The organism is Mesorhizobium sp. M0239 (assembly GCF_040321815.1).
GTDB lineage: Bacteria > Pseudomonadota > Alphaproteobacteria > Rhizobiales > Rhizobiaceae > Mesorhizobium.
Map to the genome: position 1 here is coordinate 1 of NZ_JAMYSG010000021.1, position 57,671 is coordinate 57,671.

General features: G+C 58.7%; 42 protein-coding genes and 13 pseudogenes (1 of these 55 running past the window's edge). 30 read left to right on the top strand and 25 right to left on the bottom strand.

Annotation, left to right across the window (positions count from 1 at the left end; translation table 11 throughout):
* Positions 1-363 (bottom strand): annotated as a pseudogene (locus NKI99_RS21720) (hypothetical protein); the annotation flags it as partial.
* 206 nt (positions 364-569) lie between these two features.
* Here NKI99_RS21720 and NKI99_RS21725 point away from each other — a divergent pair.
* The gene (locus NKI99_RS21725; protein ID WP_352611889.1) at positions 570-1,595 is read left to right on the top strand and encodes an IS110 family RNA-guided transposase; all 1,026 of its coding nucleotides are present in this window, start codon (positions 570-572) and stop codon (positions 1,593-1,595) included.
* Positions 1,596-2,615: 1,020 nt separating this feature from the next.
* Here NKI99_RS21725 and NKI99_RS21730 read toward each other — a convergent pair.
* The 5 genes from NKI99_RS21730 to NKI99_RS21750 form a co-directional block, all read right to left on the bottom strand.
* A complete protein-coding gene (locus tag NKI99_RS21730; RefSeq protein WP_352611890.1) occupies positions 2,616-3,137 on the bottom strand; it encodes an IS66 family transposase in 522 nt (173 codons plus the stop codon).
* Between the two features lie 81 nt (positions 3,138-3,218).
* Positions 3,219-4,052, bottom strand: a complete 834-nt coding sequence (locus NKI99_RS21735; protein ID WP_352611891.1) for an FtsB/FtsL family cell division protein — start codon at positions 4,050-4,052, stop codon at positions 3,219-3,221.
* Between the two features lie 291 nt (positions 4,053-4,343).
* Positions 4,344-5,225, bottom strand: a complete 882-nt coding sequence (locus tag NKI99_RS21740; protein WP_352611892.1) for a class I SAM-dependent methyltransferase — start codon at positions 5,223-5,225, stop codon at positions 4,344-4,346.
* Between the two features lie 465 nt (positions 5,226-5,690).
* A complete protein-coding gene (locus NKI99_RS21745; protein WP_352611893.1) occupies positions 5,691-5,813 on the bottom strand; it encodes a hypothetical protein in 123 nt (40 codons plus the stop codon).
* Between the two features lie 280 nt (positions 5,814-6,093).
* On the bottom strand, positions 6,094-6,489 hold the full coding sequence (locus tag NKI99_RS21750) for a hypothetical protein (protein ID WP_352611894.1): 396 nt from the start codon (positions 6,487-6,489) through the stop codon (positions 6,094-6,096).
* A gap of 664 nt (positions 6,490-7,153) precedes the next feature.
* Between NKI99_RS21750 and NKI99_RS21755 the strand changes: the two genes are divergently transcribed.
* The 4 genes from NKI99_RS21755 to NKI99_RS21770 all read left to right on the top strand — a co-directional run bounded on the left by NKI99_RS21755 (position 7,154) and on the right by NKI99_RS21770 (position 11,581).
* Positions 7,154-8,509: an NAD(P)-dependent oxidoreductase gene (locus NKI99_RS21755; RefSeq protein WP_352611895.1), complete on the top strand. Its 1,356-nt coding sequence runs from the start codon at positions 7,154-7,156 to the stop codon at positions 8,507-8,509.
* On the top strand, positions 8,506-9,213 hold the full coding sequence (locus NKI99_RS21760) for a class I SAM-dependent DNA methyltransferase (RefSeq protein WP_352611896.1): 708 nt from the start codon (positions 8,506-8,508) through the stop codon (positions 9,211-9,213). The genes NKI99_RS21755 and NKI99_RS21760 overlap by 4 nt, the downstream gene beginning before the upstream one ends.
* Positions 9,210-10,139 carry a 2-oxoglutarate and iron-dependent oxygenase domain-containing protein gene (locus NKI99_RS21765; RefSeq protein ID WP_352611897.1) on the top strand — a complete coding sequence of 310 codons (930 nt, stop codon included), beginning with the start codon at positions 9,210-9,212 and terminating at the stop codon, positions 10,137-10,139. Before NKI99_RS21760 ends, NKI99_RS21765 begins: the two co-directional genes overlap by 4 nt.
* Before the next feature lie 608 nt (positions 10,140-10,747).
* On the top strand, positions 10,748-11,581 hold the full coding sequence (locus NKI99_RS21770) for an IS5 family transposase (protein ID WP_352611898.1): 834 nt from the start codon (positions 10,748-10,750) through the stop codon (positions 11,579-11,581).
* Between the two features lie 252 nt (positions 11,582-11,833).
* Here NKI99_RS21770 and NKI99_RS21775 read toward each other — a convergent pair whose 3' ends face one another.
* The 6 genes from NKI99_RS21775 to NKI99_RS21800 form a co-directional block, all read right to left on the bottom strand.
* The gene (locus NKI99_RS21775; protein ID WP_352611899.1) at positions 11,834-12,877 is read right to left on the bottom strand and encodes a GlxA family transcriptional regulator; all 1,044 of its coding nucleotides are present in this window, start codon (positions 12,875-12,877) and stop codon (positions 11,834-11,836) included.
* 71 nt (positions 12,878-12,948) lie between these two features.
* Positions 12,949-13,887, bottom strand: a complete 939-nt coding sequence (locus NKI99_RS21780) for an electron transfer flavoprotein subunit alpha/FixB family protein (protein ID WP_352611900.1) — start codon at positions 13,885-13,887, stop codon at positions 12,949-12,951.
* Positions 13,888-13,907: 20 nt separating this feature from the next.
* Positions 13,908-14,657: an electron transfer flavoprotein subunit beta/FixA family protein gene (locus tag NKI99_RS21785; protein WP_352611901.1), complete on the bottom strand. Its 750-nt coding sequence runs from the start codon at positions 14,655-14,657 to the stop codon at positions 13,908-13,910.
* A 15-nt stretch (positions 14,658-14,672) separates the two neighbouring features.
* Entirely contained in the window at positions 14,673-15,908 is a 1,236-nt protein-coding gene (locus NKI99_RS21790; protein ID WP_352611902.1) for an NAD(P)/FAD-dependent oxidoreductase, read from the bottom strand.
* Positions 15,909-15,933: 25 nt separating this feature from the next.
* Positions 15,934-17,229, bottom strand: coding sequence for an aspartate aminotransferase family protein (locus NKI99_RS21795; RefSeq protein ID WP_352611903.1), 1,296 nt, complete (start codon positions 17,227-17,229; stop codon positions 15,934-15,936).
* Positions 17,222-19,699: an FAD-dependent oxidoreductase gene (locus tag NKI99_RS21800; protein WP_352611904.1), complete on the bottom strand. Its 2,478-nt coding sequence runs from the start codon at positions 19,697-19,699 to the stop codon at positions 17,222-17,224. Before NKI99_RS21800 ends, NKI99_RS21795 begins: the two co-directional genes overlap by 8 nt.
* A gap of 71 nt (positions 19,700-19,770) precedes the next feature.
* On the opposite strand from NKI99_RS21800, the gene NKI99_RS21805 reads away from it, so the two are divergent.
* Genes NKI99_RS21805 through NKI99_RS21830 form a run of 6 tightly spaced genes read left to right on the top strand, consistent with a single transcriptional unit; the run spans position 19,771 to position 25,825 of the window.
* Positions 19,771-20,667 carry a MurR/RpiR family transcriptional regulator gene (locus NKI99_RS21805; RefSeq protein WP_352611905.1) on the top strand — a complete coding sequence of 299 codons (897 nt, stop codon included), beginning with the start codon at positions 19,771-19,773 and terminating at the stop codon, positions 20,665-20,667.
* The gene (locus NKI99_RS21810) at positions 20,664-21,764 is read left to right on the top strand and encodes an aromatic ring-hydroxylating oxygenase subunit alpha (RefSeq protein WP_352611906.1); all 1,101 of its coding nucleotides are present in this window, start codon (positions 20,664-20,666) and stop codon (positions 21,762-21,764) included. Before NKI99_RS21805 ends, NKI99_RS21810 begins: the two co-directional genes overlap by 4 nt.
* Entirely contained in the window at positions 21,757-23,208 is a 1,452-nt protein-coding gene (locus tag NKI99_RS21815; RefSeq protein WP_352611907.1) for an aldehyde dehydrogenase family protein, read from the top strand. The genes NKI99_RS21810 and NKI99_RS21815 overlap by 8 nt, the downstream gene beginning before the upstream one ends.
* A 12-nt stretch (positions 23,209-23,220) precedes the next feature.
* On the top strand, positions 23,221-23,601 hold the full coding sequence (locus tag NKI99_RS21820; protein ID WP_352611908.1) for a carboxymuconolactone decarboxylase family protein: 381 nt from the start codon (positions 23,221-23,223) through the stop codon (positions 23,599-23,601).
* Positions 23,598-24,704: a mandelate racemase/muconate lactonizing enzyme family protein gene (locus NKI99_RS21825; RefSeq protein ID WP_352611909.1), complete on the top strand. Its 1,107-nt coding sequence runs from the start codon at positions 23,598-23,600 to the stop codon at positions 24,702-24,704. The genes NKI99_RS21820 and NKI99_RS21825 overlap by 4 nt, the downstream gene beginning before the upstream one ends.
* Positions 24,705-24,718: 14 nt before the next feature.
* On the top strand, positions 24,719-25,825 hold the full coding sequence (locus tag NKI99_RS21830; RefSeq protein ID WP_352611910.1) for an alcohol dehydrogenase family protein: 1,107 nt from the start codon (positions 24,719-24,721) through the stop codon (positions 25,823-25,825).
* Here NKI99_RS21830 and NKI99_RS21835 read toward each other — a convergent pair.
* Together NKI99_RS21835 and NKI99_RS21840 are read right to left on the bottom strand one after the other, a co-directional pair.
* Positions 25,822-26,130, bottom strand: a complete 309-nt coding sequence (locus NKI99_RS21835; RefSeq protein ID WP_352611911.1) for a transposase — start codon at positions 26,128-26,130, stop codon at positions 25,822-25,824. The two genes, NKI99_RS21830 and NKI99_RS21835, sit on opposite strands and share 4 nt — an antisense overlap.
* Before the next feature lie 17 nt (positions 26,131-26,147).
* Positions 26,148-26,483, bottom strand: coding sequence for an IS5 family transposase (locus tag NKI99_RS21840; RefSeq protein ID WP_352611912.1), 336 nt, complete (start codon positions 26,481-26,483; stop codon positions 26,148-26,150).
* 73 nt (positions 26,484-26,556) lie between these two features.
* On the opposite strand from NKI99_RS21840, the pseudogene NKI99_RS21845 reads away from it, so the two are divergent.
* A pseudogene (locus tag NKI99_RS21845) lies at positions 26,557-26,769 on the top strand (IS21 family transposase); the annotation flags it as partial.
* Between the two features lie 74 nt (positions 26,770-26,843).
* On the opposite strand, the pseudogene NKI99_RS33850 reads toward NKI99_RS21845, so the two are convergent.
* Positions 26,844-28,144: pseudogene (locus tag NKI99_RS33850) on the bottom strand (IS256 family transposase).
* 956 nt (positions 28,145-29,100) lie between these two features.
* Here NKI99_RS33850 and ltrA point away from each other — a divergent pair.
* Positions 29,101-30,174 carry a group II intron reverse transcriptase/maturase gene (gene ltrA / locus NKI99_RS21860; RefSeq protein ID WP_352611913.1) on the top strand — a complete coding sequence of 358 codons (1,074 nt, stop codon included), beginning with the start codon at positions 29,101-29,103 and terminating at the stop codon, positions 30,172-30,174.
* Positions 30,175-30,338: 164 nt separating this feature from the next.
* Here the strand turns inward: ltrA and NKI99_RS21865 are convergent, their stop codons facing one another.
* Positions 30,339-30,569: a PaaI family thioesterase gene (locus NKI99_RS21865; RefSeq protein ID WP_352611977.1), complete on the bottom strand. Its 231-nt coding sequence runs from the start codon at positions 30,567-30,569 to the stop codon at positions 30,339-30,341.
* A gap of 491 nt (positions 30,570-31,060) precedes the next feature.
* Here NKI99_RS21865 and NKI99_RS21870 point away from each other — a divergent pair.
* The 3 genes and pseudogenes from NKI99_RS21870 to NKI99_RS21880 form a co-directional block, all read left to right on the top strand.
* Positions 31,061-31,162, top strand: a pseudogene (locus NKI99_RS21870) (class I SAM-dependent methyltransferase); the annotation flags it as partial.
* Between the two features lie 676 nt (positions 31,163-31,838).
* Complete coding sequence (locus NKI99_RS21875) at positions 31,839-32,966, top strand: serine hydrolase domain-containing protein (protein ID WP_352611914.1); 1,128 nt, start codon at positions 31,839-31,841, stop codon at positions 32,964-32,966.
* 142 nt (positions 32,967-33,108) lie between these two features.
* Positions 33,109-33,519: pseudogene (locus tag NKI99_RS21880) on the top strand (transposase); the annotation flags it as partial.
* Positions 33,520-33,922: 403 nt separating this feature from the next.
* Here NKI99_RS21880 and NKI99_RS21885 read toward each other — a convergent pair.
* Together NKI99_RS21885 and NKI99_RS33855 are read right to left on the bottom strand one after the other, a co-directional pair.
* Positions 33,923-34,267 (bottom strand): annotated as a pseudogene (locus NKI99_RS21885) (transposase); the annotation flags it as partial.
* A 6-nt stretch (positions 34,268-34,273) separates the two neighbouring features.
* Positions 34,274-34,387, bottom strand: a pseudogene (locus NKI99_RS33855) (ABC transporter permease); the annotation flags it as partial.
* 680 nt (positions 34,388-35,067) lie between these two features.
* Here NKI99_RS33855 and NKI99_RS21890 point away from each other — a divergent pair.
* The 6 genes from NKI99_RS21890 (at position 35,068) to NKI99_RS21915 (ending at position 42,427) form a co-directional block, all read left to right on the top strand.
* Positions 35,068-36,648, top strand: a complete 1,581-nt coding sequence (locus tag NKI99_RS21890) for an ABC transporter substrate-binding protein (RefSeq protein ID WP_352611916.1) — start codon at positions 35,068-35,070, stop codon at positions 36,646-36,648.
* A 17-nt stretch (positions 36,649-36,665) separates the two neighbouring features.
* Positions 36,666-37,604: an ABC transporter permease gene (locus NKI99_RS21895; protein ID WP_352611917.1), complete on the top strand. Its 939-nt coding sequence runs from the start codon at positions 36,666-36,668 to the stop codon at positions 37,602-37,604.
* Position 37,605: 1 nt separating this feature from the next.
* Entirely contained in the window at positions 37,606-38,499 is an 894-nt protein-coding gene (locus NKI99_RS21900) for an ABC transporter permease (protein ID WP_352611918.1), read from the top strand.
* The gene (locus NKI99_RS21905; RefSeq protein ID WP_352611919.1) at positions 38,496-39,512 is read left to right on the top strand and encodes an ABC transporter ATP-binding protein; all 1,017 of its coding nucleotides are present in this window, start codon (positions 38,496-38,498) and stop codon (positions 39,510-39,512) included. Before NKI99_RS21900 ends, NKI99_RS21905 begins: the two co-directional genes overlap by 4 nt.
* The gene (locus NKI99_RS21910) at positions 39,509-40,546 is read left to right on the top strand and encodes an ABC transporter ATP-binding protein (RefSeq protein WP_352611920.1); all 1,038 of its coding nucleotides are present in this window, start codon (positions 39,509-39,511) and stop codon (positions 40,544-40,546) included. The genes NKI99_RS21905 and NKI99_RS21910 overlap by 4 nt, the downstream gene beginning before the upstream one ends.
* Positions 40,547-40,675: 129 nt before the next feature.
* Positions 40,676-42,427: a CocE/NonD family hydrolase gene (locus NKI99_RS21915; protein WP_352611921.1), complete on the top strand. Its 1,752-nt coding sequence runs from the start codon at positions 40,676-40,678 to the stop codon at positions 42,425-42,427.
* 235 nt (positions 42,428-42,662) lie between these two features.
* Here NKI99_RS21915 and NKI99_RS21920 read toward each other — a convergent pair whose 3' ends face one another.
* Positions 42,663-43,889, bottom strand: coding sequence for an ATP-grasp domain-containing protein (locus NKI99_RS21920; protein WP_352611978.1), 1,227 nt, complete (start codon positions 43,887-43,889; stop codon positions 42,663-42,665).
* 453 nt (positions 43,890-44,342) lie between these two features.
* Here NKI99_RS21920 and NKI99_RS21925 point away from each other — a divergent pair.
* Positions 44,343-45,459 (top strand): annotated as a pseudogene (locus tag NKI99_RS21925) (IS110 family RNA-guided transposase).
* A 358-nt stretch (positions 45,460-45,817) separates the two neighbouring features.
* The gene (locus NKI99_RS21930; protein ID WP_352611922.1) at positions 45,818-46,216 is read left to right on the top strand and encodes a hypothetical protein; all 399 of its coding nucleotides are present in this window, start codon (positions 45,818-45,820) and stop codon (positions 46,214-46,216) included.
* Between the two features lie 328 nt (positions 46,217-46,544).
* Here NKI99_RS21930 and NKI99_RS21935 read toward each other — a convergent pair whose 3' ends face one another.
* The 5 genes and pseudogenes from NKI99_RS21935 to NKI99_RS21955 form a co-directional block, all read right to left on the bottom strand.
* Entirely contained in the window at positions 46,545-47,294 is a 750-nt protein-coding gene (locus NKI99_RS21935) for a DUF8608 domain-containing protein (protein WP_352611923.1), read from the bottom strand.
* Positions 47,295-47,896: 602 nt separating this feature from the next.
* Positions 47,897-48,055, bottom strand: a pseudogene (locus tag NKI99_RS21940) (SMC-Scp complex subunit ScpB); the annotation flags it as partial.
* Positions 48,050-48,912: pseudogene (locus NKI99_RS21945) on the bottom strand (DUF1403 family protein); the annotation flags it as partial. The pseudogenes NKI99_RS21940 and NKI99_RS21945, both read right to left, overlap by 6 nt.
* Before the next feature lie 126 nt (positions 48,913-49,038).
* A complete protein-coding gene (locus tag NKI99_RS21950) occupies positions 49,039-49,632 on the bottom strand; it encodes a type II toxin-antitoxin system VapC family toxin (protein WP_352611924.1) in 594 nt (197 codons plus the stop codon).
* A complete protein-coding gene (locus NKI99_RS21955) occupies positions 49,622-49,918 on the bottom strand; it encodes a hypothetical protein (protein ID WP_352611925.1) in 297 nt (98 codons plus the stop codon). Before NKI99_RS21955 ends, NKI99_RS21950 begins: the two co-directional genes overlap by 11 nt.
* Positions 49,919-50,214: 296 nt before the next feature.
* On the opposite strand from NKI99_RS21955, the pseudogene NKI99_RS21960 reads away from it, so the two are divergent.
* The 4 genes and pseudogenes from NKI99_RS21960 to repC form a co-directional block, all read left to right on the top strand.
* Positions 50,215-51,158: pseudogene (locus NKI99_RS21960) on the top strand (tyrosine-type recombinase/integrase); the annotation flags it as partial.
* 1,061 nt (positions 51,159-52,219) lie between these two features.
* Positions 52,220-53,401, top strand: a complete 1,182-nt coding sequence (gene repA / locus NKI99_RS21965; protein ID WP_352611926.1) for a plasmid partitioning protein RepA — start codon at positions 52,220-52,222, stop codon at positions 53,399-53,401.
* Positions 53,398-54,432 (top strand): plasmid partitioning protein RepB, encoded by a 1,035-nt coding sequence (gene repB, locus NKI99_RS21970; protein ID WP_352611927.1) that lies wholly within the window; start codon positions 53,398-53,400, stop codon positions 54,430-54,432. Before repA ends, repB begins: the two co-directional genes overlap by 4 nt.
* 154 nt (positions 54,433-54,586) lie before the next feature.
* Positions 54,587-55,799 (top strand): annotated as a pseudogene (gene repC, locus NKI99_RS21975) (plasmid replication protein RepC); the annotation flags it as partial.
* Between the two features lie 414 nt (positions 55,800-56,213).
* Here the strand turns inward: repC and NKI99_RS21980 are convergent.
* A pseudogene (locus NKI99_RS21980) lies at positions 56,214-57,148 on the bottom strand (recombinase family protein).
* 159 nt (positions 57,149-57,307) lie between these two features.
* Between NKI99_RS21980 and NKI99_RS21985 the strand changes: the two are divergent.
* Both NKI99_RS21985 and NKI99_RS21990 read left to right on the top strand, forming a co-directional pair.
* The gene (locus tag NKI99_RS21985; RefSeq protein WP_127295706.1) at positions 57,308-57,646 is read left to right on the top strand and encodes a type II toxin-antitoxin system RelE/ParE family toxin; all 339 of its coding nucleotides are present in this window, start codon (positions 57,308-57,310) and stop codon (positions 57,644-57,646) included.
* Positions 57,643-57,671, top strand: the 5' portion of a protein-coding gene (locus NKI99_RS21990) for a helix-turn-helix domain-containing protein (protein ID WP_352611928.1). It continues 325 nt past the right edge of the window; 29 of the gene's 354 nt are visible here — the first part of the coding sequence; its start codon is at positions 57,643-57,645; its stop codon lies off the right edge, out of view. Before NKI99_RS21985 ends, NKI99_RS21990 begins: the two co-directional genes overlap by 4 nt.

Consider the following 57,671-nt stretch of genomic DNA (forward strand, 5'->3'; position numbering starts at 1 on the left):
CAGCGCGACAGTCGACGCGATCAACACCACGCCGCCGGCACACACCCTCCTTGCCGCTCCGCAATCGCGGAGCGGGTTAGTCCAAGTCAAATTATGGTCAGGTGAGCATATCTTGACGAAAGGCTTCACATAGGATGGCGGGATCAGACGAACGGTGTGCCCGAGCTTGCCGATCTCGCGCGCCCAGTGATGCGCCCCAGAACAGGCCTCCATGGCGACCATGCAGGCCGGCTGCCCAGCGAGAAATGCAAGCACCTTGTCGCGTCGCAGTTGCTTGCGGAAAACAATGGCGCCCGCCGCATCGGCTCCATGCGCCTGAAACACATTCTTCGCTAGGTCCAACCCGATCGTGTTAACTTCCATTGTGGATGTTCCCTCTCTTACGGTGGCTGTCAAACACCACCATTCTGGCACATCAATGCCGTCGAGGGGGGCGTCCACATGGGGTAATCGCGGGAGCGAGTCGCCCTGAAACCAATCATATCCTTGGAAGGTGGCTGTTCCCCGATAAGATGGAAATACGGGCTCACGACCTGACGCCGGGCCCAAGCATCTGATGGAGAACAGCCATGGAAGAATATATCGGTCTCGACGTGTCGATGAAAGAGACAGCGGTGTCGATCCGACGTGAAGGCAAGCGCGTCTGGCGCGGGAAGTGCGCCTCTGATCCAAAGATCATTGCCGAGCTTATCCGCAAGCGGGCGCCAGCCGCCAAACGCGTGGTGTTCGAGACTGGACCCCTTTCCGTCTGGTTCTATCACGCGCTACGCGCGGAAAGGGTGCCAGCGATCTGCATCGATGCTCGCCATGCCAAAGCTGCGCTCGATATGGCGGCGAATAAGACCGACGCGAACGACGCCGACGGTTTGGCGCATCTTGCAGAGGTGGGATTCTTCCGTGAGGTGCGGGTGAAAGGATTTGACAGCATGCTGACCCGCACGCTTGTGGCGGCACGCACCCGGCTGGTCCGGATCACCACCGAACTTTCCAACCAGATTCGTGGAATCATGAAAACGTTCGGGCTGCTCGTTCCTGCAGGTAAGGGAACCACGTTCGAGAAGAACGTTCGGCGCCTTCTTATCGATCACGAGGAACTTGCTCTCATCGTGCTGCCGATGTTGGAGGCCTGGCGCGGCATTCGCATCCGTGCCGCCGAGCTTGGGCGCCAGCTCGTCGCAGATGCACGTCAGAGCCAGGCATGCCGCATGCTCATGTCGATCCCTGGCATCGGCGCCATCACCGCAACCTCATTCGCCACTGCCATTGAAGATCCGGGCAACTTCAAGACGTCCCGATCTGTTGGAGCCTGGATAGGCCTAACGACGCGCCGCTACCAATCCGGAGAAGTCGATTATGACGGCCATATATCCCGACGCGGCGACCGCCATTTGCGAGGGCTTCTCTACGAAGCGGCGTCGGTTATTCTGACGCGTAGCTCAACCGAGAGCGCCCTGCGGACATGGGGTCTCCAGCTCCGGGAGAGGATCGGCTTCAAACGAGCCGCCGTGGCTGTGGCGCGCAAACTGGCGGTGATAATGCATACGATGCTTAAAACCGGCGAGCTCTTTAATCCGAATGCAGGAGCCACAAAGTAAATCCGGATAGCGTTCAGAATCTGAACGCCTGAGGCGTCCCTGCCGGGACGTGAGCCGAGCCATTCCGCTGATGGGGTTGCACCGCTGACTCAGCAAAGTGCGTCGTCCACATTGAAGGCTCGTCCCGCGAAGCTCCATCATGCGGCGACCGATGTTGACCGCGAAGACAACCGTGTACCCGGCCAACGCATCTCCAACCGCGAAGATACTTGACGTCCCCACCGCGATTAGACAACCCCATCACTAGCAGTCCAACCAGGCATCCAGACCCACAGACGCCTTCAACTCCGTGCAGTCCTGTGTTCACGACCACCGGGTTCGGTAACGCCGCGTCCCCAATAAGGCGACAACCGTAGACAAGACTTCGTCGCTAGGTCCGCGCCCGGGATGTCGAAACTCGGGAAGTGCCGCGCCCGATTGCGTAGCGCCATCGCGAACTTCAGTCTTGCTCGCTGTTAGTCGATCGAGAAACAGCTCTCCAAAGCTGACATCATTCCGCTCCATAACCGACAGCCGGTTTGGGTTTAGGCCAAAATTCGATGGGATGAGGCAAGGAGCCTAGAGGCGCATCATTCGCGTCGCGCACAGAATTCCTGACAGTCCCAATGAGCAGTAACAGTAGCGTCCACGCACAGCCCTCGAAACGTCTTGGCACAGGCCTCAAGAGATCCCGCATACTCGCTGTCATTCTGCATCTCATGAAGAGTATCGGGCAGAATTCCGCTCGGCAGGGTACCCGGTAGGACAACGCACCAACGAAGGAGGAGTTGATTTCCGCCGGAAAAGGCGGATCCGGATCTTTCCGTGGGGACGATGGGCAAGGCGATCTCGTTAGCAGGCACGATCGTTCGACGAATTCTCCAAGGTCGTTCAACAGGTTGAGAAGCCTCGCTGTAACCGGGGCAAAACCGGTGGCGCTTGGGCGCGTCGATCTGCTGTTGGGGTTTAGCGAGCGGCGAGGAGAACGGGAAGCGGTAGGATCTTGCTGCCAGGGATGCCGAGGCGGTCGCCGAGATAATCTCAGAAGCTCACACCGAGCCTGTTGCAGGTCTTCATCATGCTGAGCATGGTGTCGCGGGCGGCACGGCCCTGGTCGCTGTGGGTTGCGCCGCTGATCTTGCGCCGGGTCACCACGCTGCGGATATCGTTCTCCGAGCCATTGGTGTGGAGCGGAATGTCCGGGCGTTGGAGGATCTTCAGGAAGCTTTGGCGGTCGGTCCGGATGCGCGCGAGTAGACGGTCGAGGGTCACGAACCTGGTCTTCATGCCGACGATCCGGTCGAACCGGCGGGCCAGTTCCCTGGCTCTTCGGGGCGTGGGATCGAGACACCACGCCTTGATGTCGTTGTAGAGCCACCAGATCCGGCTCTGGGTCAGGGCCTTGGCGCGGCGCTGCGGTTCGGTGAAGCTATCGAGGGCATGGATCTGCCGCTCTATATGCACCCAGCACCGCGCGTGCTCGCCGATTGCGAACTGGCCCGCCCCATCACTGAGGATGCCGGTGCCGTCGAGGGTCTTTGCCTCGGTCAGGCCACCCCACAACGCGCCTTCACTGGCGATGCGGAACGGGTCCAGAGGGCCATCCTTAGGCTCCAGGCCATGGGCGAGCAGATGGGCGTCCCATCACGCCGCGTCCTCGAACCCGGACGGCTCGCGCCCGGCATGCAGAAGATCCGTCGTGATCACCGGCAGCCCGTGCTCCAGCATGTAGGCGCGTGAGGCGGCGTTCAGGACCCACCGGGCCGACCCGCCGTGCAGGAGCTGCAGGAAGTTCAGCCGGCTCTCCGACTTGGTGGTCGTGAATACGGCGAACCGGTCATTGCCGATTTGCGTGCACACGCCATTGACCGCGCCATGGCGGGCCCCGGTGTCGTCGACGCTGATCCAACCGGCCGAAGCGAGCACGGCCGTCAGAACCTGCTTCGCTTCGGCGACGAAGGCGTCGATCTTGCCGGTCAGGATCCGCACGACCTGGCGCTTGGAGATCGACACGCCGAAGTCGCGCAGCAACGCGACGATCCGCTCCACGGTCGATTGACCCTGGTGATAAAACGACAGCACCAGACGCCGAAGCTCCAAACCGAAGTGCCCGTCGACCCCGTCCGGCAGCGGAGCGACGACGATCCGGCCATCCGGCAAACGCCAGCGGTCCCGATGATAGCGGACCACCCGCACCCCGATCGTCAGATCCTGCACCACGAAGCTTGTCCGCCCCAGAAACCGCGAGCCCGGTGGCGGCTCATAACAAAGACGGCGCTCTTCGGTGACGATCACCCGGCTCGAGCCACGCCGCTTCGGACCCGTTGCCGCAGGTGAGCTCCGCTTGGACGACTGCTCCATCCCGCTCGGCTTCAGCGTCGGGCGCGGCGGTAGACCTTTCAGACGCCGGATCTCATCCTTCAGAGCCGCATTCTCGGCGCGAAGGCCGGCGACCTCTGCCCGCAATTGCAGGATCATGTCGAGCAGGTCCGCAGGGCGCAGCGTTCGAGAATCTGGTGGCTCCGCGATGGCCTGACCGAATCACGCCGCCCGCCAAACCGCCACCCACTCTAACCCGATACACCCGAGTCATAACGCCGCGTCCGCCACCGGTTTTGCCCCGGTTACGCCTCGCTCTACTGACCTACATGCGGCGGCCTATGTCGTCCGCGAAGAGAAGCGAATGACCTGCGGGGCGACATCCGAAAAAATATCAGGAGGAGCTTCACCTCAACGACCCAATCCCCAATCAGAGAAGGGTCTTTGGTACTATTTGTATGCCACAACTATGAGGCGCGAGCTATCGGAAGTAAACGCTCCGCCTTCCTGCCCATAAGCTTCAACAGTTTCGAACCCCGCAGTTTGCAACATGCGAACATAGTCGGAAAACCCATACTGTCTGAAGGAAAGGTACGTTCGTCGAACGCATCCATCGCGGACAACAATCCTTTCGACGTTCGAGCGATCGCTTAGCACATCGTCGTTATATACATCAATTCTTACATTGTCGTCACGCCGCGTAACGTAACACATAGGCGACTTATGGCGCAGGAAATAATAGCGATTGGCGTGATCAATTAGCAGACGCCCGCCTTTTCGAAGTGAAGAAGCGGCTTCCCGAAGCACTCTCTCATTGTCCGCATCATCGAAATAGCCAAACGTCGTGAACCACAGAAAAGCCGCATCGAATCGGCCTCGCCAGGGAAGTGTGCGCATGTCGCCCAGAACATACTCAACATTTACTCCACGTTCAGCGGCACCCTCTTCGGCTTCTTTGATCAATACCGGTGACAAATCAAGTCCGGTTACCTGCACTCCTTTTTCCGCCAACCGGTTAGTGATCCGCCCATAACCGCATCCAAGTTCAAGAACTGGGTCACCTTGTCTAAGCGCGAGAAGATCCAAAATTAATTGGGCTTGTCGATCACTTGTCTCCGGCGGATTTATCAGGTCTCCAAAATATAGATAGTCGTCACTGAAGTATGACTCGATATCATGTGAAGACATAGTGTTGGAAATATTGCTATTCATGCGTGTAGCCCTTCCTTCCAATGTCATGCCATTGGGAGTGATATTGGCATTCCCCGTTTGTTGTTTAAAGGAGATATTTGTCAATTTTTCAATACGATTTATTTTTTTTTGCAAAGTCATTGACCTCGCAGCGTTCGAGGTTATCGGGGCCGGTTTGGGCGCGCTCGTAGGCGCGACCCCGCTGGTCGACGATGAAGCTGAACGCGTCCGAAACCAGACATCGCCTGCCGAAATCCCCCAGTCTCTTCCCGTGAGCGTCAGCTTTGATGTCTCAGGGTGGTCACGGCTAACGTGCCCTCCGAGGGGGAGGCCATTCATTGGTGGGCGAACAGCAACCGCAACGTGACGCCTTCCGTCTTGAGCGCTTTGTAAGTGGTCGCCCCATAACTATTGCGATCTTCTATTCGGGGCGGAGGCACTAGCCGTCTTGGGCTGCTTGAACGATGGCTACCGCTTGATGCTTGGCAACAGGCAAGTATGGCCATCATCCGACCATCAGGATGCTATCGCAAGATTAGAAACGCCGAACGATGGCATATCGTCGGTGTTGCCCACGTCTCTGCCCGACGCCGGCCAGGCATATTCTTAGCTTTCAATAGGTTCCAGTTTTGACCGGATTTTGCCGATCGCTTTCATGATCGCGTCGGCGGCTTGCCGGTCCAGCACGATATCGAGGAGGCCTTCAGTTGTCTGGATCGAGAATGCCAAGAGGGCCTTTCTCGTGCGTGACAGTGCTGACATGGATTTCGGTCGGCACGAAAGGCCGTTCCTTTTCCACCCGTTTCATGGTTACTCGCGTCACTGGGCGGCTCCCGGCAATCACGCACAAAGCGCTGTGTCCAAGCAAGCTCAAGCTTATGTTTAGACACGCCCCGTTTCTTGTCTAGGAATGTCACTTCCTTGCCGTGAATTGCCGCCCGTCTTCTCCGGAGCGACTATATCAGCCTCGTCGAGGTCAAGCGGAACCTCCTTGGGTTATCCGTATGTCTCATTTCCGCATCAGGTTGAATTTTCTACGCTGTGACGGTCGCGGATTCAGTGAGGGTCGCTGACATGCCGGTGGCCTCGACCTCAGCGTCTTCCCCCTGCCTGCGTCGTCGCCGCCATCTTCTTGGTCATTACCTTCGTTGCCGCTTTCCAAGACGGCAAGGGCCTTGCGGTCTTCAGCCTTCACCAGCCCCAGCGTCACCTGCAATGTGCCGCCGTGCGCTATCGACACGACACAGCCCGCCAGCGCCATTTCCCGTGGGTCCACGGCTTCCGCCACGTTCTGGATGGCCTCGATGCGACTTTCCAGCGCTTGCAACTTGGCCTCGTCGGCCTCGATTTGCGAGGTCGCTCTCGCATGAGCGTTGATGGCCTCGGCCACCTCGTCGTATTGCACGCCATCGCCGCTAGTTCGGCCTGCTTGGCCTCGGTCGGGTCGCGCCGCACCGCATGGATGCGCCCAAACCCACCGCATGGATGAAGGCATTGTCGGAGCTGATTTCCGCGCATTTCCAGCCCAGGGGCGCTTCCGCCAGTTTCGCTGTCCTCAACTGTCGGGGCGCCGGCCGATCGTGAACCGACCCGCTCTTCTTCGGTAGAGGCGATCTCCGCCATCCGGCTTCGCACCCTCGCGCGGGGCAGCCCGTCCGCTGCTACCGGCACGTCGCCGAAAAATCGGCGCACCGCAGCGCCGTAGCAGGTCTTCCCTCGAAAATTCGGCTGTCATCGCCTTGGCATTTATGTCGACGGTGAATCGCTCCCGGCGGTTGTGCCTCGCGCAATGTCCAGCCAACCATCAATGCGAAATGGCAACGGATTTCCGGCCCATTTCGTCGGAGAGGCTGTCGTCGAGCTGTCAACAAAAAAGCCCCTCTAACTCCGCCTTACACGACTCACAATTGTGAACTTTGTCTGCCAAAAATTAAACATTTTAAGTAAGCAAGCAATAAAAATGTAAACTGGTTTTATATATATTCTCTTGCTGCTACCGTAAATCGGTGTTTATTCCCTTGATAAGGTACTGTTGGACGAGCAACTGAGAGAAAATCCCGACTGTAGTTATGAAAGGAAATCTAGTGTCCGCCGTAGAGGCTGTAAGCGCCGCTCATCTCCGCGACGTAGAACGCATCGGATTCATTGGTACGGGCAGCATGGGGCGACCCATGATCGCGAAACTCCTGGAAACCGGATATCTCGTAGAAGTCTACGACATTGATCCTGCGGCTGGGAGAGACGTGCTGCAAAAGGGAGCCATGTGGCATGACACACCACGCGACGCGGCCCGAGATTGCGACATTCTGATAACCTGTCTGCCCCTGCCACGTGACGTCTTTGACAACATGACGGGCGAGCAAGGCGCTTTGGCGGGAATGCCGTCGGGAAGCGTTTGGATCGACACGTCTACCACCGACTACCACAACACTCTTGAGATCGCCCGTATAGCGGCAGCAATTGGCGTGCATTCGCTAGAAGCGCCGGTGAGCAACTTGTCCCATATGGGCGTCGATTTTGCCAATGTCAGCTTCTTTGTCGGCGGGCCATCGGGCGTCTATAGGCGTTGCCAAAGGGCATTGGAAACCATGGGGGCGGTTTCCTTCCACGTCGGAGATATTGGTCAGGGCCAATCGGTCAAATTACTGACGAACCTGCTCTTTTACACTGCAGCCGTTGCGAGCGGCCACGCGCTCTGCCAAGGCGTGCAAGAGAGCGTTCCAGCCCAGCAGGCGTGGCGCAGTTTTGTCGCCTCGTCCGCAAACTCGGTTGCAATCGAGCAGTTCGTCCCGTTTCTCCTGGATGGCAGCTACGATCGCTCTTGCACTCTGGAGATCACGGTTAAGGATATGGGCTTGACCGTCCAGTTGGCCGACGAACTCGGCGTGGGACTGCCGATCGGGCGCGCGGTCGAAAAGCGCTATAGCCAGGCGGGACGGAAGTTTGACCGGTACGACAGCCATCTGCGCCTGGTCGAACTGGCGGAGGCGGCCTTCGGCGTTCGGCTGCAAGTGCCGGGTTATCGCGCGCCATCCAAGTACGGTGCCGACCCTGCGCATCCGCCAGACCAAGAATTCCTGACCGATCCCGTCGGACGGATCAAACCGAAGCGTGAGCATGTGTTTCCGCTCGACGACGTCCCGCTCAGTGACATCCAGATACAGTTGCTCAAGTCTCTGGTCGACCAGCTCACCGACGTTAATCGCCTGATCCTTGACGAGGCGTTTGATCTTGGGCGCGGCATGGGCCTGAACGATGCCCTGCTCTACGACGTTATCACCTGGAGCGTAGGCGCCTCCGCATGGTCGGACAGCCATGCTCAGCAATACGGCAACGAGGACCTTATTGATCTAAGCGGTGCCATTGCGCCGCCGCTGACGACCGTGCCGCATCTCATCCACCCCTTCACGGAGAAACTGTCATGACCACCCTCGATCAGCAGACAGCACTTGAGCAAGCCGCACGAAAGCGCATCAAGGATTCTCATGCCCTCGACGGCGACGTCGGTCGTTTGGCCCACTTCTATCGCGGTTGGGCCAGTTCCTATGAGTTGGATGTCGGCCGCGACGGGTACTGCGGGCCGAGGATCGTGGCGGAACTGGCGGGTGCCGTGCAGACCGCGTATTTGGCCAATGACCGCGCAGCCATCGCAATCCTGGACGGCGGGTGCGGAACAGGTCTCGTCGGCGTGCAGTTGAAGCGCCTTGGCTTCCAATTGCTCGACGGTTGCGACCTCTCCGAGGAGATGGCCGAACAGGCCCGGAAAACTGGCGTCTACCGCCATGTCCAAGGCGATGTCGACCTTAACGGGCCGCTCTCCGATTACTCCAGCGCGAGCTATGACATCACGGTCTGCTGCGGCGTGTTCACGCTCGGGCACATCGGACCGAACGCACTGCGCGAACTGGCTCGCGTGACGCGCCCGAACGGATTCATCATCGCAAGCACCCGCAAGAGCTATGCGGAGGCCACATCCTTTGAACATGAGGTGCGGCGTCTGCATGATGAAGGCGTGCTTGTGACGGCACAGCGTCTAAACGACGGCAAATATATCGCTGAGGAGGGTGCGCATTACTGGGTTTTCAAAGTGCCCGATAGGGCCTGCGCAGAAACGGAGCAGCATCTATGACCATACTACCGCAAATCTCACTAGCAAAATTGGCCGCCGATACAACGCGACACGAAGAGCGCGAGCGCCTACGCCTGGCCTGCGAGGAATACGGGTTCTTCTACCTCGAGCACGGAATCCCGAAAGAACAGATCGCAGAAGCCATCCAGGCTTCCCGGCGGTTCTTCGCGTTGCCACAGGCGACAAAGGAACGTTTCGGTCACTCCGCCCAAGACGTGTACCCCACTACTGCCCGGGGATACAGTCCGTTGTACGGCGAGGCGCTGCATCCCGAGGCCGGCCCCGATCCGAAGGAAATGTTCGACCTCGGAATCGAGAACGAAGGCGACCGGCGTCCGTTTGCTGGTTGCACACGCGTTCCGGATGACGGGGTGGCTCCTGGTTTCGCGCGAAGCCTGCTTGCTTTGCAGGCTACCATGGTCAACGACGTTGTGCCGAAGCTCGGAATCGCGCTGGCCGACCTGCTCGATATGGAAGAGGACTGGTTCCGACGCCATTTCAGCCCGCCGACGGTCCTGCAACGCGTGATCCGGTATCCATCTACTGGCGGCACGGCCGGAAAGCATACCGACAATGGGTTCTTCACGCTGCTGCTGCAGGAGGAACTCCCCACGCGCTCCTTGCAGGTGTGGTTCGGGGAGCGCTGGGTGCCGGCGCCGAGCTTGCCCGACAGTCTCGTTGTCAATCTGGGCGACATGCTTCAAGCCTTGAGTGATGACCGCTTCAAGAGCACGCCCCATCAAGTCGTGCACGCCGGTCCGGCCGAACGAATTTCGCTTCCCTTCTTTATCTATCCTGACATCGACGCTCGCCTGACTTCCCGGCAAGGAAAGCAAACCTTCAGCGTCGCAGAAGTGATGCTGCGCAACTTTGAATCAATCTGGGAAACCGGGAATGGCGCCGGACGCGCGCGAGAGTTGCAGTAGGTCGTTCAGTTTCTCGAGCTTAGTATGATTACGACGCATCGCTCAAGTTCGGCAGATGCCTACGTGGAACTATTTCGTTGTCCAACGCCCATGGGCGCATCACTGTTCGGGATCATGAGCGCTGCGTATTCCAATGATTTCGGACAGCATCCCGAGACCAAACCGCGTCCGGTTTTTGATCGGAATGCCGTCCGGTAAATCGTCGGAATCCGCGAGCGCTAGATATGTCGCAACATCGCGAGGCTCACACATCTGCATTGACGCCGCCCAGCCGGCCCCGTGGAAGATAGGCGACGTGCCGAAGGATTTCATCGAAGCTATGATCAAGGGGCAAAGCGATCGCGGCTTTGGAGGAGATCACCAACCGTTGGGAAATCCAAACTCAGGCAGAATAGGAGGTGCGTGACAGTTAGAACGCTGTGGAAATGCTGAACGCCCAAAGGGCCGATGGGGTCGGACAAGCGATACTTGAAGCCGCGCCGACCAAATCCGATTAGCGTTTACCTCTTAGAGCCTGACCCGAAACTCGGTTTTGGGGGTGGAAGCGGTTGAGTGGCCCCGTCCGTTGTGATTCGTTTGAGTTGTCTAGACTTGAACGGGATCACGACATGGGTTGGACGGAGACCACCCGCCGGCGATATTGCCGCGCGGGGCAGCGAGATGCAAACGCGTTGACGGACAGGGAATGGGCGTTGATCGAGCCGTTCCTGCCGGGAACGAAGACGACGGGACGACCGCGGACGACAGAACTTCGGGCGGTCGTGGACGCGCTTCTCTACATCGCCTGGACCGGCTGCCAATGGCGGGCATTGCCGGACCGGTTCCCGCCGGTTTCGACGGTTCAACGCTATTTCTATGCCTGGCGGGACAACAGGCTGTGGAAGACCATCAACTTCCACTTGGTGGCTGCGGCACTCCTGGCGCTTGGTCGCGAGGCGAGCCCGAGCGCCGGTGTCATCGACAGCCAATCGGCAAAGACCACGGACGTTGCCGGTTTGCGTGGTTACGACGCCGGCAACAAGGTCAAAGGCCGCAAGCGCCATATCATTACCGACACCGAGGGACACTTGGTCAGGCTGACGGTGCACACGGCCGACATCCAGGACAGGGATGGGGCAGTCGGCGTCATCGTCTCCATTCGACGGCTTTATCCCTGGTTGCGCCATCTGTTCGCCGACGGCGGCTATGCCGGAGAAAAACTGTCGCAGGCTCTGGCCAATCTCGGCATATGGACCATCGAAATCATCAAGCGCTCCGACGCGGCCAAGGGCTTTGAGGTGCTGCCACGACGATGGGTCGTCGAGCGAACTTTCGCCTGGCTGGGACGTTGTCGCCGGCTCGCCAAGGACTTCGAGGCGACGATCGCCAGCGCCGAGGCATGGATCTTCATCGCCTCGATCCGCCTCATGCTTCGCCGCATGGCAGCTCCGCGTCGTGCGTAACCGAGTTTTGAGTCAGGCTCTTGGAGAGTTGGTTGCGCCGAAGCCGCTGGTCGGGACTAGCCAATGCTAGCCTATGCGTTGATGCGGAACATCGATCTACAACACCTCGGTTGATCCTCGCGCAGGCTCCGTAAGCTGTGACCAGAGTTTCACGAACCCAATTTCTCGAGTATTTCTCAATGTCTCCAGCCACGGCACTGGGCATCCTCTCGGCATTAGCGAGGTCCGTTCGGTTGAGGTGGGAAAATCCACTTAGCCGCGTCGCAGACTGCTGGGTGATTCGCCGAAGTGGTCACGAAAACACTTCGAAAAATGCGATGATGAGGCGAAACCGCAAGCGATCGCCACCTGCAGCACGGACATATCGGTTAATTCGATAAGTTGGCGGGCGCGGGCCATTCTGAGCAAAAGATAGTATCGCATCGGCGTCACCTTGAGATGGCGAAGAAAGAGGCGCTCGATTTGCCGGCAAGAAAGGCCCTGCAGTCGAGAAATAGCGCGAATCGTCAACGGTTCATCTACAGTATTTTCCATAGTGCGAATGATGCGGATTAGCTTTTCGCTCGCGCCGCTAAAGCGAAGCCCAAGGGGAGCAGATTGACAGCTTTCCCCCTCGCGCCATCGATCGGCTGTGAGGAATCGGCAGACTGATCGCGCCACATCGGAACCACATCGGTGTTCTACTGAGCTGATCGCGAGATCAAATGCCGCAAATTCACCGGCGCAGGTGACGATTCCGTTCTGCTCGACGAATAGGGCGTCGGTCAGCTTGAGACCTTCGAATGACTCCGAGAAGGCTGCCATCGTGTCCCAGTGGATGGTACAGCGCGTGTCTGACAACAGACCGGCCGCAGCAAAGACCCATGCGCCGGTGCCGAGTCCGTAAAGCCTCACATTGCGACGTGCACAGAAGCGTAAAAGTGACAACAGTGGTGCTGAGGGATAGTGTTCGATTCCCGCGCCCGCGCAAACCACGATGCCATCGGGCAAACGCTCCGATCTCAGAAGCTTGGCTTCCGTAAGACTTGCATCCACGCACACTCGGATCCCACTGGCACATATAACAGGGCTGCCGTCGTCGCTTATCAACCTCCATCGAAACCGCTCGCGTCCGGACAATCTGTTCGCATACCGCAATGGATCGATGAACGACGACATACACAGTTGTGAAAATCCCGGAACAAGGACTATCGAGAACTCCGTGACTCCATCAGCCAAAGGCATGAAGGCCGTGGAATCTAAGTTTCCGCGACCCAATCTCCGCTCGCCAACAAGTCGGTTGTTTATTACGTTCATTCTGTCACCGCTTGACCACAGGACGCCGTCTTATCCTCTAGCGAGAGGAACGACCGCTATCCTTTCCCGCTTCAGCCGCCTGCGAGCGCCTTTTCCAACTCCGGCAGGATGAGGAAGAGATCGCCGACCAGGCCGTAGTCGGCAACCTGGAAGATCGGCGCCTCCTCGTCCTTGTTGATGGCGACGATGACCTTCGAATCCTTCATGCCGGCAAGGTGCTGGATGGCGCCGGAGATGCCGACCGCGATGTAGAGATCGGGAGCGACGACCTTGCCGGTCTGGCCGACCTGCCAGTCGTTGGGCGCATAGCCGGCATCGACCGCGGCGCGCGAAGCACCAACCGCCGCGCCCAGCTTATCGGCAACCGGCAGGATGACCTCCTGGAACTTCTCCGAGGAGCCCAGCGCACGGCCACCCGAAATGATGATCCTGGCCGAGGTCAGTTCCGGACGATCAGTTCCGGAAAGCTTGTTCTCGATAAAGGACGATACACCGGGGTCGGCTGCCGCCGAGATAATCTCGACGGCAGCCGCATTGCCTTGGGAGGCGACGGGAAATGAAGCAGTGCGCACGGTGATGACCTTCTTGGCGTCGGTCGACTGCACGGTCTGGATGGCGTTGCCGGCATAGATCGGACGCTTGAAGGTGTCGGGCGAGACCACTTCGATGATCTCGGAGACCTGCGCGACGTCGAGCAGTGCCGCCACGCGCGGTGCTACATTCTTGCCCGACGAGGTCGCCGGCGCGATGATCGTGTCGTAGGCGCCGGCCAGCGATACAACGAGTGCCGCTGTCGGTTCGGCGAGGCGCTCGGCAAGCTCGTCGGCTTCGGCGAGCAGCACCTTGCTGACGCCCTTCAGCTTGGCGGCGGCGTCGGCAGCGCCCTTGGCGCCCTTGCCGGCAACCAGCACATGCACGTCCGAGCCGATCTGCAGGGCCGCCGACAGCGCCTTGGCGGTCTGGTCGGAAAGGGTGGCGTTGTCGTGTTCAGCGATGAGGAGAATTGCCATTTTGTCTGTTCCTTCCGATCTCAGAGCACGCCGGCTTCGTTCTTGAGCTTGTCGATCAGTTCGGCGACGCTCTTCACCTTGACGCCCGCCTTGCGACCGCTTGGCTCCTCGGTCTTGATTACCTTGAGGCGCGGCTTCACGTCGGCGCCGTAGTCTGCCGGGCTCTTCTCGTCGAGCTTCTTCTTCTTGGCCTTCATGATGTTGGGGAGAGAGGCGTAGCGCGGCTGGTTGAGGCGCAGGTCGGCGGTGATGATCGCCGGCATCTTCAGCTCCACCGTCTGCAGGCCGCCGTCGACCTCGCGGGTCACCCTGGCCTTGTCGCCGTCGAGCACGATCTTGGAGGCGAAGGTGCCCTGTGCCCAGCCAAGCAGAGCCGCCAGCATCTGGCCAGTCTGGTTCGAGTCGTCGTCGATCGCCTGCTTGCCCAGGATGACAAGGCCGGGCTGCTCGGCGTCGACGACGCCCTTAAGCACCTTGGCGACGCCCAGCGGCTCGGTCTGCTCGTCGGTCTTGACCAGGATGGCACGATCGGCGCCCATGGCTAGCGCGGTGCGCAGTGTTTCCTGCGCCTGCTGCGGGCCGATCGACACGACGATGATCTCTTCGGCCTTGCCAGCTTCCTTCAGCCGGATCGCCTCTTCGACCGCGATCTCGTCGAACGGGTTCATCGCCATCTTGACGTTGGCGAGTTCCACCGCCGAACCATCTGCCTTCACACGAACCTTGACGTTCGCATCCACAACCCGCTTCACGGGCACAAGCACTTTCATCGATTTTTCCTTTATTCACCCAGACGCCGCGGCGGCTGTACGAACGTACTGCATGAGGTTGAAGTCGGGTTTTAGAAACAGTTCACGCCGGAGCTCGACACGAGCTCCGAAGAGCCGGCGCGCGGCCATATGCGTTCTTGCGTCATTCATCGTGTCGACGGCCACGGCCAAGCCGTCGCGAAAGTACCAAAACGCCGAAGAGCCCGGCTCTACGGACACCGCCAGGATGTCATCGTAGTCAACCGCCAGACCGGCCGTTTGCAACTTGGTTTCGTATTGGTCGCTCCAAAACCAAGGGACAGGCTCATATGCCACCGGCCTGCCCAAAATGGCATTGGCGACCGCGGCGCCCTGCTCGATGGCGTTTTGTACCGATTCGAGGCGGATTAGCCGGCCGCCAAAAGGAAAAGCGGCACAATCGCCAGCCGCATAGATGTCGGGGGCCGATGTCTCCCCGAATCTGTCGACAACGATGCCATTTTCGACTATCAGGCCGGCTTGCGCGGCGAGCTCAACATTCGCCATGCCACCAATCGCAACCAGCACCAAATCGGCAGGAAGCATCCTCCCGCTTTGCAAAGATACGCTCGAGACTTTGCCCCTGTCGCCGGAAAATCCTGACAGCTGCTCATTGGTTAGGATGGTCGCGCCGTGGCGCACATGGAGTTCTTCTATCGCTTGAGCTGTTGGAGCGCCTGCGACGCGCTTGAGGACCCGGTCAGCCATTTCGACAATGGTGACCGCATTACCCATTCGAACAGCAACCGAAGCAACTTCCAGCCCCACATAACCGCCCCCAACGACGACGATGCGTTTTGCGCTTGCTAACGCGCTCCGAAGGCGATTGGCATCCGCGATGGTCCTCAGGGTCAGGATCCCGTCCAGGCCGTCCGTCATCGCTTCCGGAAGTGTCCGTGCCCGAGAGCCTGTGGTCAAAACGAGCTTGCTATAAGAATAACTTCTGCCGTCAGATGTCCCAACACTTCGGCTGTTGCGATCGACGGTGCTAACGGAACTCCCCCTCTCGACCATAATTCCGGCTTTAGCGTAGAACTCTTGAGGACGAAATTCCAATCGCTCCGCTGTTGTCTCGCCCTTCAGGTAGGCCTTGGACAGCGGAGGCCTTTGGTAAGGCAGCCATGGCTCATCACCAAGCATGGTAACGGCGCCGTCGTAGCCGGAGTCGCGTAACTTTACGGCACACGAGAGCGCAGCCTGCCCCGTGCCGACAATGACAACATTGTCCTGCATATGTTCCCCAGGGGGTGCTTTTGCTCTATGCTGCCACTAGTCTAGTCGCAGCGTGATCGATTGCTTCTTTCGTCCAGGCCAGATCACTGTCGGTCAGGGCAAGGGATGGGTAGATCTTACCCGGAGACTTGAAGATCCCCTTCTCACGCAGGGCGGTATTAAATGTACCGGCCGCCGCGGAATTGCCTTTTGCGACGTCTTGATAAGATTTCACGGTTTGCTCGGTGAAGACCACGTCAAACAGCACTGGATCGCCGACGATCTGGTACGCGATACCGGTTTGGTCGAGCGCGTTGCTAAGCATTCCCATGACCGTTACGCCATATCCGCGAAGTCGGTCGTAGTTACTGGGTCGACGCAGGATCTCCAAGGTTTTGAGTCCGGCCACAGCGGCAAGAGGATTACCGCTTAGCGTCCCGATCTGAAGGGTGAACCCGTCCTTCCCAACAGCTGCTTTGTCGAAGTGGGCCATGATCTCCCTCTTCCCCGCAACCGCTGCAAGCGGAAGGCCGCCTCCGATGATCTTGCCCAAGGTACATAAATCGGGCACCACGCCGTATCGCTCCTGAGCGCCGCCGTAGGCCAGGCGGAATCCGGTGACAACTTCGTCGAAGATTAGAACAATGCCTCGCTTCGACGATTCCTCGCGCAATGTCTCCAGAAAACCTGGCGCCGGTGGGATCAAGCGCTGGAGCGGCTCTACGATGATTCCGGCGATCTTCGAGCCATGCTCAGCCAGGAATTGACGCACGAATTCTACGTCATTGAATGGCGCGACGAAGACGCCGTCACGGACTTGCTCGGGAATCCCGGCCGAGTCTGGAACGCCGTTGGGATAATTCTCAATTCGGTCCGGAAAAACACTGATCAGCGCTTCAGACGACATCCCGTGATAGCCGCCCTCAAACTTCAGTATTTTATCGCGACCAGTATGCGCTCGTGCGAGACGCATAGCGTACATGTCCGCCTCGCCGCCTGTCGAAACATATCGAAGCTGTTCTGCACACGGCACCGCCTCGCAGATGACTTCCGCAAGTTCGATCGCATGCCTGTTACTGGCGAAAAAGGTGAGACCCCGTGTCGTTTGCTCGCGAATGGCCTCAATGACCTCGGCATTGTCATGACCTAGGATCATAGGTCCCGAGCCTATCAAAAAGTCGATATACTCCTTGCCATTCTCGTCCCAGGCATGAGCGCCATGGCCTTCTCGTATGACGATGGAAGGATCAAAATTTCCAAATCCGCCGCCGGGTAAGACCGCCTTCGCCCGGCTCACCCAATCGCTTTGTTTGGCGCTAGCATTCACGACGGTGTCAAGCATGTGCCGCAACCTTCTTGGTCGGGCTTGAGCTTTCAGCATCAACCCGTGGATGTTCATTGTTGGGATCGAAGACGGCGTCGCCGAGAACTGTCGCCGCTCGAGGCTCGCCGAGCACCATGACCTGCAAATTCGTTCCGACCTGCGCAGCTTCGGGAGCGACATAGGCGAACGCCAGGATTTTCCTGGCAGTCGGGGAATAGGCAATGGAGCTGACGGACCCGACCTGCCGATCACCCAGCAAGACAGCTTCGCCGCCATTTCCGTCGGACACGCCGTCGGCTTCGATCGCAAGATAAGCGCAAATCCAACTCGGTCCTCTCTCCATTGCTTCCAACGTGGCCTGCTTTCCGGCAAATTGTGGCTTGTCCAACTTAACGAAACGCATGACGTCGGCCTCTGGAAGCGTCACTTCATTGGTCAATTCCCCTGCTCCCTTGAACATCTTTTCCAAGCGCATGACGTTCATTGCGAATGAGCCGTAGTCGACTAAGCCGAAGGCGCTGCCGGTAGCGTGCAGGGCATCGTAGATAGCCGGCAGGCTTTCTCTAGAGGCATGGAATTCCCAGCCCAGCTCGCCCGCATAGGACATGCGTAACGCCCAAACCTTCTGCCCGGCGACTTCGATTTCTTGAGCGGTCAGCCAGGGAAAAGCCGCGTTTGTAAGAGCAGCCTCGGTATTCGGTCCCAGAATGTCGCGTGACCGTGGCCCGTTAAGCGCAAGCGCGCCCCACCTGTCCGAAAGATTGGTGATGGTCACGGATTCGTTCGCCGTACGCGCAAACGTCAGGTGGTCCAGGAGTCGCTGTTCGAAGAAGGCAGCGCAGGTGAAGTAGAAGCTGTCATCCGCCAAGCGAACGATGGTCGTTTCCAGCTCGATGCGCCCTCTATCGTTGAGCAAATGCGTAAGAGCAATTCGGCCGGTTTTCGATGGGAGGCGGTTCGGTATCAGTCGATCAACGAACCCGGCAGCATCCGGGCCCGACACCTGAACCTTCGAGAAGGCCGAGATATCCATCAGGCCGGCACACTCGCGCACCGCGCTGATTTCCTTCTGAACGAGCGGAAACCAGGCGGGTCGCCGAAACGAGTAATAGTCCTTCTGCTCAAGACCGTCCTTCGCGAACCAGCGGGGGCGTTCCCAACCATAGACCTCTTCGAACACAGCGCCGCGCTTCTGCAGGCGGTCGTAAAGTGCGCTTGGCTTGACCGGCCGCCCATCATGACGGTTGAGGTGCGGGAAGGGTATTTCATGGCGCAGAAGGTAATCTTCTTTTGCCTTGATGACCTGATAGTCTTGATCGGCAAACTTGCCAAAACGCCGGGGGTCGTAGTCGCGCATGTTGATGTCGGCGGCGCCGTGAACCATCCAACGGGCCAGTTCGCGCGTCAGCCCAGGCCCCCAACCGATACCAATCTGACAGCCGCAATTGAGCCAAAAGTTCTTAAGCCCAGGCGCTGGGCCGATGAGTGGGTTCCCGTCCGGGGGGTGTGAAATGGCGCCATGCACAGCCCGCTTGATGCCGAGCTGAGAAAGCACGGGCATCCGACCCATCGCATTTTCGAGCCAGGGCATAATGCGATCGTAATTGGGCTCGAACAACTCATGCTCGGCTTCCCACGGACAACCTTCGATCCAAACGGCATTGGGATTCGCCTTCTCGTAGATGCCGATCAAACCGGACTTCTGCTCCATCCGGACGTAGCCGGATACCAAACGATCATCCCGAACGACGGGAAGCTCCTTTTCTAGCGTCATGAATTCCGGAACAGTGTCCGTTATCAGGTAATGGTGGGTCATGGAGGTGGTGGGGACATCGAGCCCAACCCATTTTCCAACCTGGCGCGCGTAAGTGCCGCCCGCGTTAACGACATGCTCGCAAACGATCTCGCCCTGCTCCGTAAAGACGCGCCATTCGCCATTGGGCTCTGGCTTTACGTCCAAGACCCGACATTGGCGAACGATCTTAGCCCCGAGCTGCCGTGCACCTTGCGCAAGTGCGAATGTTGCACCAGAAGGGTCAACATGGCCGTCATCGGGCGTGTACAGCGCCGCCTGCACGCCTTCGAGATTATAAAAGGGATGAAGCTGTCTGATGCGCTCCAGGTCTACCAATTCCATGGTGAAGCCCAGCGCCTTTCCGACGCTCAGGGTCTGACGGAGCCAGTCGAGTTCGTCATCCGTGTAGGCCAGCCGCAAAGACCCACACCCGTGCCAGGTTACGGATTGTCCGGTCTCCTTTTCGAGCACCTTGGAATAGAGATCGATATTGTAGCCGACGCATTTACCGAGGGAAAAACTCGACGTCGAATGTGTGATCTGCCCAGCGGCATGCCACGTCGATCCCGACGTTAACTCGGCCTTCTCCAACAACACGATGTCGGTCCAGCCTTCATGCGCGAGGTGGTAGGCAAGGCCGCACCCCATGATGCCCCCGCCTATGATTACTACCCGCGCGTGAGATATGCTCATTGTCGTCTCCCGAGAAAACTGCCTGTAGACAGGGCTATCGAACAAGTGTACGATTGTCAAGGATGAAACACATGACTGTACCAAAGGTAAAAACAGCCACAATGGTTCTCGACGCTCTGACGAGCCGACTATCTACATTCACTCCCGAGTTGCAGAAGGCAGCTGCCCACGTGCTCGAGAATTCGAACATGATCAGCATCACTTCGATTAGAAGCATGGCACAAGGCGCGGACGTAAAGCCCAATACGCTGGTGCGAATGGCGCGCGCGCTTGGTTTTGAGGGCTACGAGGATTTTCGAAAACCCTTTCGCGAGCAAGTGATGCGCGGACGCGAGGACTTTCCGGACCGGGCCCGCTGGCTGCAGTCGCTATCCAAAGGTGGAAAACTGGCCAGCCTCTACAGCCAGATGGCATCGACGTCGATCGAGAATATCGAAGGTCTATTTTCGGGAACCAGCGCCACCGAGATCAAGCAACTCGCGGATGCCATTGTAAAGGCGCGCACCACCTACGTCTTGGGCTTGGGCTTTGCGAGTTCGGTCGCGCGAAATTTCGCCTATCTGGCAAGCATGGCAGTGGACAGCGTCGTTGCGATTCCACGCGAGGGATCCCTTCCTGTGGACGGGTTGGTCCGCGCCGAGAAGGGCGATCTCCTGATAGCGATGACGTTCAAGCCGTACCGGCGCGAGGTTGTCGAGGCCGTTGAGTTGGCCCGCGCCTATGGCATCAAGGTCGTTGGCATCTCCGACAGTCCCGCGTCCCCTATCCTGGCCCGCGCCGACCAACGTTTCGTCCTCCCGACCGACACACCACAGTTTTTCCCGTCGACCGTTGCCTTGACGGCGCTTTTTGAAACGATCGTTGCTTTCGTGGTGGCTGAAGCGGCGGCCGATGCAGTCAATAATATCGAGCGGTTTCATAAGCGCCGCTACGAGCTTGGTGTCTATTGGAAAGAGGAACCACGATGAACGTTTCGTCGGCGCCGCCGAAACCCCTGCGATCGCTGGAAGCGCGCTACTATACCGATCCTACCATCTTCGCCAAGGAAGAAGACGGACTCCTGAGCCGGACGTGGCAATTCGCAGGCCACTCCTCTTTGGTGGAGAAACCTGGCGACTACTTCACCTTTGAACTCGCAGGGCAGAGCCTGTTTTGCATTCGCGACAGAGATAGCCAGGTCCGCGCTTTTTACAATGTATGCCAGCATCGCGCGCACGAATTGGTAAGGGGAAGCGGGAACGCTCGGCTGCTGGTATGCCCCTACCACGCTTGGACCTATGAACTCACGGGCAAGCTGCGAGGCGGTCCCAACGTCAACGCCGTCCCGGGGTTCGATCGCAACGACATCTGTCTGACGAGCGTGAAAGTCGAACTGTTTTGCGGATTTGTTTTTGTCAATCTCGACCCGGACGCCAAACCGATGGACGAATGGTTCCCAAAGGTTCGGCAGGAGCTGACGGAATTTGTCCCTCACATCGACCAGCTGAAGCCTCTGGAATGGGTTGAGATTCCTGAAAGCTGCAACTGGAAGGTATCGATCGAGAACTACTCCGAATGCTACCACTGTGCTCTGAACCACAAGACCTTTGCTACCGGGGTTATAAAGCCCGAAACATATGACATCCAGCCTCAGGGCTATTGTCTGCGTCATACTACCGAATGCCAGAATCTCGACCGAATGAGTTATCCCATTGACCTCAAGGCCAATGCGCGCGCTGGAGAATATTCGTCCTGGTTTCTTTGGCCGACATTTTCCTTTCAGGTTTATCCCGGCAACATTCTCAACACCTATCACTGGCGCATCAAGAATGTCGACGAAGTCGTCGTCTGGCGTGGTTGGTATACGATCGACGGAGCCGAGTCCGACATCATCCGAAAATTGGCGATCCAGGACAGGGCAACAACCGTCGAAGAGGATATCCATATCGTCGAGGCCGTCCAGCGTGGCTTGCACAGTCGCGGATACAGGCCGGGTCCGCTCGTTATCGATCCGAACTGCGGTGTGAACTCCGAGCACTCGGTACGAATGTTGCAGCAGTGGATGCGTGAAGGTGTCGATGTCTGAGATCAAGGCCTATTGGCAGAACTATATAGATGGCGAGTGGGTCGACGGCGGTGCGGGCAATCTCACCGTGGATGATCCTGCAACTGGAGATGCGCTTGCGCAGCAGGCCCTGGCGAGCGCGCAGGACGTTGATCGCGCCGTGAAGGCCGCCAAGGCCTGTCATAAGTCCGGCGCGTTGACAGAAATGCGCCCCGTCAAGCGGGGGCGAATGGTGCGGGCGATGGGTACCTATCTGCTCGATCATATCGATGAGATTGCCTATGTCCTATGCCGCGAAGCGGGCAAACCGCTTTGGGAGGCCCGCATCGAGGTCGAAGGGGCGGCTCGATATTTCGAGTACTACGGCAATCAGTGCGAAACGATCGAAGGTCGTTCCATACCTCTCGGAGACGGCTACTACGATTTCACGGTCTATGAACCGTTCGGCGTATCCGCGCATGTCGTCCCCTGGAACTATCCACTCGAGATGACCGCACGCTCGTTGTCGGCGGCTCTGACAGCAGGCAACGCGTGCGTTGTAAAGACACCTGAGCTCGATCCTTTGACCAATTCGTTCATCGCAAGCGCCGCCGAGTACGCGGGGCTGCCGCGGGGGGCGGTGAACATTCTCTGCGGCTTGGGCCGCGAAGCGGGCGGGTCTCTCGTCAGCCACCCCGACGTAAATCAGATCGTCTTCACCGGCTCGGTTCCGACAGGGGTCAGTATCGCATCGGCCGCTGCAAAAAATGTCGTTCCATGTGTGCTTGAATTGGGCGGTAAGTCCGCCGCGATCGCTTGGCCGGACGCGAACCTGGACAACCTCGTGTCGAATGTTCGTTGGGGGATTTTCTTCAACGCAGGCCAGGTGTGTTCGGCTATGTCTCGGCTGATCGTGCATGAGGACGTGCACGACGAAGTTGTTGAGCGGGTTGCGGATATGGCGCGCTCCATTTCAGCAGGTCCTGGCGTGGATAGGCCCGAATTCGGTCCCAACATGGGCGCCATGATTTCGGACGCGCAGCGCAATCGAGCTGAATCCATGTGCCAGCAAGCCGAGCGGCAGGGAGGGCGTGCGGTTGTCGGTGGCAGGCGCCTCAACCGTCCAGGATTTTTCTTGGAGCCGACTGTCTTCGACAACGTAACACCGGATATGGCAATCGCACGGGAGGAAGTCTTTGGGCCTGTTCTCTCGGTTTTGAAGTTCGGCAGTGACGATGAGGCTTTGCGCCTGGCGAACGGTACCGATTATGGCTTGGTCTCCGGCATCTTCACGGCAGATGTCGATCGCGCAATGAAGGCCGCGCGGCGCTTAAGAGCCGGACAGGTGTTCGTCAATGAGTGGTACGCCGGCGGCGTCGAGACACCTTTTGGCGGCTTCGGCAAATCAGGCTACGGCCGTGAAAAAGGCCGAGAGGCGCTTTGGAACTACTTGCAAACCAAAAACATCGCGATTGCCATCCGGTAAAGGAGAACTCCATTGCAACAGGATTTGTTTGACGTCGGCCTTGCCAAGCGCAAGGCCACGTTAGGAGCGAAGTACGTCGAAGCCAATCTCGCTGCGGCTGATGATTTCACCCGACCCTTTCAAGAGGCGATGACAGCATGGTGTTGGGGTTTTGGTTGGGGAGATGAGACGATCGACGCGAAAACGCGTTCGCTGATGAACCTCGCCATGATCGGCGCTTTGGGCAAAATGCATGAATGGGAAACCCATTGCCGCGGCGCCGTTACCAATGGCGTCTCAACAAACGAAATCCGCGCTGTTATCCACGTTATCGGCATCTATTGCGGCGTTCCCCAAGCGCTCGAGTGCTTTCGGATCGCCCGCAAAGTGCTGCAGGAGCAAGGGATGCTATGAAGATCACCAGTATAACCGTTTGGCAGGTAGACCTGCCTCTTTCGAAACCATATTGGCTATCGGGAGGACGACTTCGGTTCGATAAGCTCGATAGCACGTTCGTCCGGATCGACACCGATGAAGGCATATCGGGTTGGGGTGAAGGGTGCCCCTGGGGCAACACCTATCTACCCGCCCATGGGCCCGGTATTCGCGCTGGAATTGGAACGTTGGCACCCTCTCTATTGGGCCAAGACCCTTGCGCTCTCGACGCCATCAATCGCACGATGGACATCGCCTTACCTGGTCACCTCTACGTCAAATCAGCACTCGATATGGCGTGCTGGGACATACTGGGGCGCGTTTCTGGAATGCCTCTTTGGCGGTTGCTTGGAGGCGACAAAGCCGATCCGGTTGCCGTCAACTCGTCTATTTCTACCGGATCGAACGACGAGATGATCGCGCTGATCCGTCAGGCCTACGAGCATGGATATCGGACGCATTCGGCGAAGGTTGGTGGCAGTGACCCTGTCGTCGACATTTCGAGGATCGAGGCAATCGAAGCGGCTTTGCATCCAGACGAAACTGTCACCTATGACGTAAATCGCGCCTGGGTTCCTGCCGTCGCCGTTCAAGTCTTGAACAATGTCGCCTTGCGTGGATGGGTCGAGCAGCCTTGCGAAACCCTTGCGCAATGCGCGCAAGTGGCAAGCCGGGTGAACCAGCCTATTATGCTCGATGAGTGCCTGCATACCTTCCAGGATCATCTTGATGCGTGGAAGCTCGGCGCGTGCGAGGGCGTCAAGGTGAAGCCTAATCGGGTTGGCGGGCTGACGAAAGCAAGGCAAATTCGCGACTTCGGCGTGTCTGTCGGCTGGCAGATGCATTTGGAGGATCTCGGGGGATCCGCCCTGGCCGACACCGCAGCAATACACCTTGCCTCCTCAACCCCGCGCGAAAACAGGCTGGCCAGCTGGCTTTGCCATCACCACCTGGCCGTCGATCCTGTTCCAGGTCAAGGGGCGCGGAACGTCAAAGGCTATGCCACGCCCCCCTCGACGCCAGGATTGGGAGTGAGTCCCGACGCCAACCGGCTTGGGACACCAGTATCGACGTTTCATTGATCCGGGAGATCTGCGTGAACTCCCAAGCCGTAATGCGTGCCGTTGTGCTTACTGGCCATGGCGGCCTGGATAAACTCCACTATCGTGAAGATTGGCCCATTCCGGCGCCGGCCGATGGGCAGGTTCTGATCCGAGTCGGTGCCTGTGGGTTGAACAACACGGACATCAACACTCGCACGGCTTGGTACTCCAAATCGGTGACAGACGGAATTACGCCATCGACCGGCAGTGATGGCTTTGCCAATGCTCGATCAGAGGAAGGAAGCTGGGGTGGTGCGCCGGTTCGGTTCCCATTGATCCAGGGCGCTGATGTCGCTGGCACCATCGTCGGTGTCGGTGAGGGGGTGAACCCCGCGCGAATTGGTGAGCGGGTTATAGTGGATCCCTGGTTGCTTGGCGCGGGTGATTGGATGGACCTTGCCAATGCGATCTATTTCGGATCGGAGTGCGATGGTGGTTTTGCCGAATATACGGTCGTACGCTCCGGCAATGCGCTGCGTATCAACACAGACCTTTCCGATGCCGAGCTTGCAACATTTCCCTGCGCATACACGACGGCGGAGAACCTGGTGGCGCGAACGGACCTTCGTCCCGGTGAGACAGTGGTGATCGCGGGAGCTTCGGGGGGGGTCGGGTCGGCCGCGGTGCAGCTGTGTCGGCTGCGCGGAGCGCGTGTCGTTGCTATAGCGAGCCCGTCGAAGGTGGCCAGCCTTAGGGAACTCGGCGCACATGCGGTACTCGATCGAAACACACCTGCCCTGTCTGACGCAATCCGGTCAGCGGTAGGCGGCCAGGTCGATGTCGCGATTGACGTCGTAGGAGGCAAGATTTTCAGTCATCTCATTGACGCTTTACGCCAGGGAGGACGGTATTCCAGCTCCGGCGCCATTTCAGGGCCTACAGTCGAGTTCGATTTGCGGCAGCTCATCTACAAGGATCTGCAGCTCACTGGCGCAACAATTGTACCACCTGGCACGGCCAAGCGACTTGTAGGCCTCATTGAGCAGGGACTGCTGAAGCCACTTCTGGCAGCGCAGTACCCTCTGCGAGAGCTCCGCCAGGCGCAGCAGGCGTTTATGGATAAACAGCACGTCGGGAACATCGTAGTCACCACAAACTAAGGCTTGTTGAGGTTCAGTGTGAATTTATGACGGCGGCTGAGGTGGCGCCATTTGTAGAGTTCCTTGTCGAGCGGCAGCGGAAAAGTACGACGTGAGTGCTGTGAAATAAGGATCTTGGCGCCGCGCTCATTCAGATCGGCAATGATGGTGTTGCTGTCGAAGCCTTTGTCGGCGATCAAGCCGCCGAACCAGACACTATCGATAAGTGGTGCAACGCCGACCGTATCGAACCGCTGGCCGGGCAAGAGGACAAAGCGCACAAGATTGCCAAGTGCATCGGTGAGTGCCAGGATTTTGGTTGTCATGCCGCCTTTGGAGCGGCCTATGGCCTGGCTTTGAGTCCCCCTTTTGCGCCCTGTCCGTGGCGGTGGCTCTTGACGATGGTGGCATCAACCATGGCGTATTCCATGTCCGGTTCATCCGAACAGGCTTCGAAAAGCCGAACGAAAACATCGGCTTTGACCCAATCGCGGTAGCGCTTGAAAACGGTGTTCCAGCTCCCGAAGAAGGCTGGAAGGTCACGCCACGGACTTCCTGTCCGCACGATCCAAAGCAAGGCTTCGATGAAGCGGCGATTGTCACCGCCACTTCGTCCGGGATCGCTTGGTTTACCCAGGCAATGCGGTTCCATCTTCGCCCATTGGGCGTCCGTCAGCACAAATCGTTCCATCCAAAGGTTGAATCACAATCCAGGCTCAGGGGAATCTGGAGGCTTCTGTGAGGTCCGTGGGCACGAGATCGTTCTGCTCGACGGCGTGACGGTAACCGTGAAGGTGGCGCACATGCGGCTTTGCCACAGCCGTATGTTCTTCGTGCGGGCCTATCCGCGCGAAACGCAGGAGATGGTGTTCGACGCCCATGACCGGGCGTTCAGCTTCTTCCGCGGCGCCTGCACGCGCGGCATCTACGACAACATGAAGACGGCGGTGGACGCGATCTTCATTCCGCCTGGTTGGCGCGATCTTGCTCGAACAGAACGATGGAACTGTCAGGAATTCTGCGCGCGAGGCCGGTTTCGTCATTGGCCGACGAACCTTTCGCCGAAGACGACGGCGAACTGGGTCTTGGCCTCGAACCATTCGCGCGGCGGTCGTTTCCATTCCTCGGCCGCGTGGTTCAGCACCAAATATAGCAGCTTCATGGCCGCATCGTCACTGGGGAAGTGTCCCCGGGTGCGGACGGCGCGGCGCAGCTTGGAGTTCAGCGCCTCTATGGCGTTCGTGGTGTAGATGATCCGCCGCACGCTTTCGGGATAGGCAAAGAATGGGACGATGTGCTGCCAATTGCGCCGCCAGCTTTGGGTGATCGCCGGATACCGCTGCCCCCAGTAGCTGGCTTCGAAGTCCTCAAGAGCCTTCATGCTGCGTATTCCAATGAAACCGGACAGCGATTCCGAAACGAAACCGGACGCTTATGGAGTGCACCCCCAGACTGAGACAAGGAAAATCGCGGACAGTTTCCCTGCAAGAGAGGAAACTGGGGCATGGCCGGACGGCAAAGCGCCGGCACGACGGACTTGCGGTCCTTCCAGGACACGAACTCCAGGGAATGACGGATCAGGTGCACGATGCAGGTCTGGACGACAGTCTGGGGAAAGACGGCGTTGATCGCCTCGGGGAAGCCCTTGAGGCCGTCGACGACGGCGATCAGGACGTCGGCGACGCCACGGCTCTTCAACTCGTTCATGACGCGCAGCCAGAACTTGGCGCCCTCGGTCTGCTCGATCCAGATGCCGAGGATCTCCTTCGTGCCATCCGGCAGGATGCCGAGCGCGATGTAGACGGCCTTGTTCCTGACGAAGCCCTCGTCCCTGATCTTGACCCGGATGGCATCGAAGAAGACGAGCGGAGACCACATCCAGCGGGCGATTCTGCCACTCTGCCACTTCCTCCAGGCCAGCGTCGGTGACGGCCGAGATCAGGTCCGGCGATACGTTGATGCCGTAGAGCTCCTCCAGGTGGCCGCGGATCTCGCGCACCGTCATGCCGCGCGCATACATGGAGATGATCTTCTCGTCGAAGTCTGGGAAGCGGCGCTGATATTTGGCGATCAGCTTCGGATCGAAGGTTCCGGGACGGTCGCGCGGGATCGTCAGCGTCATCTTCGATGTGCCGTCAGCACCGATTTCCGCGAATGGCCATTGCGGCGATTGGCGTTGCCGTCGGCCTGCTCCTCATCGAGGTGCTCGTCCAGTTCGCCGTTCAGAATCCGTTCCGAAAGCGCCTTCTTCAGGTCGTCGAGCAATCCGTCCTTGGCAAACACCTCATTCGGATCGCGGCCGGCAAGCAGTTGGTCCAGAAGTTCCTTCTCAATAGCCATGTGATGATTCTCTCCTTTCCATCATCATGGCCTCGCGCACAGAATTCCCGACAGTCCCCGAACGACGAATGGGCCGTGCAGCGCGCCAGATACATGACGCTGGAACCATCAGCCAAATGAGCGATGATCCTCTCATCAGCCTGCCAGCCGTGGCACGCTGATCAGCCCGGCCCCATGCCGGAGAGCGCGGCGACCAAGCCGTCAGCTACACCACTCCCTGGGAGTACGTCATGCCAAGCTGATGATTGCTTGTGGGTGCAAGTCCCATCCGGCCAAAGCCGTAGCAGGCAAGCCGGGACCGAGTCTTGCGGGCGTCGCGGCAACGCGGGGTCTGAAGTGTAGACAGGAGCCATGCGGGGTGCGGGAATGAGCCTCGAAAGGTGGATGTTCGCGGAGGCCGAGTGTGTTCCCTATTCACGAAGGCAATATGAGCATCGTCGCTACGCGAGACGATGCCGCTCCGCCGGGGTCGATGGCCGGATCACGCATGGAAGGTAATCATCGGAACATGAGAGGCCCGACCGGGTCCGCTGGATTGGTCTCCAGCGGGGGACAGCAGCAAGGTACTGCCAGAGCTGCCGTCCGAGCTGAGGTCGGGAGTCGGACTGGTTCATAGTACCCGTGAAGCCGTCGAAGGAAACGAGGCGAGTGGAGGGAAGGGACCAGCCTGAGGGGAGCCTGCGCGAGGAGGCCAAGGGCCGGACACAGAGCCGGGTTGCCTTGCCGCTGAACCTCGAGCGGGTGAACGCGGCGGCCAAGCAGGCTGCCCAAACCCGGTTCACGGCCCTGCTGCATCACGTCGACGAAGAAGCCCTTTACCGGGCGTTTCGGCGACAGAAGCGACAGGTGAGTGCTGGGGTCGATGGGATGACCGTGGCGAAATACGAAGAGGGTGTGACGGACAACATCCGTGATCTCTGCGAAGGGTCCACACCGATCGCTACCGGCCACAGCCGGTGCGGCGGGTTTACATTCCCAAAGCCGATGGCGGTAAACGGCCTCTCGGGGTGCCGGCGCTGGAAGACAAGATCGTCCAAAGCGCGGTGGCCGAGGTGCTGAGTGCTGTCTACGAGGTCGACTTCCTGGGATTCTCCTACGGCTTCCGGCCGGGGCGGAGCCCCCACATGGCGCTTGATGCCCTGCATACAGCGATCATGAGCCAGCGTGTGAACTGGGTGCTCGATGCCGACATTCGCAGCTTCTTCGACTCGGTCGACCACGAGTGGCTGCTGCGGATGGTGGCGCATAGGATCGCTGATCCTCGTATCCTACGGCTCATTGGGCTGTGGTTGCGGGCTGGCGTCCTTGAGAGCGGCGAGAAGCAAGAGACGGACAGGGGTACCCCGCAAGGGGCGGGCATCAGCCCGCTCCTCGCCAATATCTTCCTGCACTACATCCTCGATCTTTGGGCCCACCAATGGCGACGTCGACATGCATACGGTCGCGTTGTGATCGTGCGTTACGCTGACGACTTCGTCATGGGCTTTGAGAAGAAGGCCGATGCAGAGGAGATGCTGTTGGCCCTCAAGGCGCGGCTGGCCGGCTTTGGCCTGACTCTCCACGAGGACAAGACGCGGTTGATCGAGTTTGGGCGGTTCGCGGCCCTTTCACGACAGCGGCGTGGCGAGCGGCGACCCGAGACCTTCGCCTTTCTGGGCTTCACCCACTACTGCGGGCGGACCCGGGATGGCCGGTTCATCGTGAAGCACAAGACGGAAGGGAAACGCCTGACGCGCAAGCTGACGGCGCTGCGCCAGGATGCCTGGCGGCTCATGCATGCGCCAATGGCTGCGCAGCACAGGTGGTTCGCCGCCGTTCTGCGTGGACACTACGGCTACTACGGCAGGCGGCACAACTACCCAGCGCTCAACGGATTCCATCGGCAAATGCGCCGGATATGGCTACGGTGTCTGAGACGGCGCAGCCAGAAAAGCCGGCGCATGGGCTGGTCGGAGTTCGAGACCCTGACGGCGCGCTTCCCCCTGCCAACTCCGCGCATCACTCGAACTTGGGCGCAGGCACGGATATGACGCGGGTTACCCTCGGGAAGAGCCGGGTGCGGGAAATCCGCCCGCCCGGATCTGTGAGGGCGAAAGCCGAATGGCTGAGCTACTCGACCACGATCTTTACGAGAGATCTTCACCTCTAAGACCATGATCTTTGGGGCCTGAATGCAGGACTGTCGCGACCACTTCTACGTCTTCTCGCTTACATCAAGCGGACGAAGGAAATTAACTTTCAAGTCAATGGTGGTGCAAACCGTCCCTTCCGAGCAAAGAAGATGGCAACTCCACGCCGCTGCGGTATCCAACGCGGTTGCGATTATGCCTCCGGCAACGCTCCCCCGCGGATTAGTGTGCGCCTGCGCCGGCGTCAGCGACATCGAGACTCTGCCAGGAGCGAACTCGTTGACTGGTAGACCAATGAGAGACGCCTCGCTCTACTGAGCCCCGTCATGCGGCGGCCCTGCGCCGACCGCGAAGAGAAGCGAGTGACCCACGGAGCGACATCGTCCGGAAAGAAAGCAGGAGAAACTTGACCTCAAACCCCAATCAGAGAAGCCTGGTAATTACCGGCCAATTGTTTAAGAAAGGTAAAAAACAGTAACAAATCTTTTACTTTCAATTCGTTCAGTCAAATGGAATATTGCAGCGCGAAATGATAGAAATATACAGGTGGACGATATAGGTCGTTCTGGCGGTGTATCCACAGTCTATTTCCAGAGAGGAGACTTGTATAAACCAAATTGAACAAGCGTTGAATATGGAGAAACACGTGCGCTGCGACACTGCGTCCATTTGTACATCACTTGAAACATGCTTCAGAGTTACTTGTATTTTGCCGATTTGGTCAATCCGCCTGAGAGAAGTGACCGGGAAGTAGAGCGATTTCAAGCTTCTCTCACTTGGATACGGCAACTCAGTTCTTGAACTCGGATGCGGTCATGGGCGGATTACCAACCGGTTGGCGGAAAAAGGAGCGCGGGTAACCGGATCGGATATCTCGCCGACTTGCTGAAAAAAGCCGAAACGGATGCGGCCGAACGCCCGGTAGATGTTGAGTACATTCGTGGGATATGCGCTCACTCCCCTGGCGAGATCGGTTTGACGCGGCCCTTCTGTGGTACACGACTTTTGGCTATTTCGATGGAGCTGATAATGAGAGACTCCGTCGAAGCCGCTGCTTCACTTCGAAAGGGCGGGCGTCTGCTAATCGATCAGATCAATCGCTTCTCTTTGCTGCGCGAGCGTCGCCTACCTACGAGATCGTGCAGCGCGACAGTGATCTAAGAATGGATGTAATCAACAAAGACGCGCTGACCGATCGTCGCAACTGCGGAAGGATAGTCGTCCGCAGTGGTTGCGTGAAACGCATGCATCTTTCTATCAATCCGCGCATTAACCCTGTAATCGTTATGCGATCCGAGAACGTATTTATAGGTAGCCGGAGAGCGCGCTTTCTCGGGAGACGCGCGAGACCCAGCTACTTACCGCGATGCCAAGCGTCGCCACGCCCGGTGGCGGTGTCTCTCGGGCGACCAACCCCGACGATTTTCGCAAAGAAACGAGAACAGCATTAACACGTGGATGTCCAGAGGTGCCTACATCAACCAGGAGGCTGCTGAAGACGCAACACACACACGGTGCTCGGCCATGAATCCCACAAACCAATCCCATCTTGGAGGACCCGCCACATGACGCTCGCCTCGATCCCCAACCCCGACCTCGCCATAGCTGCCGACAACAAGCCGCGCTGGGAACTGCCTGACTACCGCCGCTATGGCTTCCACGACCTCTACAGGACGGCCCGCTACAGCCTCTCCTTCCGTGCACCCTCGGTCCTCCCCCTGGTGAAGCAGATCGACTGGAGGATCGGCGAACGGCCTGAGGTCGCTCGCTTCCTCGCCATGCCGCATTTCTCCGCCTTCGTCGTAGTGAAGGGCGGACGCATCCTATACGAGGCGTATGCGCCGGACTTCGGTCCTAACAGGCCTCACAGCATCCAGTCGATCACCAAGACGACGCTCAACCTGTTGCTCGGCCGATGCGTCGCCGACGGCCTCGTCGACCTTGGCCGCAGAGTTAGCGACTATCTGCCGGAGATCGGCGCGGGCTATGCGGATGCAACCCTGCGCGATGTCGCCGACATGAACGTTGCCAACGACTTCTCCGAGGATCTCAACGACCCCTACGCGACGTGGTTTGCCATGGAGCGTGACGCAGGATGGCGCTTGCCACCTGAGGGCGAGAAGGAGGGGACAATTCGAGCCTTCCTCTGTGGAGTCGCTAGCGATGATCTCGTGAATCGTACCGGCCACGCGCTCTACAAGTCGACTAACAGCGAGGTCATCGGGTGGATCGTCGAGCGCACCAGTGGCCGGCCACTGCGCGACTGGCTGATCGAGATCGTCGAGGCCGCGGGCATCGAAGGATGCTTCCACATCACCTGCGACCGCGAGGGCGTGCCGCTGGTCAACGGTGGCGCCTGCCTCTCCGCCCGGGACCTCGCGCGCTACGGCCTGCTCTTCGCGCGCAAGGGCGAGGGGCTCGAGGGCCGCCGTGTGGGCGATGCCGCCTTCATCGAAGACACCCGCCGCAACCCCGGGCCCTTCCTCCAGAAGTCGCGCCGGTATAGCCGCCAAACGATGACCGACGGCACTTGGCTCGGCCACGGCGGCTGGGGCGGTCAGTACATGCTTGCAAACCCTGACACCGGCACTGTCGTCGTCTACTTCAGCGTGCTAGAGAACAAGAGTGCCTCCGACGGCAACTTCAGCAATCAGCTCGTGGAGATGATGGCTAATCTTGCTGCAGAATTATGAGGTGGTCCTTTCTGCGCAGAGGAACCGCTTTATTCGCATTTGGACAGTTCGAAATACCTCCCCTTTGGAACCGGATTTGATTCACTCGACGCGTTGATTTGCGCGGAGGCAGTGGATGCCGGGATAGGCTGGTTTCTGGGACATTGACGAGCGATATGTCTGGCTGAGCGAGGCCGACGATCCGCTGGAGAAGCTGAATGCGGTGGTGCCGTGCGAGGTTTTCCACAAGCCGCTCGGCAAAGGCGCTGAAGCGCTCGATGGCGCGAACGGTGGCCGGCCGCCTCACGATCCGGTGATGATGTTCAAGATCATGGTTCTGCAGGCGCTCTACGGCCTGTCTGACCACCAGGCCGAGTTCCAGATCCAGGACCGACTATCCTTCATGCGCTTCCTCGGCTGGGTCTCGGAGACAGGGTGCCGGCCGCCAAGACGATCTGGCCGTTCCGGGAGCATCTCACATAGGCCGGCGCGGTAGAGAACCTGTTCGCCCGTTTAGAAAAGTGCGATGGGCGGGCAGATCATCGATGCCACCATCGTGGCGGCGCCCAAGCAGATCCCATGGGCAGGTGGATAGCGACCTGCTCTATGACAGAGTGGTCTCTCCACCACCCATATCTGGAACGGCCCTTAGGCAAGTCCATTTTTCAGACGGCTGAGCACGCGTGAACGGTGCGGTCATATGTTCGGCCTTTGAGCGCGGTCATGTAACCGCTTGCTCGATGAAGTCCCCGATGCGAGTGGCTGATCACTACGGCGAACGACAGGCCTTGCAGCACTCGGGTATGTTAAACCTGTTTGCCGGATCACGGATGGGACCATCCTTTTCGCCGGCGAAAATTTGAGCGAGGGATCTCTTCAGCGTCTCGGTCACGTCCTCGCCGATTGTGTTGAAGAAGTCGACTGATGACAGCGTGTTCGTTGGTCGCCATTTGAGGATGTTCGAAGGCCAGGCCCTCTCACGCCGGTTTCGGCACCGGCACTGGGATCAGCTTGGCCAGTTTCCGGAGGTTCTGGGCGGCGGCTGCCAGGTGGAACTCGTCTCGGGCGCCATTCGGTCCCCGTAATCGCAGGCGATCGAGTTTCAGGATACGTTTGATGTGCGCAAACAGCATCTCGACCTTCTTTCGCTCGCGGCGCGAGGTCACATAGGCGTCGGTGGCGGCGATATCACGGGCCATGTCGCGCGCGCCCTCGTGGATGGAGCGCAGGATCTTGCGGGCTGGAGCGTTCGGACAGCATCGAGGCTTGAGAGCGCAGGCGTCACAGTCGAGCTTGCTGGCGCGATAGCGCATGAAGCCCTCGTCGTCGACACACACGACTTCGACCACGACAACGCCTACAATGAGGTAGGCGAGATCGATCACCACGACGTCGATAATCGGTGCCAGGGCATTGGGCAGCGCATGCCACACATTGACCCGCCGCTGGCCGAACACCGACCCGCGCTAAAGCGCAGTGAGTGGCCCCAGCAGCAAGAACGGGGGTACAGAAAAGAAGGCCGCAACGCCTGCCAGAAACAAGGTACTGCCCAGCCGCTCACTATCAACTGTGAGACGGCACGCCCGTTTGCGAGAGAATGTCCGAGATCCCCTGTAAGCGATCCGCCGAGCCAGTGCACATACCTGATGAAGGGGCAGATCGAGCCCCAGTTCGTATCGCAAGGCCGCGACCGTTTCAGGGAGGGCGGACAGGCCCAGGATTTCGGCCGCCACGTCTCCGGCCTTGGCCAGGGGTTTTTGTCCTCGGGGTATCCCGCTTGTGGTTAGCCTTGGAAGATTTCCCAATTTTTTCCTCCGCCAATGATCATGGCACAAATGTTTTTGTATAGACAGACTAATAAAACAATCGTACCTTCGTCAGCTAGCGGACGGTCGTACAAACGAACAACTCGGGAAGGACCTTCGCTGGCATGCTCATCAAAGCGCTGCTGTTCTTCGCCCATAACAGCGGTGAGACACGGTGGGGTACAGGGAGATTTCAATGCAGCGAGCGGCAGCTGCGTTTCGCTCTATCGGCCTGTCGAAAGGCGGCTCACGATTTACGTGATCGGATCAACCAACAGCGACCCTGAGAAGTCGCTTATGAACGGGAGGAATTAACCATGAAGGATATCGTAGGCAATGTGAGCCGGCGGGCTTTCCTTAAGACAGGCGCCGCGCTCGGCGGGGGTCTCGTCGCCGGGATGCCCTTATCGCAAGCCATCTGGGCAGCGGAAGGCAAGGTGCTCAAGGCGCGCAGCTATGTGGACCTCGCCACGCTCGATCCCGGCTTCTACTCCGCTAGCGCCGAAATTGACGTTATGTACTGCTTATATTCCAAGCTCACGCACTACAAGGCAGGCTCCGAATGGGGCTGGGAATTGGAGGCGGCAGAAAGGATGGAACAGGTCGATCCTACTCATATCCGCTTCCATCTTAAGAAGGGCATCAGATTTACTGGCGGCCATGGCGAGATAACCGCCAAGGACGTCAAATTCTCCTTTGAGCGCGTGATCAAGCATAATTCGCCGATAAAGCCCGATTGGGGGCCGTTCGATCATGTCGAGATCGAGGATGACTATACTGGCGTGATCGTATTCAAGGCGCCGTTCGTGCCCGTCTGGAACGTCGCATTCCCCTATGGCGTTGGCCACATCGTTTCCGAGGATGCGGTGATGAAGGCAACCGGTGATGGCAGCACTTTCGGCCTGAAGCCGCCGGCTTTTTCCGGCCCCTACGTACTCGCCGACTGGAAGGCGAAGCAGTACACGCTTCTGACCCGTAACCCGGACTGGTCCGGCCCCAAGCCTGGGTTTGACGAAATCCGCATCATCCCCATTAGCGACGAGAAGACGGCGGAACGCGCGTATCAGGCAGGCGACGTTGATTTCACTCTTATTAGTCTGGATTCGCTTTCGACGTTCAAGAGCAATCCGCCAGCCGACACAAAGGTCGAGGAACATCCCTCGCTCTATTACTACTGGATCGGCATGAATATCGATCATCCGAAGCTGAAAGACATCAATGTCCGCAAGGCGATCCAGTGGGCGATCGATGTGCCGCAGATCCTCGATGCCGCGTTTGCGGGACAGGCGGAGGTTGCGACAGGCACCATTCCTCCAGGTATTGTGGGGCACCGCGACAAAGCGCTCGTTCCGCCCGAAGGTGATCTCGCGAAGGCGAAGGAGTTCCTGGAAGAGGCCGGTGTGAACGATCTGACCTTGACAATCGATTGCCTAAACGAAAGCCTTTTTTCGAGCATAGCCCAGACTGTGCAGGCGCAATTGTCGCAGATCGGCATCACGGTCCAGGTCAATGTCCAGGATTCCGGCTCATTTTGGACGCTCGGCATGGAATCGGAAGGCGATCGCTGGAAAGAGATGCAGCTCAGTCTCATGAGTTTCTCCAGTCTGCCCGATCCACATTACGCGACGTCCTTCTTCGTGCAGAATCAGGTGGGCGTGTGGAACTGGGAACGCTTCCGCAGCGAGCGTTTCGACGAGCTCAGCGCCAAGGGGGTCACCATCAACGACCCGAATGAGCGGGGCAACGTCTACCAAGAGATGCAGGACCTCATGGAGGAATCGGGCGCCTACCGGTTCCTGACCCATGGCGGAAATCCAGTCATGTATCGCACCACCCGCACGCAGGCCCCAACTCGTCCGGACGGGTACCCGCTGTTCCTCGAATTCAGGCCGGTTTAGGCTGGACGCAGGCCGACATGTGGCTCTACCTTGTGAAACGGGTCGTCCTCGCGGTCGCAATTATTGCGATCGCGGTGACGCTACTGTTCCTGATGATCAGGGCAGTGCCCGGCGATCCTGCCGCGGTTCTGCTCGGCCCGCGGGCGACGCTCGAAATGACGGCTCAGCTTCATCAGCAGATGGGGCTGGACAAGCCGCTCGTCGTGCAGATCGTCACGTTCTTTGGTGGGCTGCTTCATGGCAATCTCGGCTTTGACGTATTCAGCCAGCGACCTGTTGCCGACATTGTCTTCGAGCAATTGCCTTTTACATTAGAGCTGATTTTGATCTCGATCTCATGGGCGGTCGTGGCAGCCGTGCCGCTCGGCTGTTACTCGGCCATGCGGCGAAGCTCCGTGATCGACCAGGTGGCCGGCGTCGCCACGGTCGCCACGATCGCAATTCCTTCTTTTGTCGTGGCGATCTACGCGCTGCTGATCTTTGCCGTGACGCTGCGCTGGTTGCCAGCGATCGGAGCCGGCAATGGCGTCTGGGATGGACTTATCCATCTCATCCTCCCAGCTTTCGCCATGGGGATCGGCTGGGTGGGTTACATTTCTCGACTGGTACGGGCATCCATGCTTGAGGTTCTGGGCGAAAACCATATCCGCATGGCCCGCTCCTTCGGGATATCGGAATGGCGCATCGTTGCGCGCTACGCGCTGCCGCTCGCGATCCTGCCGACCGTGACCATACTCGGCGTAGGCATAGCCTGGCTTCTTTCGTCCGCGGTCTTTATCGAAGTGGTCTTTGCGAGACCTGGCATCGGCGCGTTGATCGTGAATGCCGTCAATACGCGCAACTATCCGATTGTGATGGGCGTCGTCCTCGTCACCACGTTCCTTATCGTTGCCGCCACCACGCTCTCTGATGTGGTCAACGCATTACTCGATCCGCGAACCCGGGAAAAGCTCTGACATGGTGAGCGTTGAAGCCATCCGTCCGGAAGCCAACCATGCCACGGCTGTCGGCGCCTTTCGCACCTTTTGGGGGCAATTTCGCAAAAACCGCCTGGGCATGTTCGGAGCAGTGCTTGTCATAATTATTGCAGTAACTGCGATCTTCGCTCCGCTAATTGTCACGCACGATCCGATCCGGATCATGGTTGGGCCACGTCTGGCCGCACCTTCACTGGACTTTCTGCTGGGGACGGACCAACTGGGCCGCGACACGTTTTCTCGCACCATCATGGGCGGCCGCATCCCGCTGCTCGTTGCTTTCGCCTCACTCGGCAGTTCACTGGCAGTTGGGCTGGTCCTTGGTTTGATCGCGGGCTTCGGTCCGCGCTGGCTCGACAATTTGCTTTTGCTTTTCTTCGATACGATTCGCTCCTTCCCAAGTATCATTTTCGCGCTGGCCATGATCGCGCTTCTGGGACCAAGCTTGGCGAGTGTCATTCTCGTCATCTCAATAACGTCCATGCCCATTTACGCGCGTGTCGTGCGTACCCAGACAGAAGCGCTTCGCAACAGTGAATATATTGCTGCGGAGCGCAGCATGGGCGCCGGCACAACGCGCATCCTTGCCGTGCATGTGCTCCCCAATGTCCTCGGCCCCCTTCTCATTCTCGTGAGCATGGACGTGCCCGCCGTCATCGCCGTAGAGGCGGGTCTCAGCTTTCTCGGCATGGGCGTGCGACCCCCGACACCCGATTGGGGAACTATCCTCAACGATGGCTATAGCTACATCGGTCAGACGCCCTGGCTTGTCATCGCCGGCGGCATTCCCATCGTCCTGGCGACGCTTGGCTTCACGTTCCTGGGCGAGGCGCTGCGCGACATATTCGATCCCAAGCTGCGGAAAGACCTATGAGACGCCACGATCTCACACAACATACGTCCCCCCGGCCACTTCTTGAGATCCGTGGCCTAAATCTCGATTTTGGCACGCCGCGCGGGCGCGTCCATGCGCTGCGTAATGTTTCTCTCGACGTCCCAGCCGCCCAGGTGATTGGCATAGTCGGCGAAAGCGGATCCGGAAAGTCGACGCTCGCGTATACAGTGATGGGCCTGCTTCCAGAAAACGCGGATGTCACAGCCGGCAGCATGCTGTTCGGAGGTCGAGACCTGCTCAAAATGCCCGCTCCAGCGCGTCGCAGCCTGCTCGGCGATCGTCTCTCGATGATCTTTCAGGACCCGATGACCGCACTCAATCCTGTGCGGACCATCGAGAGCCAGATGATCGACATCCAGCACCACGAACAGGGAAGTCGCAGCGAAAAGCGCGCTCGCGCCCTAGCAATGCTTCACCGGGTCGGAATCCCGGATCCGGAAAGCCGTATCCGCGCCTATCCGCATCACTTCTCCGGCGGCATGCGTCAGCGCGTTTGCATTGCCATGGCGCTTCTTGTGAAGCCAACGCTACTCGTCGCCGACGAGCCAACCACCGCGCTCGATGCAACACTGGAAGTGCAGATCATTCATTTGCTCAAGGATCTGCAAAAAGAAATTGGTTGCTCGATCCTCTTCGTCTCCCACCACCTCGGCGCGGTAGCTGAGTTGTGCGACCGGATCGTCGTCATGTATGCGGGCGAAGTAGTGGAGCAGGGCGCGGTTCGGGACATCTTCCACAATCCTGCTCACCCCTACACGCGCGCGCTGCTTGAGTGCGACCCGGGGCGAATCAAAAAAAGCACACGCACTTTGCCGACCATTCCCGGCGAGGTGCCCAGTCTCCTCGGCAGCAAGGTAGGATGTGTCTTCCGCACACGTTGCCGACATGCGTCCAATCGCTGTGTGCAAGAGAACCCGGTCGAGTACCGCATCGGCGTGGACCAAGTCGCCCGATGCCATCTCCTCGACAAAGAACGGCTGGTTTCGACATGACTGCGCTGCTTCGGGTTGAGGATCTGCGGGTCCGCTTCCGCACCATGGGTCCGCTGAAGGCGTTCGCAACCGGGACGAAAGCCCCTTTCATCGACGCAGTATGCGGTGTGTCCTTTGAAATCCGTAAGGGCGAGACACTTGCCCTTGTTGGTGAAAGCGGCTCCGGCAAATCGACTATCGCGCGCACGATCATCGGCTTGCAGCGGGCTGTGAGCGGCAGCATCAGCTTCGACGGACAGGAAATTGAGGAGCTAAGCGGGACGGAACGCAAGCCCTACCTGCGCCGCATGGCAATGATGTTCCAGGATCCGGTCGGCTCGCTTTCGCCAAGGCTGACCGTGCGATCATTGCTGACGGAGCCTTTCCGGATCCATGGGCTGAAGGAGCGCGATGCCGGAGGCGAAGCCGAGCGCCTGCTGCGCATGGTCGGCTTACCAACGGATTTTGCTCGCCGCTACCCCCATCAGCTTTCCGGAGGTCAGGCCAGGCGCGTTGGTATCGCGCGTGCTCTTGCGCTGAATCCGGACTTGATCATTGCCGATGAGCCGACCGCAGGCCTCGATGTCTCGGTGCAGGGCGAGGTGCTCAATCTTCTCGCGCGGCTTCAAGACGAGCTCGGCATGGCGATCCTGATCATCACGCACAATCTTAACGTTGTGCGCCACATGACCGATCGCATGGCGATCATGTATCTCGGCCGCTTTATAGAGGTCGGCTCGACCGAACGTATCTTTGAGCAACCACGCCATCCCTACACCGAGGCGCTGCTTGCAGCCAATCCCGAGCCTGACCCGGATGCGGTGCTCAATAGGATCGAGCTGAAAGGTGAAGTGCCGAGCTTGATGAACCGGCCAATCGGCTGCGAGTTCCACACCCGTTGTCGTTACGCGCAGGATATCTGCAGCGGCGTCTTCCCCGAACCTTCAACAAGCCCGGATGATACGGAGCACAGCTTCAGATGCCATTTCCCGCTAGAGCCCGAAATAGCGCCGTTGGCGCGGCCGCCGCTGTCTTCCGTGGAACGAACTCCATGATAACGGGTCGGCCGCCAGGAGCAACATTTTCCGAGTTTGCGATGTCCAGATTTTGCGAAGGCCTTGTCGGCATGAAACCCTTCCCTGAAGCGACAGAAATTTGCGCATACCTATAAAAAGGAGAGCGACATGAACTATGTGGAATCTGATGTTATTTGCGACGTAGCTTATGTGCCAATGAGAGATGGCACACGTGTCGCTTATGCTTCATACCGCCCTAAGGTCGGCCGACATCCGACCATCTTCACCTACAATTGCTACAACGCCGGTGCGCTACCATTCGAACAAGCGAAGCCACTTCTAGATGCTGGTTATGCTGTCCTCGGCGCAAACTGGCCCGCTACAGGGTGTTCGGAAGGTGTCGTCGACCACTGGTTTCCGAACCGCGTGGTGGGGGCTTATGGTGCGGAAGTCATCGAATGGATCGCTGAGCAGCCTTGGAGCGACGGCGGCGTGGGGATGGTGGGAAATTCCTATTCGGGATCGAGCCAACTCTGGGTCGCTGCAGAGAGGCCTCCTCACTTGAAAGCCATTGTGCCCACTGCGATCGTCGATGGTTTCGAAACTATGGGTTATATGGGTGGCATGCTGCAGCCATATTTGGCGACTTGGGAAGCCTATACCCAGAACATGCACCCGACCGGGAAGGAATGGCGGATCAGCCACGGCGATAGCGAATGCGCCAAGGTTCGCGGAAGTGCCCGGCAGATAGTCAAGAACCAATATTTCGACGTGATGCAAGTGCACAAGTTCAAAGATGCATGGTGGGACAGCGTCGATGTAACTCGTGCTGAGCTCGTCGGCCAAATCAGCGTACCAACAATGATCATAGGCGCGTGGCAGGACGAAGATGGCGGCGCCGCGAGAGAAGGCGCACGCATCTTCAGTCGATTGGTGCCTAACTTGCAACAAAAACGACTGCTTCTGACCAATGGTGACCACAGGACCGGATGTTTTTGGAGAGGCTACCCCTTCATCGTCGATGAACAGATTAAGTTTCTAGATCGCTGGGTCAAAGGTATCAGAAATGGTATCGAGAATGAACCAGCCGTAAAGGTATTTTGGGAAGTCAGCGCAGCCGATGGCGATCCGAAGAAGGCGGCTGCAGGTTGGACAACCTCCCACGCTACCTGGCCAGAACCTGCGGTGCGACGACGGCCCTATTTCCTGACGGCAGATGGGGGCCTTTCAATCGAACAAGCCTCCTCGAGCCCCAAGGAAGGCGTTCGTTCCTATCTCTATCCAACTGGAGTCGAGCTTACCGGCAGCGATAAACAATTTGCGCTTGTTCCTTATACGTACGGGGTACTAAACTATCGAACCGAGCCGTTAGCTGAGGACATGAATCTGCTCGGCAATCCCGAAATAACTCTGTTTCTTAGCATCGATAATGGAGATGATGTCGATGTAGCTATCACCCTGAAGGATGTCAGTCCTGATGGTGTTGTCCTTTTTCTGCAGTCTGGCCTGCATCGTGTATCCTTTCAGGAAATTGATGAAGCGCAGACTAACTCCGAAGAAGTTTTGCATACGTTTTCTAGGAGCGAAAAACTTAGGCCGGAAGAGATATATGAAGTGCGGATGTCTTTGCTCAGTCCATTTGCCCATGTTTTACGAAAGGGTCATAGTCTTGAGCTAACAATTGGGGCGCCCAACCCTATCCCGCACCACTTAATGGCGAGCATTCCAGCTGGCTCGCCCTGCATCAATCGGATTCAACATTCTGAAACGCATTCTTCCAGAATAACCCTGCCGATCCTCCCAGGTGCGATTGCGCAAGCGCCAGCGCCGGCAATCGGCACGCTTCTGAATCAACCAAGTCGCAAGGAAAGCAAATTCATTGCTGGAGGCCTCCAATCCATCAATCCGCATGAATTTTGATCCTGCCTAACACGCGAGTCCGATTTGGGATTCCGGTTGACCGGTGCGAATGCGAGTCTACCGCATGCGCACAAGGATTTTCTCCTACCTTTTCGCCAAGCGATCGCTGGCCTTCTCGTTAAATTAGGCACGCGCTACGCTGGCGTCTCGGATTCAGACGATTGCACCAATGTTCGGCCACGATCAGCTCTCCCTTACGCCACCTGCGCTGTGCGGTACCAGCAGCAGATTGTTCCTATTCGCCAAGTTTCGGAAATGGTGTGATGGACCAATCGATCAAGTCGACGGCACGCTGAAGTATCGCCTTGGTCTGCGCATGGGTAGGTGAAGCAGCGATAACATGTCCGATCGTGTCTCGGTGGTCGCCTTTCCTGACGATCGGCGTTTTGGGTTGGACGTAGAATTTGGCCTCGGCGACACCTGATACGGCAGCCGCTTGGCTGTCTCCACCGGTCCAATCGAGGACGCCGTCGCGGTCAGCAACCAGGAACCGCGCGGCCGCAGTGTGCGAAAGCCTTTTATGCAAATCGCATTCGTCACCGATGGCTAGCTTGATGTGTTCGGTGATTAGATCAACACCATAAGCCAGCTGAACCAATTGGGGATCGGGCGTGCCAGCCATACGCGGATTGACTTCAATGACGACTGGGCCACCCCTCGTCCACCGGAATTCAATGTTCGTTGGCCCCCAGCCGAGGTCAAGAGCTCGCAAACAGCTCAACGAGACATCAGCGATACGGTTATATTCCCCATCAGTCAAAAGGGCCGGATAAGTGAACTCGCGATAAACAAAATGTGGTGGAGGGCCGAAGTCACCGGCGCCAATCCCAATGACCTCACTTCCCATTATGTCAGCGGTATAGTAGGGGCCTTGTGCGAATTCCTCAACCAGTACCCTCGGCGAAGACCGCCATATGTACTTCCCGCCCAACAGATAGGCCGTATGTTCGGCGACCTCGTCGAAATTCCAGCACAATCGAACTCCAGTACTACCCCCGTCTACACTTGGCTTAAGAACCACGGGCAGGCCGATCTCCGCGGCAGATCTTTCAATGTCCCTCGCATCTGCTGCCAAGCGATAGGCAGGCATTGGAACACCGGCCTCCGCAAGGAGCTGACGTTGAGTAAATTTGTCTTGGCATCGCTCAATCGATGCGGCGTTCGGTCCCGGTAGATCGAAATGCCGGCAGAGCTTGCCGACTGTCGCATAGAACAGCGATCTGCCCATAATGCCAGCAATATCATAGGTCGCACGTATCCGGGAACATTCGCGGATCAGCGCATCGAGATCACTTGTATCGACGCGAATTGCCTCAGTCCCTTCTGTCACAAGGTAGTCGTCGCAAGTTGGATTAGCCGACAGGGTAATTGGATGAAGACCAAGACGCTGGGCCGCTTGGACGTATAGCTGACAACAACCCCATGGACCGCCTTCAACCAGGATGACTGCTCTTCTTCCCATTGCTGTTGACCTTCTGTTGCGAGCTGTGCGGCGGTCAGAGTTCAGATGGGCATCAGCTTTTTGGCCGTGCCCCCTGAGACTTGCGATGAAGGTACCCTTTTCGGCGCCCTGCGGTTGCAAAGATTCTGTGAATTTAGTTGAAAGGATTTGTTGCAACGTTTTGGTTGCCGGCGGTGTGGCATGCAGCCAAGAATGGCGGAGCCTTCACGCCGTTGAAGGAGAAATGCTTGGATCGGGCCACACCCGCATCTATGGAACTGCCGGCACGGCTGGGACGCATGATTGCCGCCGGCGGCTCCCGAAAGTGCTTACCCGAATTCCATCCATTGAACCCACTGAGCCGCTGTTAGATACCGTATGTCCGCCTCTGTCGGTGAGGTGGCTCGCCCTACACTGCGCGTCCGAGGGTTGCTCGGGCGGGCCGAGCCGATCCTCATCACAGGAGGACGAGCCGTGGCAGATTATAGGGAAGCATTTGTCGGAATCGATGTCGCAAAGCTGAGGAACGCCATCGCGATTTCGGACGCTGGCCGGGAAGGAGAGGTTCGCGTCTTCGGCGAGGTCGACGCAATTGAATGAGAGCATGCGCCGAGTTATCCGGCGGATCGCCACCAACTTCGATCGGGTGCATTTCTGCTACTAGGCCGGCCCAACCGGCTACGGTCTCTATCGGCTGATCCGATCGCTCGGCCATGAATGCATGGTGGTCGCCCCATCGCTGATCCCAAGGAAGCCCGGCGATCGGGTGAAGACGAACCGCCGGGATGCTCTTGCGTTGGCTCGACTGCCTGCGCGCCAGCGAACTGACGGCAGTGTGGGTCCCTGATGAAGGTCACGAAGCCATGCGTGATCTCGTCCGCGCCCGGGCGGCCGCAGTCGAGACGCTTCGCGTCCACCGGCAGCATGTGAGCGCCTTCATGCTCAAGCACGGGCGTATCTATCCTCGCAGGAAGGGCTGGTCAATGCGCTATCTGAGCTGGCTGCAGGAGCAATCGTTCGAACACCCGGCGCATCAGATCGCGCTTCAGGAAATGGTCGAAGCAGTCCGCGTCTCGAAAGAGCGAGTGGAGCGAATTGGGGGTGTGATCGAGGAGTTCGTTGCGACCTGGTCCCTGGCGCCGATCGTGCGGGCGCTGCAGACCCTGAGGGGAGTAGACTGATCGTTGCCGTGACATTCGCCATCGAGGTTGGCGACGTACAGCGGTTCGAGAGCCCGCGCCAGCTCATGGGTTATCTTGGCCTCGTTCCCGGCGAACGATCGACGGGCGAGACAGTCAGACGGAGCGGCATCACCAAGGCGGGGAACGGCCGCGTTCGCCATATGCTGGTCGAGAGTGCATGGACCTACCGGCATCCGCCCAAAGTCGGCAAGACGAAGCTGTACCGGCTGGAACAAGCACCACCGAAGGTGCACGAGATCGCATGGAAGGCTCAAACACGGCTGACCGCCCGCCATCGAATGTCGAGCGGACGAGGCAAGAGGACAACGGTGGTGTGCACAGCGATCGCCCCTGAACTGGCCGGCTTCATGTGGGCCGTTGCAAGGGAGGCCCAGGCGATCAGGTCGTAGACCTGCGACGGCTTTCATCTCGCGCATAGGCGGAGGCGGGACCCGGCAGGGGAAATGCCCGTCAAACGCTTTGTGGCCGGCAATATGGCCGACGCCCGCAGTAAGATAGGAACAGCCCCGGACGCACAATCGGGAATGCGGTAGCCAACCCGCGCATCAGAGCTGGATCACCGACGTCCTTCAGTTCCGCCTCCACCCATGCGCGATCATCAGAATGAGCAGCCGTTCCTCGGAACGGGCGACCTCCTGCGTTCCAAACCTTGACAGCGGACATCAGAGCGGTTTTTCCGGACCACCTTTCGGGAGTGGTCGCGATCTGTGAGGTTGCCGATCCTGTATTGGGATTGGAGATCGGCTTGTGTCTGGACTTGACCTTACGCTTGACCCGGATCGGCAACCTCGCCGGCTTGATGAATCTATTGAAAAGACGCTCTGCCACATCAGCGACGACGCGCTCACCCGCTGTCAACGTTTCGTACCATTGTTTCTTCGCCGCAGCTCGCTGTTTTGCCTGCCTCATTGCCTCAAAGAACTCCCCATCCTCTATACCGTCACTGCCCGTCATTTCGCGGAAACCAAGCTCGCTCACGAGATCGAGGCGCCCCGCGTCACCTTAGCTGCTTTCGCAATCATTACAGTCGAAACGATCGGACGCGAGAACAAGCTCCGGAATATCGGGAAAGCTGCTCGACGACCGGCGATTCCTCAGGCGGCGCTCCATTTGATCCTTTGCCTGGTCGAGACGGCCGAGTTCTAGATTCCGGCTTCTGCGGCTGTCGGCGAATCGAAACCATCTCCACCGGCTCAAACCGCAGCCGATATACATCCATGCCACACTGCAGCTCGATGTCTGCCATATGCGGCGCGCCGTAGCCCAGCCAGGAGGCGGAGCGACCTGAAGCCTTCCAGGAGATGTTGCTCGCTTTCCCAGATGTAGATGCCGGTCTGGCCCCGACGCTTGATTCCAGCCGGGGGAATTGCTCATGCGAACCTGAGACGGCATATTCCGTCAGCTTATTATCGGTTTGTCGGTTGACCTACGGCACAAGATAGAACTGCGGAATATCGTGGTGCTTCACGAACGCCTACCAGCCCACTTTCCCCTTATTCTGGATGAGGTTCTGTGCTTTTGCCGCCAGCATCGCTGTCTTCTCATCAATTAGCTCGGCCAGTGCGTCCTCCAGCAGCTCAAAGCAATCCAGCAGCGCCTGCGTGTCCGATTGCCCTTCATGGCTGCCGTAGTTCCCCACGTGCCGTAGGGCATTGAGCGCGTCCTTGTGGCCGGGCTTCATTTTGTCGAACTCCTCGATGCGTTCTGAAAGATCAAGGGTGTGATTCTTCGTCTTGTTGCCCTTGCCCTTTAGCGGCACCTGAAAGTGGTCCATCAGCCGCTCCACGAAGATACGCAGGCGGTTGGCAGCAGCAGCCTTATCCAGCCAGTACAGCTCAAAGGCCTTCTTCAACTGCGATGCACCCTCAGGCGGCAGCTTCTTGGAAACGGGTATGATGTGGGGAGCCGGACGCACGAAAGCGCAAACCAGCGTGCTTTCCCAATACTGACGGTGATGCTCGCAATCCTCTTGCAGCCATGCAGCGCGGTTGCCGCCAACGGCCACAACCTCACCGCATGACGGGGTTTCGCACTTCATCAGGGCCACGAACTGCTCCACCGTCCAGTCCGGCTCGGAATCAGGATGGTTCTGTTCTTCCTTGGAATACTCGGTCTCTTCGACGCGAGGAAAACCCGGCATCGTATGCAACGAGCCCTTCTGGCAGTGCGGACACGTCCACTTTGGCAGTGAGGAAAAACCCGTCTCCCACAAATCCCGGTTCATTCCGCCTTTTCCCTGAAACCCGGAGACGACAGTTACCGCGAGTCGGGTTTACTAACCAGCGGTTATCGTCCTGGAAGCGAGCGAGCCTAGCGTCGACTTGCGCAAGCCTGGTGCCAAGACGACCCTTGATGTCCTCTTGGACGAGTGCGACTTGTCCGACGCTCTCGAGATTTTCTCGCTGAATGCGCCGTAGTCCGGGTCGAACTGCTTCGGGCGACGGCGTCTTCACTGATCCGCTCCTTAGTGCGTTCCAGCCCCAAACATAGATCAAGATTGATCGGCCGTTCGCCTTCTGCTCAACGGCGAGCTGCCTCGCCAGCTCCTGAAGGGCAACACGTCAGGGGCAGTGGTGACGATGAAATACTCTTTGAGCTCCGGCCTGAATGTCAGAGCCTTGCGAACTTCGTCGCGTATGTCATCCTCCGTCAGACTTTGTCCATCGCCCTTCAGCTTGCACTGAATGCCGACATGACGTGCCGGATCTTGCGTACGCCAAACAGATCGACACCATTTTGACGCTGGCCACGCCGCGCCTGCCGTTCCTCTGATCGCAGAGCAAACCTCGACATAGCGCGACAGAGGCACGCTCGAACGCCTGTTCGTCAGCGGGCTTCGGAATTTGGGTGGCGGCCAGGAGCGACATGATGCTCAATCGCGAGTGCGATGTTGCCTGCCAACAACTTTTCCTTGCTGAGCAGCACGGCATCCTCCAACGCCTCAAAGTCGGGCAGGTCGCGCAGCGTGTCGAGACCGAAAAACAGCCGGCGCAGACCGCGGTCGCTCATGCCGGCGATCTTTCGGATGCGACGGTCGCGTCGTCGGACAGCAGTTTTTCGACGACAATGTCCGCCGCCTTGGCCCTGAGTTTTGGCGCAATGGCAAGCAGCCGATCGGCGCGGCCCTCGAGCTCGGCGAAAAGATCGATGACGCGCGCCTGCGCGGCAAGCAGACTTTTGGCACGCTCAGGATTTGTCTCAATGTCTGTCGCCGCAGAGCCGGCTGCCGATCGGCGCGGGCGGGCGCTTGCGCCCAAGGCCGCTTCAGCGCCCAGCAGCGGCACCGCGTGTGCCCAGCCCAGCCGCTGCGCCAGCAGGGCGTCGGCGAGCCAGCAACCGAAGGCTCGTGCGAAACCATATCTTTCGGCCGCCGTGAACGCGCCGGTCAGCATGCCGACCATTCCGATACCTGCGGAAAGCTGTCGAAGATCGTCCGCCAGGTCGCTGACCACCTCGTCGTCGCGGCGGAGACCGAGGTCATCCAGCACCGCGCCGATGCTCGCCTCGGTCAGCAGTTTCTCGGCAGGCGTGCCGGCCAGCCGGCGCCTGGCAATCAGCAAAAGACCGGCGGGCCCGACATTGTCGCCGGGCCTTGTGAGCAGCACGGCATTGCGCAGCGCGCCTTCATTCTCGACGCGGCCGGCTTGCCGTGCCGTCACCGCAGCCGCCGCAAGCGCGAGGCGTTGCCGCCAGGCTCCAGCCCACCGCTCCTGCCGGCGGACCACCGCATCGAGCGCGCCGATGGTGGCGCCTGCGGTGAGCGCGACGTCCTCAACATCTTTTGCCGTAAGGCTTTGCGCATCCGCGATGGCCCGGCGCAGCCAGGCCGGCACCGTTGCCATCGGCGCCGTCGAAGGAGCACCGGCAAGGGTGCCATGGTGGCGTGGAGAGGGTTTGGGACGCAGAATCATTGAAAACGCGATGAATCATGGCGGCGCTTTTGGCAAGCATATCTGCCACAGACGCTTTCAACCCTGCGGGCGCAAGTCTGTCACCGGCCGGTAGAAGATCACACGCACCGACGGAGCAAGCTGGTTGAGGTAGTCGAAATCCCGAACATTGCCGGTCAGGACCGTCGCGCCCAGCAGACCGGCCTGGTGAAAGATCAGCGCATCGTTGAGGAAGCGGCGTTCATGCCCTTCCCCTTTCGGCAGGCGGCTTAGCCGGAACAGCAGGCCGGCAAGCATGCCGGCGCGTCCCCAGACGGTGGCGTCGGGTGCATGCAGCCGGTGCGCTGGAATATCTTCGATCGTGTCCGCACCCACTTTAAGGACCGACTTCGTCGTGGGATGGCCCGGATCGAGCCGGCCGAACAAATGGCTGAGCTCGGCAAGGCAGACCGCCGAGTGCTGACAGAGCCGATAGGTCAAAAGGTCATCGACCATTTCAGGCGTGCGCCCCTGCAGGACATCCAGATAGACGCTCGTGTCGAGAAGCAATGCACCGCCGACAGGCGGCTGATCACCTGCCCAGGACAGAGCGGAATCCGGCCGCCGTTCCAGCCCCCCGGCACGCCGCTGTGGTTTGAGGGAACGCAGTGCGCTCCTGAGATCAAACGCCAAGATCAATGTCCGCGGAGATGCTGCCCTTGCGGCGGACGAGCCGGGCGCCAAAATCGTCCTCGAGGGCTAGTCGCGACAAGGCGAGCTCCAGCAGTTCGGTGTCGGAACTCACATGAGCGCGCTTCTTTGCCGCCTCGATCAATTCCGACGGCACCCTCCCGGAAAGGCGTGTGTTCTTGGCCGCGCCGAGAAGGCCGACCGCCCTCGCCTGCTCAAGCACCAGACGGTTCCGGGTGTGGGCGATCCGCTCCTCGCTTTCGGCTGCCGTTGCGCCACGTACGCTCATCTTGGGTTCTCCTGTTGAACGAAACATAAGGGATGTTGAACATGAAGGCAAGGATCGGCACTGAGAAAGAGGGCCCTAGGAGGGTCAACACTGGATCGGAGATGGTCCGTCGCCCAGTCATGCTATAGCACGACCCAGCGTGTGGTCGTACGCGACCGGCGCAAATCTCGGGAGCTATTGGTCAAGCACCTCGCGGTGGACAATTGGGCGCTTTGGTCGCACGTTGGGGCTCTAAGAATCGCACCGCTGTGACATTCAAATGATCGAGAGTTTCGATGGGCAGTCCCAGTAATTTCATGACGCCCATGGACGCGGTCGACACCAGCGACCTGCCTGACATTGTCGACGTCGTCATGGAAATGGGGCACCCGGATGAGGCTCCCTCCCCTCCCACGCAGGTCCTCGACTCGCGACAAGCATCACTGCCTGCCCATCTCGAAAAGCTGGCCGACCGCGCGCGATTTTTTGCGCCTGGTGCCGGCGCCAAGCGTTTGATCCGCTGCCGCCAGATCCACAAGTCGTCGGCCTCTACATCACGGCCCAGGCCTCAGGATCGGAACGGGACAAAAAGTCTGTGTCGACCATTGAGCGCCGCCTGTCGTCGCTGACCTGGAACTATACGCAACGCGGTCAACCGCTCGACCGGAAGGACCGGCATATCGCCACCGTGCTCGCCGGTATCCGCAATAAACACGCCTCCCCTCCCCGTCAAAAGGAAGCCATCCTGCGCGACGATCTTGTCGCCATGCTGGAAACGCTCGATCGAGGCACGCTGCGCGGTCTGCGCGGCCGCGCCATTTTGCTTTTGGGCTTCGCCGGCGGCTTGCGCCGCTCCGAAATCGTGGGCCTCGATGTTGCGCGCGATCAAACCGAGGACGGGTGCGGCTGGATTGAATTTTTCCCGGACAAGGGCGTGCTGGTTACGCTGCGAGGCAAGACCGGCTGGCGCGAGGTCGAGATTGGCCGCGGCTCGTCCGATGCCACCTGACCGGTCGTCGCCCTGCAGACCTGGCTGAAGCTGGCCCGCATCGCGCATGGCCCCCTCTTCCGCCGCGTCACGGGGCAGGGCAAAGCTGTGGGCGCCGAGCGGCTCAACGATCAGGAGGTGGCGCGGCTGGTCAAACGCGCGGCCTTGGCCGCCGGCGTGCGCGGTGATCTTTCCGAGGGCGAGCGCGGCCAAAGTTTTCGGGCCACTCGCTGCGTGCCGGCCTCGCCGTACTCTGCCGAGGTTGACGAGCGCCCCCCAGCCGCAGGTGACTCTGGATGCGCCAATCCACCCCGGCGCCACAGATCCAACCATCATGTTGATGGGTTTCCAAGGTTTATTGGTGCGGTCGCAAGCCTCCAACTTGAAGAGCTGTTCCCAGCTGGGAACTCAAAGTACGGGTTGTGGGAGAAGTTTGCTTCTCGATGAGTTCTCCAGGATCCTTCGCCGACACGTGGACTGGCCCCCGAGGGAAGTTGCCTGGCGACTGCAGGAGCCTCTTGCCCGACGCTGGAGGAAAGTGCGCGTGGACAGGACGCCTACGTGCCAAACGGTGCTGATTGCTGTCAAATCGCGTGGCACGCCTGGCGACAGGTCCGAGCCGCTGAGTTGCCATTCGCGAGGGTCGCTCGGCCCGGAAGGAATGCCTCGTTGCAGGGTAGGGGCAGTGGGCGTCTAACTTGTCAGCCTGGGGCGATCACCGAAGTGACATCGGAAGCGGCGCGGCATGGCTGCATCACAAACACAACCCATCGTCTCCGACGCAAAGCGTACCGCACTCTACAATCCTGACGCCTTATTTAGATTGACGCGGAAGCGATCGCGCCGGCGGTGGTATTTGCGACTCCCATAGGACTGCGCGAACTCAGTGCCTCCGTCACAACGGGAATTTCGCCGCCGCGCCAAAGCGGGGGGAGGGGGGATCTCTCCATGCGCCGAAACCTACCTGCGCTTCTGTAGGTCGCTCGCCGCCGTACGCGGAAGCCAAAGGCCAACCGGGTACACCAACGTCGACTATCTACGAGAACAAAACGGGCAACGGGGCTCTCCCGTGCCCCCATGCTGCGTAACCAACTTCATAGCGGTCTTTTTCAATGCCTGATGCGCAACTTTGACGGCACAGAGAAGCCAGCGATAAAGAAAAGTTCCCAGCTGGGAACTGCCCTGTGTCCATTTGCTCGAATTCTCCGAATCGGGCATACCTCCAGTAACGGAAAAACCGCGTAATTCGAAAAGTTGGCGTAGTTGGCGTGGCGTTAACAGCTTGTTAACCACAGTCGCTATCAATAGGCGCTGGGTGCAAGAGGAGAATCTGGGTGACGCGGCATCTAAGTAGCCTTCAGTTCATGAATACCTTTTCGACGAAACTCGAGAAGGCACTGAACAATCTTTCGCTGGCTCAGTATCCTCCTGATGCGATTCGTACGATGCGCAAATTCACTTCGACGGAAGTGGCAGCATTGCTAGGAGTGACCGAAGCTTACATACGGCAGGTCTCCTTAAAAGGGCAGGGACCTGAGCCAGAGACAACGACCGCCGGAAAGCGCCTATATTCTGTGGAGCAGGTGCTGGACCTTCGGATGCACCTGGCGGAAAAGGCACGGAAGAAATGGATCAATCCTCGTCGTGTTAAAGGCGAGGATTGCCAGATCATCGCGATCACGAACTTCAAAGGTGGATCGTCCAAGACAGCGACCACTATTCACTTGGGTCATTGGTTGGCACTACGTGGATATCGCGTTCTCGCAGTCGACATGGATCCCCAGGCGTCGTTAACAAGTCTGCAAGGAGCGTTACCCGGATTTGACTACCGAGAAGGTGACACCCTTTACTCAGCGATTCGGTTTGATGACCCGGTGCCAACGGAAAAGATTATTCATCAGACGCATATCATCGGATTCGACGTCATCTGCGCCGGTCTTGAGCTGACAGAATTCGAAACGGCCGTTACCCTTGAGATGCGCAAGAGCGGTGGAACCAGTTTTCTGCTTCGAGTGTCACAGGCCCTCGAACAGATCGTCGATAGCTACGACATCGTTCTTCTCGACTGTGCGCCGTCACTCAATTTCCTGACACTTTCGTCGCTCACTGCCGCTACCGGGGTCCTAATCCCAGTTCCAGCGCACATGCTCGATGTCGACTCCACAGGGAAGTTTTTGGAGCTGGCCGCATCTTATATGCAAATCCTGGATGAGGCTGGTGCAGGCGCACGTTGGGATTTCGCCAAATTCCTCATCACAAAGTTTGAGGCCAACGACCACCCGCAAGCCAACATGCAGGCCCTAATGCGCCAAGTGTTTGGCGAGGATTTACTCCTGAATTCAGTCTCCAAATCCACTGCGGTTGCGGACGCTCTCACTTGGAAGCAGAGCCTCTATGAAGTGCAACGATCGAGGTTTTCGTCACCTAAAACTTATGATCGTGCAATCGAATCGATCAATGCCGCGAACGCGGAAATAGAAAGCCTCATCACAATGGCATGGAGGCGTGAACAGTGAGCCGTAAAGATTCTAAGGGCATGTTTGCTGCTGTTTTGGAGCAACTCGGGGAGGACAATTCGGAGGAGGGCGTCAGCCGCCGCACGTCATCCCCGCACCTGATGAAGGTCGCGGCTGGTGTTCGCCAAATGCAAGAGCGTAGCGATATCGCCGACAAGTTACTGAAGTCAGGCGAACAGATCATTGAACTCGATCCCGACAAAATACGGCCGTCGTCTATCACCGATCGATATGATGACTCCTACGAGATTTCCGCCATTGCTGAGATCACTGAATCCATGCGGGAGCGCGGTCAAATTGTGCCTGGATTGGTTCGGCCAGTACAAGGCAAGGATGGCGAGTTTCAAATCGTCTATGGTCGCAGAAGATTAGCGGCAGCTAAGCAGCTTGGGATCGGATTCAAAGCGGCCGTCCGCGAGTTAACTGATGAACAAGCAGTCATTTTCCAAGGCGAAGAAAACACCGCTCGAGAGGATCTTTCATACATTGAGAAGTGCGCTTTTGCACTTGCGCAGCAGGAAGCGGGATACAAACGGGACACCATCTGCGCTTCGCTGTCGACAGGAAAATCGCATGTCTCCGAGATGATCAAAATCGCCTCATCGGTCGACAAGGAGATACTGCAATCGATCGGTAAAGCTCCCGGGATTGGTCGAGGACGATGGCAGGAATTCTCGAACCGCTATTCCATAGACGGCTCACTCGCAAAAGCTTTCGATCTTATTCGCAAAAACAAATTCCGCGAGGCGACGTCCGACGACAGATTCATTATTCTGCTTGAGACGCTTCCATCGGATCATAATGCGATCAAAGAACCTGCGGGTCCGGCCAAGCCATCAAAGCCCAAGATTGCTATGAAATCCTGGGCTGCTCCAGACAAAACAGTCAGCGTCAGCCTCAAAGACAACGGAAAAACTACCATGATTGCCGTGGGAGAGGCTGACGGATCGCGTTTCGCAGCGTTTATCGCCGGACAACTGGACGACCTGTTTGAGGCCTTTCGGAAGTCCGTCACGAAACAAGGAGTCTGAAACCGCAAAAGAAAAAGGCCCCCGAACGGCAAGCCGTGGAAGCCTCTCTCTGAACTAAGCACTCTCAGAATCGCATCTCCACGAATCACTGTCAAGAGTCATTGGCGTCGTTTTGGCGAGCAGGTTTCTTTTGCCTAATCGAGGGTGAAAGAAAATGGAGACGAATATTGCGACGACGCCCTTTGGGCGGCGGCCGATGACGCTTGGCATGATTTCAAGCCAAGTCACCGCAAGGGCCGTGCCGAAGGACGCGATCGTCCACAAATGGCATGTCTTCCAAGATATCAAGGACGCCAGGATCGCTCTGGGCGCCACCGATCGCGCTTTGGCTATTCTCGACGCGCTGTTGTCGTTCCATCCGGAGACAGCGCTTTATGGCGACAGCGAACTGGTTGTATGGCCATCCAACGAGCAGCTGATCCGCCGCGCCAATGGCATGCCCCCAACGACCTTACGGCGACACCTGGCCGTTCTGGTCGAGTGTGGATTGATCATCCGTCGGGACAGCCCAAACGGCAAGCGCTTCGCCCGGAAAGGGCAGGCGGGCGAGATCGAGCAAGCCTATGGCTTTGACATCTCGCCGATCGTCGCGCGCGCTGAGGAGTTCAAGGATCTTGCGGATGCGGTCAGATCTGAGAAGAAGGCATTTCGTCTCGTTAAGGAGCGGCTTACCATATGCCGGCGTGACATCGTCAAGATGATCGACACCGGCATTGAGGAAGGCGTGCCGGCGAACTGGGGCAGGGTTCAGCAGGCCTACCAGGCGATTGTTGGTCAGATACCACGCACTGCACCTAGGCAGACTCTCGAGGTGATTGCCGAAGAACTTGAAGGCCTTTGGGCTGAGGTGCGTGAAGCATTGGAATCATTTGTAAAAACACAGAAAGTGGACGCCAATGAGTCCCAAAATGGGCGCCACATACAGAATTCAAAACCAGACTCTAAATTTGAATCTGAAAGCGGCTTAGGAAATAAAGATGAAGCGGGTGCCAACGTTGCGGACACCGACAACGAACGGAGCCTACCGAAACGCGAACTGCCGCTAGGGATCGTGCTGGATGCCTGCCCGAACATGCTTTGGCTGGTGAAGGGCGGCGGCGGAATCCGCAACTGGCGTGAATTTCTGGCCGCGGCCGAGGTTGCCCGACCGTCCATGGGCGTCAGCCCGAGCGCCTGGGAGGAGGCGCGAACGGCAATGGGTGAGCAGCAGGCGGCGATTACCATTGCCGCGATCTACCAGCGGCAGGACCAGATCAACAGCGCCGGCGGCTATTTGCGCAGCCTGACAGATCGAGCAAAGGTCGGAAAGTTCTCGGTCTGGCCGATGGTGATGGCCTTGTTGCGGGCCAAGCTTGACGCGTCGAAGACGACCGGAACCGGAGCTGAAGCCGCTGCCGCCGATCTTGATACGGCAGGCAAGGTTGTGCGTACCGAATCCCGGCTGGAAATCAGCGATGCGTTGCGCCGCAGCCTCGACAAGCCAGGGCGCGGATCTGATCAGCCGGGCGGCTTCGATCGACGGTGGCTGCAGCGCTTGTCGGGACGACCGTCTTATGAGAGCATCGAAGGCATGAAAAACCAACAGGACCAGGAACCGACGCCCGACGAAACCGCCGGAATGGTGTGGTGGAACTCACTCGCCGAAACCGATCGAGCGGCTTGGCTGGCGCGGGCCGGCAGCGCTGTTCCAGCTGATGCCTGGGCCGCGTACAAGCGGCTCGGGAATGTTGAGCGTCAGCCACGGACCGTAAACTGAGGACTGTTCTGCAGCGGGATGACGGTCAGCTCGCGGGTAGTTCGGCGGCGAGTCCAAGCCGGCGGGCTCGATCGAGCAGGTTCTTGACTGATGAGGCAGACCATTTTGCGCTTCCTCGTGGGGTTCGCTCATGCAGACGCTCGAGCTGGCCAGCGATGTCGCGGAGCGACAGATCTGGGTTAGACTGCGAAATCCCTGCCACAAGAGTCATCAGGCGATCTTCGGGAGGCAGAGGAGACGCCCGCTTTAGCAGTGTGGATTCGGCCAGGTGCTCGGTGACGAGCCACCTCACTGCCCGCCGCAGTCGTTCAGGCGTCCAGTCGAAGCCGCGCTCGTTCAGGACCCGAGCGATATCGTCCCAGTTGTGGTCTGGTCGCATCCGGCGGACCGTCGGAAGCCATTGGTTCATAGTTGACCGTAGCCGTCGGCCATAAGCCGCCTTTTGTAACGCGGTCATTTTCGCCAGGGCTTCGGGCCTGCGCTCCCGGATACCAGGATTGCCTGGCAGTCGCCCCTTGGATCGTGCAGCGATGATGCCGGCCTTGGTTCGCTCCGAAATCAGGGCACGCTCGAGCTGCGCAACGGCGCCGAGTACCTGTAGCGAAAACATGCCCTGTGGCGTCGACGTGTCGATTGGATCTCGCAGAGATCGGAAATGCGCGCGCCCTTCTCAGTCAGATCCTCGATCACCTGAAGAAGGTGGCTGACCGAGCGCGCAAGGCGCTCGAGACGCACGACGACCAAGACATCGCCGGCGCCGATGTCGCTCATCAACCGCAGTAGGGCCGGGCGAGCTCTCGACGCGCCCGATCTATGTTCCTGAACGACGATGTCACAACCGGCCGATCGCAGCTCAATCTCCTGCGCTTCCGTCGCTTGTTCGTCCGTGGACACGCGCGCGTAGCCGATTTGCCGGCCTCTTGGTCGTCCGGAGCGTCGATCTTGCGCTTCACCGGCCATTTGCGGCGTCTTTCAGCAGGGGAAAGAGGCGTTTGTACAAACACCGAAGATATCAATAAACGATCAGTTGGAGGCGTCTGCGGTAGCAAGTCTCGCAAAACTCCTTGACTTTTCCTTTGCTCAAGCCATTTACTAACCCAATGGGTTATAAGGAGCAGCATGCAGACTGTCGCCGAGACGCCGCTCTTCATCAAGCAGGCTGCTGAACTTTTCACCGAAGAGGAGCGCAGGGAACTGATCGATTTCCTGGCGGCAAACCCCCAGGCGGGGGATGAAATTCCCGGTGCGGGTGGTGTTCGCAAATTGCGGTTCGCCGCCAAGGGAAAAGGCAAACGCGGTGGAGCCCGCGTGATTTACTACTGGTACAGCGATGAGGCGCCAATCTATGCGCTTCTTGCATATGGAAAGAACGAGAAGACCGACTTGAAGCCGGAAGAGGCCAAGGCCGTAGCCGCGTTCGCGAAAGCGATCAAAGCAGCAAACAGGAGCAAGATATGAGCGAGATGACGAAGTTCGGAGCGGA

Excerpts from the sequence above, each read along its gene's own strand:
- NKI99_RS21725 (WP_352611889.1), top strand. The coding sequence starts at position 570 with ATGGAAGAATATATCGGTCTCGACGTGTCGATGAAAGAGACAGCGGTG.
- NKI99_RS21735 (WP_352611891.1), bottom strand. The coding sequence starts at position 4,052 with ATGATCCTGCAATTGCGGGCAGAGGTCGCCGGCCTTCGCGCCGAGAAT.
- NKI99_RS21740 (WP_352611892.1), bottom strand. The coding sequence starts at position 5,225 with ATGACTTTGCAAAAAAAAATAAATCGTATTGAAAAATTGACAAATATC.
- NKI99_RS21755 (WP_352611895.1), top strand. The coding sequence starts at position 7,154 with ATGAAAGGAAATCTAGTGTCCGCCGTAGAGGCTGTAAGCGCCGCTCAT.
- NKI99_RS21760 (WP_352611896.1), top strand. The coding sequence starts at position 8,506 with ATGACCACCCTCGATCAGCAGACAGCACTTGAGCAAGCCGCACGAAAG.
- NKI99_RS21765 (WP_352611897.1), top strand. The coding sequence starts at position 9,210 with ATGACCATACTACCGCAAATCTCACTAGCAAAATTGGCCGCCGATACA.
- NKI99_RS21770 (WP_352611898.1), top strand. The coding sequence starts at position 10,748 with ATGGGTTGGACGGAGACCACCCGCCGGCGATATTGCCGCGCGGGGCAG.
- NKI99_RS21775 (WP_352611899.1), bottom strand. The coding sequence starts at position 12,877 with ATGAACGTAATAAACAACCGACTTGTTGGCGAGCGGAGATTGGGTCGC.
- NKI99_RS21780 (WP_352611900.1), bottom strand. The coding sequence starts at position 13,887 with ATGGCAATTCTCCTCATCGCTGAACACGACAACGCCACCCTTTCCGAC.
- NKI99_RS21785 (WP_352611901.1), bottom strand. The coding sequence starts at position 14,657 with ATGAAAGTGCTTGTGCCCGTGAAGCGGGTTGTGGATGCGAACGTCAAG.
- NKI99_RS21790 (WP_352611902.1), bottom strand. The coding sequence starts at position 15,908 with ATGCAGGACAATGTTGTCATTGTCGGCACGGGGCAGGCTGCGCTCTCG.
- NKI99_RS21795 (WP_352611903.1), bottom strand. The coding sequence starts at position 17,229 with ATGCTTGACACCGTCGTGAATGCTAGCGCCAAACAAAGCGATTGGGTG.
- NKI99_RS21800 (WP_352611904.1), bottom strand. The coding sequence starts at position 19,699 with ATGAGCATATCTCACGCGCGGGTAGTAATCATAGGCGGGGGCATCATG.
- NKI99_RS21805 (WP_352611905.1), top strand. The coding sequence starts at position 19,771 with ATGACTGTACCAAAGGTAAAAACAGCCACAATGGTTCTCGACGCTCTG.
- NKI99_RS21810 (WP_352611906.1), top strand. The coding sequence starts at position 20,664 with ATGAACGTTTCGTCGGCGCCGCCGAAACCCCTGCGATCGCTGGAAGCG.
- NKI99_RS21815 (WP_352611907.1), top strand. The coding sequence starts at position 21,757 with ATGTCTGAGATCAAGGCCTATTGGCAGAACTATATAGATGGCGAGTGG.
- NKI99_RS21825 (WP_352611909.1), top strand. The coding sequence starts at position 23,598 with ATGAAGATCACCAGTATAACCGTTTGGCAGGTAGACCTGCCTCTTTCG.
- NKI99_RS21835 (WP_352611911.1), bottom strand. The coding sequence starts at position 26,130 with ATGACAACCAAAATCCTGGCACTCACCGATGCACTTGGCAATCTTGTG.
- NKI99_RS21875 (WP_352611914.1), top strand. The coding sequence starts at position 31,839 with ATGACGCTCGCCTCGATCCCCAACCCCGACCTCGCCATAGCTGCCGAC.
- NKI99_RS21890 (WP_352611916.1), top strand. The coding sequence starts at position 35,068 with ATGAAGGATATCGTAGGCAATGTGAGCCGGCGGGCTTTCCTTAAGACA.
- NKI99_RS21895 (WP_352611917.1), top strand. The coding sequence starts at position 36,666 with ATGTGGCTCTACCTTGTGAAACGGGTCGTCCTCGCGGTCGCAATTATT.
- NKI99_RS21900 (WP_352611918.1), top strand. The coding sequence starts at position 37,606 with ATGGTGAGCGTTGAAGCCATCCGTCCGGAAGCCAACCATGCCACGGCT.
- NKI99_RS21905 (WP_352611919.1), top strand. The coding sequence starts at position 38,496 with ATGAGACGCCACGATCTCACACAACATACGTCCCCCCGGCCACTTCTT.
- NKI99_RS21910 (WP_352611920.1), top strand. The coding sequence starts at position 39,509 with ATGACTGCGCTGCTTCGGGTTGAGGATCTGCGGGTCCGCTTCCGCACC.
- NKI99_RS21915 (WP_352611921.1), top strand. The coding sequence starts at position 40,676 with ATGAACTATGTGGAATCTGATGTTATTTGCGACGTAGCTTATGTGCCA.
- NKI99_RS21920 (WP_352611978.1), bottom strand. The coding sequence starts at position 43,889 with ATGGGAAGAAGAGCAGTCATCCTGGTTGAAGGCGGTCCATGGGGTTGT.
- NKI99_RS21935 (WP_352611923.1), bottom strand. The coding sequence starts at position 47,294 with ATGAACCGGGATTTGTGGGAGACGGGTTTTTCCTCACTGCCAAAGTGG.
- NKI99_RS21955 (WP_352611925.1), bottom strand. The coding sequence starts at position 49,918 with ATGAGCGTACGTGGCGCAACGGCAGCCGAAAGCGAGGAGCGGATCGCC.
- NKI99_RS21985 (WP_127295706.1), top strand. The coding sequence starts at position 57,308 with ATGCAGACTGTCGCCGAGACGCCGCTCTTCATCAAGCAGGCTGCTGAA.